The organism is Amycolatopsis orientalis DSM 43388, from assembly GCF_000411975.1.
GTDB lineage: Bacteria > Actinomycetota > Actinomycetes > Mycobacteriales > Pseudonocardiaceae > Amycolatopsis > Amycolatopsis orientalis_D.
On sequence record NZ_ASXG01000158.1, the window covers coordinates 57,672 to 115,176 of the forward strand.

The 57,505-nt window shown below is 70.0% G+C and carries 48 protein-coding genes (2 of these 48 only partly in view); 25 read left to right on the plus strand and 23 right to left on the minus strand.

Annotated elements, in window-relative coordinates; all coding sequences use genetic code 11:
* Both L942_RS32840 and L942_RS32845 read right to left on the minus strand, forming a co-directional pair.
* A protein-coding gene (locus tag L942_RS32840) for a BTAD domain-containing putative transcriptional regulator (RefSeq protein ID WP_037367779.1) crosses the window boundary here: on the minus strand, window positions 1–84 show its 5' portion. 3,537 nt of this gene lie to the left of the window's left edge; 84 of the gene's 3,621 nt are visible here — the first part of the coding sequence; the start codon lies at window positions 82–84; its stop codon lies beyond the left edge, outside the window.
* Between the two features lie 63 nt (window positions 85–147).
* On the minus strand, window positions 148–3,387 hold the full coding sequence (locus tag L942_RS32845; protein ID WP_037367781.1) for a BTAD domain-containing putative transcriptional regulator: 3,240 nt from the start codon (window positions 3,385–3,387) through the stop codon (window positions 148–150).
* Window positions 3,388–3,706: 319 nt separating this feature from the next.
* Here L942_RS32845 and L942_RS32850 point away from each other — a divergent pair, with 319 nt between their 5' ends.
* From L942_RS32850 to L942_RS32865, 4 genes are all read left to right on the plus strand, one after another.
* On the plus strand, window positions 3,707–3,970 hold the full coding sequence (locus tag L942_RS32850) for a WXG100 family type VII secretion target (RefSeq protein WP_037367783.1): 264 nt from the start codon (window positions 3,707–3,709) through the stop codon (window positions 3,968–3,970).
* Window positions 3,967–4,230 carry a WXG100 family type VII secretion target gene (locus L942_RS32855; RefSeq protein WP_037367784.1) on the plus strand — a complete coding sequence of 88 codons (264 nt, stop codon included), beginning with the start codon at window positions 3,967–3,969 and terminating at the stop codon, window positions 4,228–4,230. The genes L942_RS32850 and L942_RS32855 overlap by 4 nt, the downstream gene beginning before the upstream one ends.
* Before the next feature lie 104 nt (window positions 4,231–4,334).
* Window positions 4,335–4,970 carry a response regulator transcription factor gene (locus L942_RS32860; protein WP_037367785.1) on the plus strand — a complete coding sequence of 212 codons (636 nt, stop codon included), beginning with the start codon at window positions 4,335–4,337 and terminating at the stop codon, window positions 4,968–4,970.
* A gap of 10 nt (window positions 4,971–4,980) precedes the next feature.
* On the plus strand, window positions 4,981–6,303 hold the full coding sequence (locus L942_RS32865; RefSeq protein ID WP_037367876.1) for an amidase family protein: 1,323 nt from the start codon (window positions 4,981–4,983) through the stop codon (window positions 6,301–6,303).
* Between the two features lie 1,144 nt (window positions 6,304–7,447).
* On the opposite strand, the gene L942_RS32870 is transcribed toward L942_RS32865, so the two are convergent.
* The 4 genes from L942_RS32870 to L942_RS32885 all read right to left on the minus strand — a co-directional run bounded on the left by L942_RS32870 (window position 7,448) and on the right by L942_RS32885 (window position 13,157).
* Window positions 7,448–8,611, minus strand: coding sequence for a cell division protein DivIVA (locus L942_RS32870; RefSeq protein WP_037367786.1), 1,164 nt, complete (start codon window positions 8,609–8,611; stop codon window positions 7,448–7,450).
* A gap of 119 nt (window positions 8,612–8,730) precedes the next feature.
* Window positions 8,731–10,722: an SDR family oxidoreductase gene (locus L942_RS32875; RefSeq protein ID WP_037367877.1), complete on the minus strand. Its 1,992-nt coding sequence runs from the start codon at window positions 10,720–10,722 to the stop codon at window positions 8,731–8,733.
* 217 nt (window positions 10,723–10,939) lie between these two features.
* A complete protein-coding gene (locus tag L942_RS32880) occupies window positions 10,940–11,650 on the minus strand; it encodes a class F sortase (RefSeq protein WP_037367787.1) in 711 nt (236 codons plus the stop codon).
* Between the two features lie 19 nt (window positions 11,651–11,669).
* On the minus strand, window positions 11,670–13,157 hold the full coding sequence (locus tag L942_RS32885; protein WP_037367789.1) for an MSCRAMM family protein: 1,488 nt from the start codon (window positions 13,155–13,157) through the stop codon (window positions 11,670–11,672).
* Window positions 13,158–13,476: 319 nt separating this feature from the next.
* Between L942_RS32885 and L942_RS32890 the strand changes: the two genes are divergently transcribed.
* The 4 genes from L942_RS32890 (at window position 13,477) to L942_RS32905 (ending at window position 18,248) form a co-directional block, all read left to right on the plus strand.
* Window positions 13,477–14,337, plus strand: coding sequence for a Bax inhibitor-1/YccA family protein (locus L942_RS32890; protein WP_037367790.1), 861 nt, complete (start codon window positions 13,477–13,479; stop codon window positions 14,335–14,337).
* A 147-nt stretch (window positions 14,338–14,484) separates the two neighbouring features.
* Window positions 14,485–15,102, plus strand: a complete 618-nt coding sequence (locus tag L942_RS32895) for an LppU/SCO3897 family protein (RefSeq protein WP_200863005.1) — start codon at window positions 14,485–14,487, stop codon at window positions 15,100–15,102.
* Window positions 15,103–15,254: 152 nt separating this feature from the next.
* A complete protein-coding gene (locus tag L942_RS32900) occupies window positions 15,255–16,532 on the plus strand; it encodes a YeeE/YedE family protein (RefSeq protein WP_440201351.1) in 1,278 nt (425 codons plus the stop codon).
* A gap of 183 nt (window positions 16,533–16,715) precedes the next feature.
* Window positions 16,716–18,248, plus strand: a complete 1,533-nt coding sequence (locus tag L942_RS32905) for a DHA2 family efflux MFS transporter permease subunit (RefSeq protein ID WP_037367794.1) — start codon at window positions 16,716–16,718, stop codon at window positions 18,246–18,248.
* 45 nt (window positions 18,249–18,293) lie between these two features.
* On the opposite strand, the gene L942_RS32910 is transcribed toward L942_RS32905, so the two are convergent.
* Window positions 18,294–19,643, minus strand: coding sequence for an MFS transporter (locus L942_RS32910; protein WP_037367795.1), 1,350 nt, complete (start codon window positions 19,641–19,643; stop codon window positions 18,294–18,296).
* A gap of 51 nt (window positions 19,644–19,694) precedes the next feature.
* Between L942_RS32910 and L942_RS32915 the strand changes: the two genes are divergently transcribed.
* A complete protein-coding gene (locus tag L942_RS32915) occupies window positions 19,695–20,174 on the plus strand; it encodes a MarR family winged helix-turn-helix transcriptional regulator (RefSeq protein ID WP_051166412.1) in 480 nt (159 codons plus the stop codon).
* Window positions 20,175–20,222: 48 nt separating this feature from the next.
* On the opposite strand, the gene L942_RS32920 is transcribed toward L942_RS32915, so the two are convergent.
* Window positions 20,223–21,443, minus strand: coding sequence for an acetyl-CoA C-acetyltransferase (locus L942_RS32920; RefSeq protein ID WP_037367797.1), 1,221 nt, complete (start codon window positions 21,441–21,443; stop codon window positions 20,223–20,225).
* A gap of 120 nt (window positions 21,444–21,563) precedes the next feature.
* Between L942_RS32920 and L942_RS32925 the strand changes: the two genes are divergently transcribed.
* From L942_RS32925 to L942_RS32955, 6 genes are all read left to right on the plus strand, one after another.
* Window positions 21,564–22,478 carry a pentapeptide repeat-containing protein gene (locus L942_RS32925; RefSeq protein WP_106965120.1) on the plus strand — a complete coding sequence of 305 codons (915 nt, stop codon included), beginning with the start codon at window positions 21,564–21,566 and terminating at the stop codon, window positions 22,476–22,478.
* A 314-nt stretch (window positions 22,479–22,792) separates the two neighbouring features.
* Window positions 22,793–24,163 carry a cystathionine beta-synthase gene (locus L942_RS32930; protein WP_037367798.1) on the plus strand — a complete coding sequence of 457 codons (1,371 nt, stop codon included), beginning with the start codon at window positions 22,793–22,795 and terminating at the stop codon, window positions 24,161–24,163.
* A gap of 115 nt (window positions 24,164–24,278) precedes the next feature.
* Window positions 24,279–25,748 carry a hypothetical protein gene (locus L942_RS32935; protein ID WP_106965121.1) on the plus strand — a complete coding sequence of 490 codons (1,470 nt, stop codon included), beginning with the start codon at window positions 24,279–24,281 and terminating at the stop codon, window positions 25,746–25,748.
* Window positions 25,749–25,975: 227 nt separating this feature from the next.
* A complete protein-coding gene (locus L942_RS32940; protein WP_106965122.1) occupies window positions 25,976–26,521 on the plus strand; it encodes a hypothetical protein in 546 nt (181 codons plus the stop codon).
* 86 nt (window positions 26,522–26,607) lie between these two features.
* On the plus strand, window positions 26,608–27,255 hold the full coding sequence (locus L942_RS32950) for a hypothetical protein (protein ID WP_081655329.1): 648 nt from the start codon (window positions 26,608–26,610) through the stop codon (window positions 27,253–27,255).
* A 102-nt stretch (window positions 27,256–27,357) separates the two neighbouring features.
* Window positions 27,358–28,515 carry a cystathionine gamma-synthase gene (locus L942_RS32955; protein WP_037367802.1) on the plus strand — a complete coding sequence of 386 codons (1,158 nt, stop codon included), beginning with the start codon at window positions 27,358–27,360 and terminating at the stop codon, window positions 28,513–28,515.
* 990 nt (window positions 28,516–29,505) lie between these two features.
* Here L942_RS32955 and L942_RS32960 read toward each other — a convergent pair.
* Window positions 29,506–29,769: a hypothetical protein gene (locus L942_RS32960; RefSeq protein ID WP_037367803.1), complete on the minus strand. Its 264-nt coding sequence runs from the start codon at window positions 29,767–29,769 to the stop codon at window positions 29,506–29,508.
* 95 nt (window positions 29,770–29,864) lie between these two features.
* Here L942_RS32960 and ilvA point away from each other — a divergent pair, with 95 nt between their 5' ends.
* Complete coding sequence (ilvA, locus tag L942_RS32965) at window positions 29,865–31,070, plus strand: threonine ammonia-lyase (RefSeq protein WP_037367805.1); 1,206 nt, start codon at window positions 29,865–29,867, stop codon at window positions 31,068–31,070.
* 4 nt (window positions 31,071–31,074) lie between these two features.
* On the opposite strand, the gene L942_RS46060 is transcribed toward ilvA, so the two are convergent.
* The 7 genes from L942_RS46060 to hppD form a co-directional block, all read right to left on the minus strand.
* A complete protein-coding gene (locus L942_RS46060) occupies window positions 31,075–33,399 on the minus strand; it encodes a hypothetical protein (RefSeq protein WP_158684571.1) in 2,325 nt (774 codons plus the stop codon).
* A 36-nt stretch (window positions 33,400–33,435) separates the two neighbouring features.
* The gene (locus tag L942_RS32975) at window positions 33,436–34,344 is read right to left on the minus strand and encodes an immunity 49 family protein (protein WP_051166414.1); all 909 of its coding nucleotides are present in this window, start codon (window positions 34,342–34,344) and stop codon (window positions 33,436–33,438) included.
* Window positions 34,341–34,898 (minus strand): hypothetical protein, encoded by a 558-nt coding sequence (locus L942_RS32980; RefSeq protein ID WP_037367806.1) that lies wholly within the window; start codon window positions 34,896–34,898, stop codon window positions 34,341–34,343. The genes L942_RS32975 and L942_RS32980 overlap by 4 nt, the downstream gene beginning before the upstream one ends.
* On the minus strand, window positions 34,898–38,797 hold the full coding sequence (locus tag L942_RS32985; protein ID WP_037367807.1) for a hypothetical protein: 3,900 nt from the start codon (window positions 38,795–38,797) through the stop codon (window positions 34,898–34,900). Before L942_RS32985 ends, L942_RS32980 begins: the two co-directional genes overlap by 1 nt.
* The gene (locus tag L942_RS32990) at window positions 38,797–39,102 is read right to left on the minus strand and encodes a type VII secretion target (protein WP_037367808.1); all 306 of its coding nucleotides are present in this window, start codon (window positions 39,100–39,102) and stop codon (window positions 38,797–38,799) included. The genes L942_RS32985 and L942_RS32990 overlap by 1 nt, the downstream gene beginning before the upstream one ends.
* Window positions 39,103–39,131: 29 nt before the next feature.
* Window positions 39,132–39,683, minus strand: a complete 552-nt coding sequence (locus L942_RS32995; protein ID WP_037367809.1) for a YbaB/EbfC family nucleoid-associated protein — start codon at window positions 39,681–39,683, stop codon at window positions 39,132–39,134.
* Window positions 39,684–39,879: 196 nt separating this feature from the next.
* Window positions 39,880–41,079 carry a 4-hydroxyphenylpyruvate dioxygenase gene (gene hppD, locus L942_RS33000; RefSeq protein ID WP_037367810.1) on the minus strand — a complete coding sequence of 400 codons (1,200 nt, stop codon included), beginning with the start codon at window positions 41,077–41,079 and terminating at the stop codon, window positions 39,880–39,882.
* Between the two features lie 120 nt (window positions 41,080–41,199).
* Between hppD and L942_RS33005 the strand changes: the two genes are divergently transcribed.
* Entirely contained in the window at window positions 41,200–41,670 is a 471-nt protein-coding gene (locus tag L942_RS33005; RefSeq protein ID WP_009083170.1) for an Lrp/AsnC family transcriptional regulator, read from the plus strand.
* On the opposite strand, the gene L942_RS33010 is transcribed toward L942_RS33005, so the two are convergent.
* From L942_RS33010 to L942_RS33020, 3 genes are all read right to left on the minus strand, one after another.
* Window positions 41,654–42,457 carry an MBL fold metallo-hydrolase gene (locus tag L942_RS33010; RefSeq protein ID WP_037367812.1) on the minus strand — a complete coding sequence of 268 codons (804 nt, stop codon included), beginning with the start codon at window positions 42,455–42,457 and terminating at the stop codon, window positions 41,654–41,656. The two genes, L942_RS33005 and L942_RS33010, sit on opposite strands and share 17 nt — an antisense overlap.
* A gap of 98 nt (window positions 42,458–42,555) precedes the next feature.
* Window positions 42,556–43,056, minus strand: a complete 501-nt coding sequence (gene greA / locus L942_RS33015; protein WP_037367813.1) for a transcription elongation factor GreA — start codon at window positions 43,054–43,056, stop codon at window positions 42,556–42,558.
* 187 nt (window positions 43,057–43,243) lie between these two features.
* Window positions 43,244–43,684 carry a DUF4307 domain-containing protein gene (locus tag L942_RS33020; protein ID WP_037367890.1) on the minus strand — a complete coding sequence of 147 codons (441 nt, stop codon included), beginning with the start codon at window positions 43,682–43,684 and terminating at the stop codon, window positions 43,244–43,246.
* A gap of 195 nt (window positions 43,685–43,879) precedes the next feature.
* Between L942_RS33020 and mca the strand changes: the two genes are divergently transcribed.
* Window positions 43,880–44,794: a mycothiol conjugate amidase Mca gene (mca, locus tag L942_RS33025; protein ID WP_037367814.1), complete on the plus strand. Its 915-nt coding sequence runs from the start codon at window positions 43,880–43,882 to the stop codon at window positions 44,792–44,794.
* Window positions 44,791–45,144, plus strand: coding sequence for a hypothetical protein (locus L942_RS33030; RefSeq protein ID WP_037367815.1), 354 nt, complete (start codon window positions 44,791–44,793; stop codon window positions 45,142–45,144). The genes mca and L942_RS33030 overlap by 4 nt, the downstream gene beginning before the upstream one ends.
* Window positions 45,145–45,307: 163 nt before the next feature.
* Here L942_RS33030 and L942_RS33035 read toward each other — a convergent pair whose 3' ends face one another.
* Window positions 45,308–46,786 carry a glycoside hydrolase family 55 protein gene (locus L942_RS33035; protein WP_235079548.1) on the minus strand — a complete coding sequence of 493 codons (1,479 nt, stop codon included), beginning with the start codon at window positions 46,784–46,786 and terminating at the stop codon, window positions 45,308–45,310.
* Between the two features lie 247 nt (window positions 46,787–47,033).
* Here L942_RS33035 and L942_RS33040 point away from each other — a divergent pair, with 247 nt between their 5' ends.
* The 3 genes from L942_RS33040 to L942_RS33050 all read left to right on the plus strand — a co-directional run bounded on the left by L942_RS33040 (window position 47,034) and on the right by L942_RS33050 (window position 51,628).
* Window positions 47,034–49,025, plus strand: a complete 1,992-nt coding sequence (locus L942_RS33040) for a thioredoxin domain-containing protein (protein WP_037367818.1) — start codon at window positions 47,034–47,036, stop codon at window positions 49,023–49,025.
* A gap of 94 nt (window positions 49,026–49,119) precedes the next feature.
* Window positions 49,120–49,674, plus strand: a complete 555-nt coding sequence (locus L942_RS33045; protein WP_037367819.1) for a hypothetical protein — start codon at window positions 49,120–49,122, stop codon at window positions 49,672–49,674.
* 58 nt (window positions 49,675–49,732) lie between these two features.
* Entirely contained in the window at window positions 49,733–51,628 is a 1,896-nt protein-coding gene (locus tag L942_RS33050; RefSeq protein WP_037367820.1) for an acyl-CoA dehydrogenase family protein, read from the plus strand.
* A 91-nt stretch (window positions 51,629–51,719) separates the two neighbouring features.
* Here L942_RS33050 and trhA read toward each other — a convergent pair whose 3' ends face one another.
* On the minus strand, window positions 51,720–52,394 hold the full coding sequence (gene trhA, locus L942_RS33055) for a PAQR family membrane homeostasis protein TrhA (RefSeq protein WP_440201352.1): 675 nt from the start codon (window positions 52,392–52,394) through the stop codon (window positions 51,720–51,722).
* Window positions 52,395–52,499: 105 nt separating this feature from the next.
* Between trhA and L942_RS33060 the strand changes: the two genes are divergently transcribed.
* Window positions 52,500–53,258, plus strand: a complete 759-nt coding sequence (locus L942_RS33060; protein WP_037367822.1) for an isoprenyl transferase — start codon at window positions 52,500–52,502, stop codon at window positions 53,256–53,258.
* A 92-nt stretch (window positions 53,259–53,350) separates the two neighbouring features.
* On the opposite strand, the gene L942_RS33065 is transcribed toward L942_RS33060, so the two are convergent.
* On the minus strand, window positions 53,351–53,599 hold the full coding sequence (locus tag L942_RS33065) for a hypothetical protein (protein WP_037367894.1): 249 nt from the start codon (window positions 53,597–53,599) through the stop codon (window positions 53,351–53,353).
* 735 nt (window positions 53,600–54,334) lie between these two features.
* Here L942_RS33065 and L942_RS33070 point away from each other — a divergent pair.
* On the plus strand, window positions 54,335–55,621 hold the full coding sequence (locus L942_RS33070; protein WP_106965123.1) for a PhoH family protein: 1,287 nt from the start codon (window positions 54,335–54,337) through the stop codon (window positions 55,619–55,621).
* Window positions 55,622–55,673: 52 nt separating this feature from the next.
* Here L942_RS33070 and L942_RS33075 read toward each other — a convergent pair whose 3' ends face one another.
* The gene (locus L942_RS33075; RefSeq protein WP_037367825.1) at window positions 55,674–57,113 is read right to left on the minus strand and encodes a GuaB1 family IMP dehydrogenase-related protein; all 1,440 of its coding nucleotides are present in this window, start codon (window positions 57,111–57,113) and stop codon (window positions 55,674–55,676) included.
* Between the two features lie 67 nt (window positions 57,114–57,180).
* Between L942_RS33075 and L942_RS33080 the strand changes: the two genes are divergently transcribed.
* Window positions 57,181–57,505: the 5' portion of a DUF309 domain-containing protein gene (locus tag L942_RS33080; protein WP_037367827.1), read on the plus strand. Its footprint extends 140 nt past the window's final position; only the first 325 of its 465 coding nucleotides appear in the window; it begins with the start codon at window positions 57,181–57,183; its stop codon lies beyond the right edge, outside the window.

The window sequence follows — 57,505 nt, forward strand, 5'->3', positions numbered from 1 at the left end:
CCGCGCGGGTCCGAGCGAGATTTCGGTTGTCCCGCGCCAGGCGCGCAGCGGGCCGAGCGCTGTCACCCGCAAATCCCCTGGCATGCCGTTCCATTCGCCGTGTTGACCGAGTTTACCGATCGATCATGGACGCGAGTCCACCCCGGTTCACTCTCCTGCCGCACGCGCGCGGACCGGGCTGGCCCGCCGGATGCCGTACGGCTGCATCCGCGTCTCGGCGCGCCGCACATCCCAGGCCGCGCCGACCGAGGTGTAGCTGGTGAGTGCGGTGAGGAAGGCCGTGCGCGCCTCGTCGAGACGGCGGTACTCGGCGAGCAGGATCGCGGCGTCCTCACTGGCCCGCGCGTGCTTGAGCATCCGTCCGGCGGACTCGTAATGCGTGGCGGCGCCGAGGATCGCGTCCGGATCGGCGGTGACCAGGCCCCGGCAATGCGCGGTCGCCGCGGTGTGCGACGGCGGGGTGTCGTATCCGCTGGTTTCCCCCATGAGGCGCAGCGCCCGGAACGCGTGCGGCTGGTCGCCGAGCTGCATGGCGAGCCGAGCGAGGTCGGGCAGCCACTGCTGGCGCGCCGCGGGCGGGTAGTTCTGCTCCAGCAACGGGAGAAGCGCGGCGAGAGCGGCGTCCGGATCGCCCTCCAGCTCGGCGAGCTGAGCGCGCGCGGCGAGGAGGTAGTCGCCGCCGTTCGGTTCGAGACCGTGCGGGAACTGGTGCCGGGCCGCCGCGTCGAGATGCGCGCGAGCTTCCTCCGGTTCGTCCCGATGACTCGCGATCAACGCGCCGACGCCGTGCACCAGCAAAGCCGATCCCGGGCTGCGCAACACATAAGACGCGGTTTCCGCCCCGCCCCGGATCACGGTGTCCAGTTCGGACAGTGCCTCGCCCCAGCGGCCGCGCCAGTAGTAGTGCACCGCGCCGGCCAGGTGCATTTCGCCGGGCACCGCCCGGGTCGCGGCCAGCTGGCGGGCGGTGCTCAGGTCGGCGTCGTTGTCGAGCCCGTCCAGCACGCCCAGCTCGGACAGATCCGGGACGGCTGCTTGGTGGTCGACGGCGAACCGTTCGATGGTCACCCGCAGGGTTTCGTGCCGTCCGCGCCACATCTCCGGCACCTTCGGATCGGCCAGCGTGCGGCGTACTTCCGCGGCGGCCTCGGCGAATTCGCCGCGGCGGTAATAGATGTAGGCGAGGATCCAGCGCATTTCCGCGGCCTGCCTGCTGTCCTTGGTGCGCGCGACGACCGAACGCGCTTCCGCCTCCGGTTCCCGGCCGAGCCAGAACAGCAACCGGGCGAGCGTGGCGGTCAGCGGTTCGCGCGCCTCGGCGGGCAGCACCGCCTGCTTGACCACTTGCTTAAGCAGGTCCACCGCGGTGCGCGGCGATTGCGCGGCGACCGTGCCGATGTGCTCGACCAGCCAATTCGCCACCCAGGGGTCCGCCTGCGCGGGCGCGGCGGCCAGCTGCTCGGCGACGCGTTCCGCGCCCGCCCCCGCTTTGTCCAGCGCCTCGGCCAGCTGCCGATGCAGTGCGACGCGCATCGCGGCCGGGGTCTTTTCGTACAACACGCGACGCAGCAACGGATGCCGGAACGCGAGCAGATCGCCGGACTCGGCCAGCACTCCCGCGGTGAGCGCCTCCTCGACCGCGGCGACCAGAGCGGTCGGCGCGCGTTCGGTGGCGATCGCGATGTCGCCGAGGGAGAATTCCTTGCCCAGCAAGGCTGCCCAGCGCAACAGGTCGCGCGCGGAGCTGGACAGGAAGATCAGGTAAAGCGTGATCCGCGAGCCGAGCGGCGACGGGATCGAGCGGCACGAGGTACCGTCGACGATCGCGTGCGCGCCGTCGAGCAGGATCATCGAATTGGTCAGCAGGGTTTCGACGATTTCCGTGGCGTAGCGCGGATTTCCCGCGGCGTGGCCGAGCAGCACCGAGAACATCCGGTTCGGTGGTGCCCCGGTGAGGTCGGCGGCGATCTTCCGGATGTCGGGTTCTGGCAACGGTTCCAGCCGCAGCAGGGTGGTCGCCCCGGACGACAGGTCCGCGGCCAGCGCTTCGAGCGCGGCCGAGCGGGGGAGCGGACGGCTCGCTCCGACGAGCAGCAGCGGCAGCCGCCGGGTCTCGCGCGCGAGGTGCTGCCACACCTGGAGCGTCGTTTCGTCGGCCCACTGCAGATCGTCGACCACGAGTGCCAGCGGCGCGTCCGCGCACAGCTGCCGGACCAGTCCGAGAATGCCCTGGACCGGGTCCAGCTCCGGGTTCTCGGCGAGCGCTACCGCCAGCTCCGCACGGCGCAGATCCGACGCGCGCGGGTGCACCCCGAGCGCGTCCAGCAACGGCCGCAACGCAAAGCCCTGGTCGAGAGAATCGGCGGCGGCGAACAGGGCGGGATAGCCGGTTTCGTGTGCCAGCGCGACGGTTTCGGCCAGCAACGCGGTCCGGCCGATCCCCGGTTCGCCCTTGACCCACACCGAACGGCCGAGGCCGCCGCCGAGACCGGCGATGGCTTCGCTGAGCACCCGCAGTTCGTCCTCGCGGCCGACGAACGTCGCCGGCCGCGGCGGCAGCACCGGCAACGGGAAGCGCGGGACTTTCGCGGCCGGCGCGGGCGTGGCCGGTTGATCGGCGGCCAGCAGCTTCTCGTAAAGCTCCCGCAGCGCGGGCCCCGGCTCGGTCCCGGAGGCTTCGACCAGCCGCTCGCGCAGTTCGGTGTAGACGGTGAGAGCCTCGTGCGGCCGGCCCGCCTGGTCGAGTGCTCGCATGAGCAGACCGTGCAGCGGTTCGCGGAACGGGTGTTCCGCGGCGAGTTCGCTGAGCTGCGTGACGAGCCCGGCGGACTCGCCCGAGTCCATCGCCAGCTCGGCGCGGCGTTCGACGGTGGCCAGCCGGAGTTCCTCCAGCCGCACGCGCTGCGCGGTGGCGTAAGGTCCGGACAAGCATTGCAGCGGCGTGCCGTCCCACTCCGCGAGAGCCTCGTCGAGCACGCTTCGCGCTTCGGCCCGGCGTCCTTCGGCGAGCAGCCGGTTGCCGAGGTCGCGCAGCGCGCTGAAGCGGTGGACGTCGATCTGCTCCGGCTCGACGCAGAGCGAATAACCGGACCCGGTCGACGCGATCAGCCGCGATTCGGCGCCTTTGCGGCGGCCCGGTTCGAGAACGCGGCGCAGCCCGGAAATGTAGGTGTAGATGCTTCCTTGCGCGCTGGCCGGAGGCGAGTCGCCCCAGATTGCGTCGATGAGCGCTTCGCGGGAAACCGTGCGATTGGCGGAGAAGGCGAGCACCGCGAAGACCGTGCGCCGATGAGCGGAACCGAGGTCGAGCTGCCGGTCGCCGAGCCAGGCTCGCACCGGTCCGAGCAGCTGGATTTCCGGCGCCGGGACGCCGCCGGATGCCGACATCGGTCTCCCTTCACGCGCTGACGGATCGTCACACGCCGGATGCCACTGGTGAGCTTACGCCGAAAAGGTGACGTGGCGGGACCGCCCCGGGTTGCTTTCGCCGGTCTTGTCCAGCGAATTGTCCACCGGACAGCGGCGCGGGGGAGGACTGCCGGTGAACGCCGGGCAAACCGGCTGTGCGGTCCGGCAGGCACACCTGCCGTGACAAAGGGGCATCGGCCTCGCGCTCTGGTTTCCGGACGGGAATCCCTGCGGCAGCCTCGAGGCGGAACCCGCGCGCTCGATCGCGGCTTCCGCGTGCGGACGGTGAGGAGGAGGCGTGGACCCGGAGGCGAGGTTCGCGGCGGCGATCGACGCGGCGAACGCCTGTTTCGGCACGGTGAACAGCGAAATGGCGGCGCTGCAAGCGTCGTGGCGCGGCGAGGCGGCGGTGCGGTTCGGCCAGGCGATGAACGATTGGGAGCAGCAGTTCGATCGCATTCTGGCAAGTCTGACAGATCTCGTGGACGTCGCGCGCGAGACGGCCGCGTCCACCACGGTTAAACGCTCAAATGAGCGCGTGCGGTGCGCTGATCGCCGATGAGCGGCGATCCCGGTTTCGCACAGGCCGCCGAGGTGCTGTCCCGGATCCGCCGCACAACCGGTGACCTCGGCGCGATGCTCGCCGAACTGGAGACCGCGGTGGAACCCGAGGTGGCCGGCTGGCCCGCCGGCGCGCGAGCCCGCTACCAGGAGGCCAGACGGGAGTGGGCCACCGCGCTCGACCGGATGCCCGAATGCCTCGACCGGGCGGCGCGAGCCTTTCGCGAGATCACCGTCGAGGACCCGAAAAGAGGTTCCTGAGCAGCGGAAACTCCGGTTTTCTTCACCGGCCTTCACGAGCGCGCCAGAAAACGTGAAGTCTCGCTCGGCACACTGCGTTCCAGGCAAGGTGAAAGGGGTAACTCGTGAAGCTCGTCAAGGTCGCGGTGCTCGCCTCGGACCCGATCACCCGGGCCGGAGCCGCGAGCTTGCTCGGTTCGCGCCCGGAGCTGGTTCTGCTCGGCCAGGAGGCGGCGAGCCAGGCGGACGTGGTCCTCGTGATGGAGGAGCACGTGACCGACCGGGTGCTGTCGCAGGTGCGGGAGCTCGGCAGGCAGTCCGAGCAGCCGGCCGGGCCGCACCTGGTGATCGTGGTCGACCATTTCCGCGAGAGCGACCTGATGACGGCCGTCGAATGCGGCGTCGTCGCGATCCTGCCGCGCCGCGAAACCGGTGGCAGCGAGCTGGTTTCGGCAGTGCTGGCCGCCGGGGACGGCACGGCCTCGCTCCCGCCGCGGCTGCAGGGCGCGCTGCTCGCGCAGGTGCAACGGATGCGCCGCGACGTGCTGGAGCCGAACGGCCTCACGCTGTCCGGTCTGGCGTCGCGCGAATGCGACGTGCTCCGGCTGGTCGCCGAGGGCTACGGCACCGAGGAGATCGCGTCGAAGCTCTGCTATTCGGAGCGGACGGTCAAGAACGTGCTGTATGGCTTGATGACCCGCTGCGGTCTGAACAACCGCGCGCACGCCGTGGCCTATGCCCTGCGCGCGGGCGCGATCTAATGTGCTGCGCATGGTGCAGACGGCGGTAGAGATCGCTCGCGGAGTGCGGGCCGGAGAGCTGGACCCGGTCCAGGTGACCGAAGAAGCACTAGCCCGGATCGCCGCGGCGGACGGCGTCGTCGGCGCGTTCCGCCGCGTGCGCTTCGCCGAGGCACGAGCCGAAGCCGCCGAAGTCGCGGCACGCCCCGATCTGGCTTCGCTGCCGCTGGCCGGCGTCCCGGTCGCGGTCAAAGACGTCACCGACGTCGCAGGCGAATACCAAGGCTGGGGCTCGGAAGCCGGACCCCGCGCGCTGGCCGATTCCGACGGCGTGATCGCCTCCCGGTTGCGCGCGGCCGGCGCGGTGATCGTCGGCCTGACCCGCGTGCCGGAGCTGTGCATCTTACCGACCAGCGACGACCCGAGCGGCATCGCCCGGAACCCGCGCAACCCGTCCTTCACCGCAGGCGGTTCCTCAGGCGGCAGCGCCGCCGCGGTAGCCGCGGGCCTGGTCCCGATCGCCCACGGCACGGACGGCCTGGGTTCGATCCGCCTGCCCGCCGGAATGTGCGGAATCGTCGGCCTGAAACCCGGCCGGGACGTGGTCCGCGAAGACGCCCCCGGCTGGTTCGGCCTCTCCACCCACGGCCCGCTGACCACCACGGTCGCCGACGCCGCCCTCCTGATGTCCGTCCTGGCAGAGCGTCCGGAATGGGCCACCCCGGCGACTCCGGACCCCCTGCGCGTCGCGACCTCCACCCAGGTCCCGTTCACCCGCGCCCCACTGCCGCGCCCGCTTCGCGCCGCCGTCGACCAGGCTGGGAACTTTCTCCGCTCAGCAGGCCACTCCGTCACCTCCGCGACGCCCGCCTACCCGCTCCGCGCCCTGGGCGGCCTGCTCGCCCGCTGGTTCGCCGGTCCGTTCGACCAGGCCGCAGGCACCTTCGACCTGTCCCGCCTGCAACCCCGCACGCGCACCCACGTCCGCATCGGCCGCCTGACGTCGCGCCTGGTCACCGACCGAGCCCGCGACGAATGGGAAGACATAGCGGAGCAGTTCTTCGAATCGCACGACGTGCTGGTGACTCCGACGTTGGCCACGCTGCCCTTGAAAGCCCGCCGCTGGCACCGGGAATCCTGGCTGGCCAACGCGATCCCGTCGATGCGGGTGGCCGGATTCACCGGCCCGTGGAACCTGGCCGGATACCCGGCGTTGTCCGTTCCGGTGGCCCGCCATCCCGTCCACGACCTGGCAATGTGCGTGCAGTTGGTGGCCCGCCCGGGTGGGGAACCGGTGCTGCTGGGACTGGCAGCGGAGCTGGAATCGGCGAACCCCTGGCCGCGGACGGTCTGAGGCTCGCCTGCAGTCCCTGCCGGGCAAGCAGAGTCTCCGAGGGTGGCCCAGACTTGGCAACCGGTCCTGTGTCGGCGGGCCCTCCGCGAGTCGGGTTAGCTGCCGGGATCGCCCGCGGAGGTGTCTTTTCGCGCCGTTCCCTCGTGGCACCGTTGCGGGCAAGCTCTCCACAGCATCGAGCGAGACCGCCGAACGGGCCAGATCGGCAGCTCACTGCGAGCCGCGCGGCTTGCCCGCAGCTCCGACCTCGCGCCGTCGCCCGTCGAGCCGGTCGCCTGCTTCGCGCCGTTCCCGGCCGAGCTTTTCGCGGGTCGAGCCCGCCGAACCAGGCCCGGCCCGGTTGGTTGCTGGTCTCGCGTGCGGCGGTGTCTTCGCGCCGTTGGCCGTCGAGCCGGGTTCCGTTTCTGGTGCCGGTTCAGGCCGCAGATCTGATTGAGCCCGCCGAATCGGCCCAGGTCCGCGCCGCTGCGAGGCCCAGGTGCTGGTCTCGTTGCGGCGGTACCTTTGCGCCGTTGGCCGTCGCGTCGTTTCCGTCTCGGCCGGTGCGGGCCGCAGAATCGGTTGAGGCCGCCGAGCCGCGTCTGGGTCGGCTGGCTCGCTGCGAGGCGGGTTGGTTGCTGGTCTCACGTGCGGGGGTGTCTATGCGCGGTTCGCCGTGGCGCCTTTCCGTTCTCAGCGCTGGTGCTGGCGGCGGAACTGAGCGAGTCCGCCGAACCGAGTCCGGCCCGGTGGACTCGCCGTGAAGGGGGTTAATTGCTGGGCTCGCGTGCGGCAGAGTCTTCGGGCCGTCGGCCGTCGAGCTGGTCGCATTCCCCGCGCCGTTCCCGGCCGAGCTTTTCGCAGATCCGGTCGAGCCCGCCGAAACCACGCCCGGCCCGGTTGGTTGCTGGGCTCGCGTGCGGCGGTGTTTTCGCGCCGTTGGCCGTCGAACCGGGTTCCGTTTCTGGTGCCGGTTCAGGCCGCAGATCTGATTGAGCCCGCCCAACCGGCCCAGGTCCGCGCCGCTGCGAGTCGGCTTAGTTGCTGAGCTTGTCTGCGGCTGCGACTTCGCCCGAACTGAAGCGCCGTTCTCTGCCGAGTTGGCCGCAGGACTGAGCGAGCCCGCCGAACCGGGTCCGGGTCAGCGGGCTCGCTGCGAGCCAGGTCAGTTGCTGGGCTTGCCCGCCGCCTGGGGCTGGGACTTCGTCCCATTGGCCGTCGAGCCGTTCCCGTTCTTCGCGCCGTTCCCCGTCGAGGCTTCCGACCCGCCGTTCGTCGACAAGCCGTTCCCGGTCGGGGCCTTGGCCGTCGAACCGTTCCCGCCCTTCGGCTTGGGCGACGGCGACGGCGACGGTGAAGGCGCGGCCTTAGTCTCGACCGGCCCCGGCGATGGGTCCGGCTTGGCTGGGTCGTCTCCGCCGACCAGCTTCGAGGCGGCGGGCAGCACCGACTCCGACGGCAGCGCCGTCAGCAGGCTTTCGCTTCGGCCGAGCACCTCGTCCGCCAGTGCCAGGTTCTTGCGGGCCTGCTCGCGGATCTCGGCGAGCCGCTCGACCTTGCGCGTCGCCGCGGTGGTGCGCTGGGCCGCCTGCGTGGTCGCCTCGTCCAGACGGCGCTTGGCCTCCGCCGTCGCCTCCTCGACGCGGCGCGTCGCCTCCGCGGTGGCTTCCGCGATACGGCGTTCGGCCTGGTTTTTGCTGGCCGTGCGCTGGTCGGCGATCATCTTTTCGTGCGCGGTGCGCTCGGCGGTGATCTTCGCGTCGAAGTCGCGTTCGATCTTGCGGCGCTTGCGCTCGGCTTCGTTGTCGAGGAGTTCCCGGCGCTGCGCCGCCTCGACCGTCAGCCGCTGCACTTCGGCGCGGGTTTCCTTCAGCGCGGCCTCGTGCTCCGAGTGCAGCGCTTCGGCCTGCTTGTCCAGTTCCTCGACCAAGCGGCGGTACCGTTCGCGCAGCTTCGTGGACGCCTCGGTGGACGACGCCCAGTGCTTCTCGGCAGCCACTTCCGCGCGCTTGACGATCTCGTCGGCTCGCGCCTGCGCGAGCGTGACGGTGCGCTGCATCCGCTCGTCCAGGTCCTCGATCCGCTCCGGCGGCTTCATCAGTTCCTCGACCCGGGCCTGCAGCTTCGACACTTCGCCGCGCGCCGCCTCGAGTTCGCGCGACAGCGTGGCGACCTGGGCGGCCGCCGTGTCGCGGTCGGTGATCAGCCGGTGCAGCTGACCCTCGAGGTGGTCGAGGTACTGCCGCACCTCGGTGCGGTCGAAGCCGCGCCAGGCTTCGGTGTACTCGCGTCGCAGCGGGAGGAGGCCGTTGTCTCGCTCGGGAACCATGCCCACGACCGTACCCGCGCACCTGGCGTGCGTGCCGCCAGGAGTGGCGAATCACCGCCCCGGGTCGATTCTCCGAGTCGATCTCCCCTGAACGGCCTCACCCGCCGGCGAAGCCGTCACTACCAGTGGAACCCGCGCGACAGCCGGGCCAGCGCCATCGCCGCGCGCGACAGGTGTTTCTCGCCCCGCCCGATCTTCAGTTTCCCGCTGCCGCCCGCCGCCGCGGAATCCGGGAAAATCCGGAAACCCTGGTAGGCGATCGCGTCGGTGAGCCCCGGCGCGAGCGTGTACGTCAGGCCGATCGCCTGGCCCGCCGGGGTGCCGATGTGCTTCGGCCGCCGGATCAGCGCTTTCATCACCATGTCCGCCGCCTGCTCCGGCGATTTCGTCGGGAACGCGTCGTAGATCTTCGTCGGCCGGATCATCGGCGTGCGCACGAGCGGCATGTGGATGGTGGTGAAGGTGATCCCGTCGCCGTGCGTTTCGGTCGCCGCGATCCGGGAGAAGTAGTCCAGCGCGGCCTTCGACGCGGCGTAGGCGGAAAACCGCGGCGCGATTCCCTGCACGCCGATCGAGGAAACGTTCACGATGTGCCCGAATTTCCGCTCCGACATGTGCGGCAGGACCGCCAGGATCAGCCGCACCGCGCCGAAGTAGTTGATCGCCATCGCGCGCTCGTAGTCGTGCATCCGGTCGTACGACAGCTTGATCGAGCGCCGGATCGAGCGGCCGGCGTTGTTCACGAGCATGTCGATCCGGCCGTGTTCGGCGAGCATCGCGTCCACGGCCTTGTGCACCGAATCCTCGTCGGTGAGGTCCGCCGGGTACACCGACGCGGTGCCGCCCGCCGCGATGATCTCGTCGCGCACTTCCTCCAGTTCGTGCTGCCGGCGCGCGACCAGCAGCGGAACGCCGCCCGCCGCGGCGACCTTCAGCGCGGTGGCCCGCCCGATGCCCGACGACGCGCCGGTGATGATCACCCGCCGGCCGTCCAGTTCGCCGCGCGGACCGTGCTTGCGCGCGCGGAATGGGTCGAGGTGTTCGCGCCAGTAGCGCCACAGCGTCGGCGCGTACTCCTCGAGCTGCGGCACCTCGACGCCGCTTCCGGCCAGCGCCTTCCGCGTTTCCGCGGACGCGAACACCGACGGGAAAGCCATCGTCTCCAGCAGCACCGGCGGAATGCCGAGCCGCTCCAGCACCGCGTCGCGGGCGATGGTGAACCCGGGAATGTGCTCGCTGAGCTTGACCAGCCCGACGATGCCCTTCGACACTTTGTCGCCGAGCTGCACGGTGATCGTCGGCGCCCCGGCGGCGCGGGCGAACGCGTTGTAGACCGACACCACCGGCTGCGGCTCGGGGTTGACGAGGTGGAACGCGCGGCCATCGAGACCCGGCGTGGTGACCAGTTCCAGCAGGGCCTTCGCGACGTAGTCGACCGGAACCACGTTGGTGTCGCCCAGATCCGGGCCCGCGGACGGGAGGTCGGGCAGCCCGGCGAGCCTGCTGATCGCGGGGAACAGGTAGTACGGGCCGTCGATCTTGTCCATCTCGCCGGTCTGCGAATCGCCGACCACCACCGCGGGCCGGTACACCCGCCACGGCACCTCGTGCTGGTCGCGGACGAGCTTCTCCGCCTCGAACTTGGTGCGGTGATACGGGGTGATCAGCCGCTGGCCCACGTCGAACATGTCCTCGGTGAACAGCCCTTCGTGGTCGCCCGCGACGGCGACCGACGAGACATGGTGCAGGCAGCCGGCGTTCAGGTCCGCGGCGAGGTCGACGACGTTGCGCGTACCGTCCACATTGGCCCGGATGCTGGTTTCGTCGTCGGCGGTGAGGTCGTAGAGCGCGGCGAGGTGGATGACGTGGTCGACGCCGCGCAGCGCCTCCCGGTCCGCTTCGGACACTCCCATCAGCGGTTCGCCGAGATCGCCGGTCACCAGCGTCACGCGGTCCGGATGCGGCCATCCGTCGACGAGCGCGGCCAGCTTCTCCCGCGACGACGCGCGCACCACGAGCGCGACCCGCTCCACGTCCGGCCGGGTGAGCAGCTGCCGGGTGACCTGACGCCCGATCAACCCGGTCGCGCCCGTCACCAAAAACGTCGCCATCTCCATCACCCTCCGCCGTGCCGCCGCCTGAACCCATGGGCATTCTGCTGCATGGACGCCGCGCGGGCCACAACGCGGCAGGGTGATGTTACTCGCAAGTAACTTAGCAACGGCAAGCAGTTCCGCAGGTGGCGGCGGATTTCCGCGGCGCCCGGGGGCCGCGGAAACCGCGCGAATGGACCCTTCGCGCGGTATCAGCGGCGAGTGAGGGGACCCCTCACGCCGGATCCGCGATCACCACGCGGTTCTCCTCGTACCCGTCGCTCCCGCCGATCCACCGTCCGCCGCAGGTCACCAGCACTACCCGATGCGGCCCGGCTTGCCCGAAGAGGTCGTCCGCGCGGCTCGGCAGATCGTCCTTGTGCACGGTGACCAGCTGCGAAATCCGGTACCGGCTCGTCTTGCCCGCGCGGTCCACGATCGTCACCACGCCGCCGATCCGTTCGTTCCACAGTTCCGAGAACGGCCCGGTCGCGCCCCGCCAGTTCACGTGGCCGGCGAACACGCTCGCGCCGCTGACCGCGTCCAGTTCCGCGCCCCACCACGCCGCCTGGCCGATGTCCGAGGGCACCGGAAGCGTGTTGCCCGGGCCGAGGTCCTGGCGCACCATCGCCGCGGTCCCGCCGCCGGGCAGCCGGATCGTGCCCGGTGCCTGCGGTCCTGGTTCCGGAGCCTGCCGATGCTCCGCGGGCGCGGCCGGCGGGGCGGCGGCGGAACTGTTGGGCGCCGGCGCCGAACTGCTCGACGGCGGCGGCGCAGGCGCCAGCTGCTGCGGGGACGCGGCCGGAGCGGCGGCGGTGGCCGGGGACGCGCTCCCGGCCACCACCGTCGTCGGCGGCGAACTGATCACGACCGTCGCGAGTTCCACTGCCAGCACGCTTGCCGCGCCCAGCACGAACCCGCCGACCAGCCGTCCTTTTCCGGTCATCGCCCTTTGCTGCTTTCGCTTACCGCCGGGCCGACCGCCGAGCGGCGAACCCGACCAGCGCCGAACCGACGAGCACCAGCGCCGCGAGGCCCGCGATGCCGGCCGTGGAGAAGCTCGTTTCGACAGTGCCCTTCGCCATCGTCACCGGCAGGTCGCCGGCCGGGATCGCGTGCGGCACTTCGTTCGGTGTATTGGCCACAGTCAGCGCGAGTGTGCCGCCCGGCGTCAGCGATCCGCACGCGGCGGGCGGGTTGTTCGGGTCGAACGCGTTGGTGTAGCCCGGCGGCGCGTTCACCTCGACCACGCAGACCTCCTGCGGGGCCAGCAGATTCTCGACGGTCGCGGTGCCGTTGTCCCCGCTGGTGGTGACCACGGCGGGCTGCCCGTCGGGCCCGGTGAGCGGCTTGCCGTCCTGGCTGGTGGCCGCGGTCTTGCGGTCCTTGCCGGTGACCCGCAGCGTCGCGCCGCCGATGCCCTTGCCTGTCTTCGCGTCGGTCTTGGTGACCTGCACCTTGCCCGGCTTCGCGACGGCGACGACCCCCTGCGCGGTCAGCTGCTTTTCCCCGCCGGTGCCGACGACGCTCTGGATCCCGTCCTTGGTGTTGACCGGGTTCTGCACGGTCGGCTTGTCCGCGGGCGCGGACAACGAGGCGACGAGCTTCGGCTGGTCGCCGGCGGGCGTGACCTTCACCGTGACCGTGCCGTTCGCATCGGTCTTGATCGTCGTGTCCTTCTGCGCGGCCTGCGGCGCGGAGTTGCCGGACGAGGAATCGGACGCCTTCTCCGCGTCTGCCTGCTTGTCCGCCTGGCCGATGGTCCCGTCGGTGGCGGTCAGCTTCACCGGAACGTCCGGGATGCCTTTGCCTTTGGAGTTCTTCACCGTGACTGTCCAGGTCGCGGGCTGGCCGAGGTGCTGGTCGCCCTTCGGCGCGGTGACCGACGCGGTCCACGGGCCGCGGTTCGCCTCGGCCTCGGTCTTCATCTTGGCCACGTCGTTCTTGGCGTCCGCGGGCAGAGCGTCGAAGTACTTCTGCTCGGGATAGGCGGCCTTGTCCGGGGGCGTGCCGAAGTCCGTGTCGCCGGGCGTTCGCGATTTGGCGGTCCACGAGTGCAACAGGTGAGCCAGCGCGGCGGCCTCGTCGTTGTCGGAGGTGTTGCCGTAACGCAGCAACAGATACGAGATGTTGCCCGCGACGTCGGGCTGCAGCTTCTCGCCCCACTTCGTCAGCAGTTCATCGCCCGGCTGGTACGCCTCGTCGCTGCCCGGCGCCTTCAAGTGGAACCGAACGCAGAACACGTTCTTGCCGCCCACTTTGTACGAGCCGAGCCAATCCTCGTAATTGGTGCCGCCCTCGTTGTGGACGATGGGCAGGCCAGGGCCCTTCACCGGGTCTGGCGCAGCCGAGGCGATCCCCGGCGCGGTTGCGGAGAGTGCGCCGAGCAGTGCGGTCGCGACCAGCCCAGTGGCCGCGCGCCAGCGAGCGCGCGGGCGTGAGATCCACCCCATGGTGTGTTGGCTCCTTCGACGTGCCTGCCGACGCCTCAGCGGCGTCTTCGCAGTTCACCTGATCGAACAACTCCCCGACACGCGTTCGGTCACTTCCCGGACACGCGATGTGAAGGTTCGCGGGTCACCATGGTGGTTGTCTAGAGACCATCGGGTGACCTGCGGTGAACGGTCGTGACCTTCATCGCCTACGGTGGCCGTAACGCCGGTCGCCCACCCGCACGGGTGATGAGTAAAATCGGCTTTACTCGAACGGGAACCAGCGGGCCGCCGCGGTCGTTGAACCCGATGCAAGGTGCCAGAAAGTCCAGGAGGACAGGTGCGTTCCAGCAGCAACCCGGCGTTCCGCAATCTCCCGCGCGGCGCGGCCGCGACCGGGCAGTACGGGCCGAACGTCGGCTTCGACCAGCCCTACGGCCAGCCGCAGGGCCAGGGCGGCGTCCCGGGTTACGGCCCCGGCCAGATGGGCGCCGCGTCCGCCGACCGTCCGATGACGGTCGACGACGTCGTCATCAAGACCGGGATGTCGCTCGGCGTCGCGCTCGTCGTCGGCGTGCTCACCGCGATCTGGGCGCAGTCCCAGCTCGTGCGCGATTCGCTCGGCAGGCTCGCGCCGACCGGTCCGCTCCTCGGCGCGCTGATCGGCGGGCTCGTGGTGGGCCTCGTCGTGTCGCTCGTGATCATCTTCAAGCAGAAGCCGAGCGGTCCGCTCACCCTCGTCTACTCGGGTGCCGAGGGCCTGTTCCTCGGTGCGCTCAGCGGGCTGTTCGAGGTGTTCCTGCCGGGCATCGCCCTGCAGGCGCTCATCGGCACCGCCGGCGTGTTCGTCGCGATGCTGGTCGTCTACAAGACCGGCGCGGTGAAGGTCACGCCGAAGCTCACCAAGTGGATCGTCGGCGCGGTCGCCGGCGCGGCGATCCTGATGCTGGTCAACCTGATCACCGCGATCTTCTTCGGCTTCAACCCGCTGCGCGACGGCGGACCGATCGCCATCGTCTTCAGCCTGGTGGTCATCGGCATCGCCGCGTTCAGCTTCCTGCTCGACTTCGACCAGGCGGACAAGATGATCCGCGCCGGCATGCCGTCGAAGTGGGCCTGGTACGCCGCCTTCGGCCTGATGACCACGCTGGTGTGGCTGTACCTGGAGATCCTGCGCCTGCTGTCTTACCTGCGCGACTAGCCGTCGCGCAGGTTTCCCGGGAAGGGGCGCTCCGCCTTGCGCGGAGCGCCTTTTCTGTTTTTCTGCCCGGAACCTCTGCGCGCCCCCTCGACCGTCGTGTTGGATGTGCCCGGTCGGAATCTTTCTTTCGGGTTTGCGAGGTACCACGTGAGCGTCCCCCCGCACGGGCACGGACCGCAGCCGGGCTACGGCCAGAACGGCCCGTCGCCGTTCCAGCAGCACTACGGCCCGGGCGGGATGCCGCCCCAGCCGAGTCCCAAGCGCGCGTTCCCGACCCGGATGGTGGTGCTGATCGCCGTCGCGGTGGTGGTCGTGGTCGCGGGGGTCGCGATCGGCTTCTTCACGTTCGGCAACTCGACCAGCAACACCCACGCGAGCGACTGCATGCACATCGAGAAGTCCGGCTCGACCACCACGACGAAAACCGTCGACTGCGCGGACCCCGGCGCGAACGTCAAGGTCGCGGTCACCCGCGCCAGCCGGAGCGGAAGCTGCCCGCGGGGCGACTATTACCGCTACACCACCGGCGGAAAGAACCGCCGCGTGCTGTGCTTGATTCCCAACGTCCAGCAGGGGGATTGCCTCGCCGGACTCCAGACGGCCACCACGACCTACCATAAGGTCGCCTGCACGGACCCGCAGAAGAACGCGGAAATCGTCAAGGTGGTGCCCGGCGCGAAGGACCGTTCGGCGTGCGAGGGCAGCGGTTCGACTGCGGCCCGCTGGTACTCCGACCCGGAGGAAGCCATCTGCATCAAGAGCTGACCGGGGCGGTACAAAGGGGCCGTCCGGACGTCCGGTTTCGGCCGTTCGTCGCACTCCGTGAGACAGGCTGCGTCGGGGCCGCACCGGGACCTAACGTGGATCGCCGCCCGCCGCCGGGCGGGCCCCGTTCATCCCCGACACCCCCAGGAGACGTGGTGGCGACCACCGATTCCCCTGTCGAAGAGCGAAAACTCCTCGATTTCCCAACCTCCTGCGCGGCTCCGGCACCTCAACCGGAAGAGCCGGTCAAGGTCGTCCCGCTGGCCGTCGCCGCGGTGCTCGCGGTCGGGCTGACCGCCTACGTCTGGGCCGTGCACGGCGCGAAGTTCGGGGTCCTGCTCGTGCTGGGGCTGCTGCTCGGCCTCGCGCTTTTCCACTCCCGCTTCGGGTTCACGTCCGCGTGGCGGCAATTCATCGCGGTCGGCAACGGCCAGGGCCTTCGCGCGCACACCCTCCTGCTCGGCACGGCCGCGACGCTCATCGCCCTCATCTGCGGCACCGGTGCGGGCCTCTTCGGCAGCAAACCGCTGCCGGTGTCGAACGTCGGGCCGATCGGGCTCGCGTTGTTCGTCGGGGCCACGCTGTTCGCGATCGGCATGCAACTCGGCGGCGCGTGCGCGTCCGGGACGCTGTTCGCGGTCGGCGCCGGACAGTCGACGATCGTGCTGACCCTCGGCGGATTCATCACCGGCTCGGTCCTCTACACCTGGGGCTACCCGCTTTTCACCGGCTGGCCGCAGGTCTCCGGATTCCTGCTGTCCGACCACGTCGGCTGGTTCGGCTCATGGGCGATCACCGTCGCGGCGCTGGTCGCGATCGTCCTCGTGACCCGGGTCGTGCAGAAGCGCCGCGTGCCGCCGCCGGTCGACACCGTGCCGACCGCGCGCGGGTTCGCCCGGATCTTCCGCGGCTCCTGGCCGATCCTCGTCGGCGCGGTGGTGCTCGGCGTGCTGGCCGGCGCGGTGTACCTGGTTTCCGGCGGCATCTGGGGCGTCACGAGCGCGTTCAGCTTGTGGGGCGCGAAAATTCTCCAGGTGTTCGGACTGCATCCGGAGCACTGGGAGTTCTGGCGGCTGAAGGCGAACGCGGCGTCGCTGTCCAAACCGATCTGCCAGGACAAGACGAGCCTCACCGACATCGGCATCATGATCGGCGCGTTCGTCGCCGCGGCGGCCGCGGGCGCGTGGAAGATCCACAGCTCCATTCCGTGGCGCACCGCCGTGGCCGCGGTTCTCGGCGGAATCCTGATGGGCATCGGCGCGCGGCTGGCGAACGGCTGCAACATCGGCGCGTACCTCGGCGGCATTTCCGTCGGCAGCCTGCACGGCTGGCTGTGGGGCGCGTTCGCGCTTTTCGGCACCTGGATCGGGCTGAAACTGCGGCCGTTGTTCGGTTTGGGCAACCCTTCGCGCACGGACAGTATCTGCTGATTCGCGTGGGGGCTTTTCGCAGGTCACCGACGGCGCGAAAAGTCCCAACGCAATTCGTCCGGAAGCGAAAATGACTGCGTCCCCGTTTGCCGCTCGGCTAGTCTGGAGCGCGCGCAAGGGGGAACCGCGGTCGTATCGTCGCGTCGCGGGCTTGCGCTTCACCACTCACAGATGGGGTTCCGCATGTCCGCACCCGCGACTCCGGCCGCGCCGGATGCCGGTGACAAACTCGACCGGGGAGTGCTGAAGGTCGCTTCCGTGGTGGTGCTCGGCGCCATCATGGCGATCCTCGACACCACCGTGGTCAACGTCGCGCTCCAGAAGCTCACCATCCAGTTCAGCACGTCCTTCGACACGATCCAGTGGGTCGCGACCGGCTACATGCTGGCGCTGGCGACGGTCATCCCGGTCACCGGATGGGCGTCCGACCGGTTCGGCACGAAACGGCTGTACCTGCTCGCGATCGGCACCTTCCTGGTCGGCTCGATGCTGGCCGGGCTCGCCTGGAACGTCGAATCGCTGATCGCGTTCCGCGTCGTGCAGGGCCTCGGCGGCGGCATGCTGATGCCGGCCGGGATGACGATCCTGACCCGCGCGGCCGGTCCGCAGCGGATCGGCCGGGTGATGGCCGTGCTGGGCGTGCCGATGCTGCTCGGCCCGATCTGCGGCCCGATCCTCGGCGGCTGGCTGGTCGACTCGGTGAGCTGGCGCTGGATCTTCTACATCAACGTCCCGATCGGCGTGATCGCCTTCCTGCTCGCGCTGCGGCTGCTGCCGAAGGACAACCCGGAGCCCGCCAACCGGTTCGACTTCCTCGGCATGCTGATGGTCTCGCCGGGGCTGGCCGCGCTGATCTTCGGCGTCTCGCGGATCCCGTCGACCGGCACTGTCGCCGACCTCGAGGTCTGGCTGCCCGCGCTGGCCGGGATCGTGCTGCTGGTCGCTTTCGTGCTGCGGGCGCGGACCATGGAGAACCCGCTGATCGACCTGAAGCTGTTCGGCAACCGGTCGTTCTCGGTCGCGATGATCACGATGGCGGTGTTCTGCGTCGGGTTCTTCGGCGCGATGCTGTTGCTGCCCACGTATTTCGTGCTGGTGCGCGGCGAAACCGCGCTGAACGCCGGTCTGCTGCTGGCCCCGCAGGGCCTCGGCGCGATGCTGGCGATGCCGATCACCGGGCGGCTGGCGGACAAGATCGCGCCGCGCCGGATCGTGGTGCCCGGCCTGGTCCTGATCGCGCTGGGCATGGTGGTGTTCACGCAGGTCAGCGCGACCACGCCGTACTGGCAGCTGTTGTCCGCGCTGTTCGTGATGGGCATCGGCATGGGCTGCACGATGATGCCGATCACCTCGGCCGCGCTGCAGACGTTGCAGCCCAAGGACATGGCGAAGGCGTCGACCGCGACGAACATCCTGCAGCAGACCGCGGGCGCGATCGGGTCCGCGGTGATGTCGATCATCCTGGCCGCGCTGCTCGCCGGGAAGTTCGGCGTGCCGACGAGCCAGGGCCAGCTGGTCGCCACCGCGGCGACGATGAACCCGGCTACGCACGACGCCGCGGCCGGACTCGCCGGCGAGTCGTTCGCGACGACGTTCCTGTGGGGAACGATCCTGCTGGCGGTGTGTCTGGTGCCGGCGTTCTTCCTGCCGAAGAAGCGCGTGGTGCCCACGGCGACGGAATCCGACGAGGCCGCTCCGCCGGTGCTGATGCACTGACGCACTCGAGAAAGGGCCGCCCGCGTTTTCGCGGGCGGCCCTTTCCTATGCGGACACCGGCTCGTGCGCGGCCCGCGGCGCGAGGATCACCCCGGCCAGCAAGACAACGGCGGCGAGCAGGAACACGATCGGCAGCGCCGCGCCGCTGTCGGCTGCCAGGGTGATCCATCCGAACACCGCGATGCCCAGCGATCCGCCGATCTGGCGGGCGAAAGTCAGAGTCGCCAGGCCAGCGCCGAGAACGTCCTTCGGCACCATCGACTGGGCGAGCAGCGTGTACGCCTGCATGGACAGGCCCAGCGCGGCACCGCTGCACGCCAAACCGACCACTATGGCCAGCGTGCGTAACCCGCCTGGTGCCAGCGGAATCGAGGCTGTGCAAAGCATCCCCACGACGCCGAGCACCAAGCCGAGCCGTCCCCAAGCGGTGACGCGAGGCCAGCGTCGGGCGAGAAGCGCGAACCCGCTGGTGACCACCACCTGCCCGACGCTCATTGGCAGCAGCAGAAGTCCGGTCGCCGCCGGGTTCTCGCTGATCACCAATGGCACGTAAGTGAAGCTGCCGAACAACGCCACGCCACTCAGCAAGGTGACTGCGACAGCCCGGGCCACCCCCGGCTCGGCGAACAACCGGGGCGGAATGAGCGGAGCGGCAGCACGCCGTTCGACGCGGACGAACGCCACGGTCCCGGCGAGCGCGACGGCGGCGAGCACCGGCGCGGCGACCGGATCACGGGCGAGCGCGTCGCTGCTGCCCAGCGCGACGATGCTGCCGCCGACCAGCGCGACCAGCACCGCACCGGCCACGTCGAACCCGCGTCGAGCAGCCTGCTCCCGCTTGCCGGGCACCGACCGGATTCCCAGCACCAGAGCCAGAACGCTGACCGGAAGGTTGACCAGGAAGATCGACGGCCACCCCGCGCTGCTGGCCGCCAGCAGCCCGCCCAGTGGAGCCCCGCCGATCGAGGACACCGCGAACACCGCGGTCAGCCAGCCCTGCCTGCGCACCATTTCCGCCCGGTCGAACAGTTCGGCCATCGCGGCCACCGCGGCCACGATCAACCCGCTGCCGCCAAGGCCCTGCACCGCGCGCAAGCCGATCAGCGCGGTCAGATCGGGCACCAGCGCGCAGCCGAGCGACGCGAGCGCGAAGACCGTTACCGAGCCGACGAACATCCGCCGCCGGCCCCAGCGGTCGCCGAGGCTTCCATGCACCGGCGTGGCAACTGCGACCGCCAGCAGATACGCCGCGGTCACCCCGCCCACCGCGCCTGGATTCCCCAGGTCGGCCCCGATCGAGGGCAACGCCGCGACGACCACGTTGGTGTCCAGGGCTGCCATCAGCATGCCCAGGAGGAGCGCGGCGAACGCGGCGGCGCGCGAGGATATATGCATATCGCACACGTTATGCGTGCGTATCGCATGCAGTCAAGGTAGGCTGGCGCGGTGGCCGCATCGAACGACAAGACCGTTTCGGACAATGCATCGCTCGCCGAGGCGGGTCCCGCCCTGTTCCGGTTGGTCCGCTACTGGTCGCGGCGCTGGATTCTGCGCACCTCCGCCGAGCTCACCGGCGAAATGCGGCACGTGCAGCACATCCTCGCCGTCGAGGCGGTCGACACCGCCGGCGCGCGCACGGACGAGGTCACCGTCGCGACGGTCGCGGACCACCTCGGCCTCGATCACTCCGGAGCCAGCCGCATGGTCCGCGACGCCACCTCGGCCGGCTACCTCGTTCGCTCCACGTCTGGTCAGGACCGCCGCCGCGCTTCGCTCCAGCTCACCGACACCGGTCGCGAACTGCTCGCCGGATCGCACCAATGGCAGCGGCACACGTTCGACGAACTCACCGCGGGCTGGTCGCCCGCCGACCGGCAGCGCTTCGCCGGCTATCTGCTCCGCCTCGAAAACCAGCTCGAACGCTGAAAAGGGCCGCCCGCGAAACCTCGCGGGCGGCCCTTTTCGTTGCCGGAACTAGGAAAGCCGCTCCAGCACCATCGCCATGCCCTGTCCGCCGCCGACGCACATCGTCTCCAGGCCGAACTGCTTGTCGTGGTGCTGCAGGGAGTTGATCAGCGTCGAGGTGATCCGCGCGCCGGTCATGCCGAACGGGTGGCCGACCGCGATCGCGCCGCCGTTGACGTTCAGCCGGTCCAGGTCGATGCCCAGGTCGCGGTAGGACGGGATGACCTGCGCGGCGAACGCCTCGTTGATCTCCACCAGGTCGATGTCCGAAATGGACAGTCCGGCGCGGGCCAGCGCCTGCTTCGACGCCTCGACCGGGCCGTAGCCCATGATCTCCGGCGACAGGCCGGTGACGCCGGTCGACACGACGCGCGCCAGCGGCGTCAGGCCCAGTTCGCGGGCCTTCGTGTCGGACATGATCACGACGGCCGCCGCGCCGTCGTTGAGCGGGCAGCAGTTGCCCGCGGTGATCCGGCCGTCCGGGCGGAAGACCGGCTTCAGCCCGGACACGCCCTCGAGCGTGACGCCCGCGCGCGGCCCGTCGTCCTTCGACACGACCGTGCCGTCCGGCAGCGTGACCGGCGTGATGTCCTTGGCCCAGAAGCCGTCCGCGATGGCCTTCTCGGCGAGGTTCTGCGACCGCACGCCGAACTCGTCCATCTCCTCGCGGGTGATGCCCTTGAGCCGCGCGAGGTTCTCCGCGGTCTGGCCCATCGCGATGTAGACGTCCGGGAGCTGCCCGTTCTCGCGCGGGTCCTGCCAGCTGTCCGCGCCGGACTCGGCGGTGGCCTGCGTGCGGGCCTCGGCCTCGGCGAACAGCGGGTTGTGCGTGTCCGGCCAGGAGTCGGAGCTGCCCTTGGCGAACCGCGACACGGTCTCGACGCCCGCCGAGACGAAGACGTCGCCCTCGCCGGCCTTGATCGCGTGCAGCGCCATCCGGGTGGTCTGCAAGCTGGAGGAGCAGTACCGGGTGATCGTGCAGCCGGGCAGGTGGTCGTAGCCGAGTTCGACGGCCACCGCGCGGCCCATGTTGAAGCCGGACTCGCCGCCGGGCAGGCCGCAGCCGAGCATCAGGTCGTCGATGTCGGCCGGGTCGAGCTGGGGCACCTTGTCCAGCGCCGCGCGCACCATCTGCACGGCCAGGTCGTCGGGGCGCATCCCGACCAGCGAGCCCTTCCCGGCGCGGCCGATCGGGGAGCGGGCGGTGGAGACGATGACAGCTTCGGGCATGACAGACACATCCTCGGGTCGGCGGCACTAAGCGGTTGCTCACCATCTTGCCGTCTCCGGCGTCGGTTCGAAAGCCGAAGGCGACATGCACCACCATGCGCCCGTGGGAGGATTTCCGGCGTGACCGAGCGCAACCGGGTGTTGTCCACGCGCACGATCGCCTGGTGGGGGACCGGCATCGTGCTGCTCGCGGCCGTCGCGGCGGCGCTGCTGCTGTGGCTGCTCGGCGGCGGCACCCCGGCGGATTCGGCTCGGCTCGACGCGTTGCGCACGGCCTCGAGCATCGTCGTCGGGACCGGCGGCGCGGCCGCGCTCCTGCTCGCCGCGCGCCGGCAGCGGTCCGCGGAGCTGGATCTGGAACAGAAGGACCACGACGCGACCGAGCGCCGGATCACCGACATGTACGGCAAGGCCGCCGACCAGCTCGGCAGCGACAAGGCCCCGGTCCGGCTGGCCGGTCTGTACGCGCTCGAACGGCTCGCGCAGAGCCACGCGGACCAGCGGCAGACCATCGTCAACGTGCTCTGCGCGTACCTGCGGATGCCGCTCGACGGCACCGCCGAAGAAGTCCAGGTGCGCAAGGCCGCGCAGCGGATCCTGATGCTGCACCTGCGCCCGGGGAACGGAGCGGAGCCGACCGGGGCGTACTGGCCGGACATCGACCTCGACTTCTCCGGAGCGACACTCATCGCGCTGTCCCTCACCCACTGCCGAATCCGTTCCATCGTCTGCTACCAGACCGAATTCCAGGAAATCGCGACGTTCCGCGGCGCCGAATTCCGCACCAAAGCGGATTTCCACGAAGCCACCTTTCACCAACGCGCGGACTTCCGCGGCACGGTCTTCCCCGGCGAGCGCGACGTCTTCCGCGGCACGAAGTTCGAGCAGCACGCGGAGTTCGGGGTCAATTCGGAAGCCCGGCTGGCCGGTGCGCTCGCGAAACCCGGATACAAACGCACCTGGCCGCCCGGCTGGACCGAAGAACCCGGCGACGACGGCTGGCTCCGGCTGGTTCCTTCGGGTGTTCCGGAATAACGGCGGAACCACTAAGATCCGTGAAGAGTCAACAAGAAGAAGATCCCCACAGGAGGTGAACCGGCAATGGGCGCCAGCAAGCGTTGGTGTGCGGCACTGCGGGCCGGGACGGATCTCCGGGACGGGATCACGGATCGGCGTGCGGCGGCCCTCGGGCCGAACCCGGTGTCGACGCGCGGCTTGGTGGCTGCCTGAGGTCCGCGCCGGGGAGGCCTGACCTCGCCGGGCGCGGCCCGTGCCCCCGACGCGCACCCGGAGACCGCCCGCCGGTCCCGCTCTGGCCCGTCCGGGCCCCGGCTGTTTAGGCTGGTCGCGTGGAGTACGCAGAACACATCGTGGACCTCGTGGGCAACACCCCGCTGGTCAAGCTGAATTCGCTGACGCGGGGGCTCAAGCCGCTCGTGCTCGCCAAGGTCGAGTACGTCAACCCGGGCGGCAGCGTGAAGGACCGGATCGCGCTGCGGATGATCGAGGCCGCCGAGGCCTCGGGCGAACTGCGCCCGGGCGGCACGATCGTGGAGCCCACCTCCGGCAACACCGGGGTCGGGCTCGCCATGGTCGCCCAGCGCAAGGGCTACCGGTGCGTGTTCGTCTGCCCGGACAAGGTGAGCGAGGACAAGCGCAACGTGCTGCGCGCGTACGGCGCGCGCGTCGTCGTGTGCCCCACCGCGGTCGCCCCCGAGCACCCCGACTCGTACTACAACGTGTCCGACCGGCTCGTGCGCGAGATCGAGGGCGCCTGGAAGCCCAACCAGTACGCCAACCCGGAGAACCCGGCCAGCCACTACCACTCCACCGGCCCGGAGCTCTGGCGGCAGACGGACGGCAAGATCACCCACTTCGTCGCGGGCGTCGGCACCGGCGGCACGATCTCCGGCACCGGCAAGTACCTGAAGGAGGTCAGCGACGGCCGCGTCCAGGTCGTCGGGGCCGATCCCGAGGGCTCGGTGTACTCCGGCGGCACCGGACGGCCGTACCTGGTCGAGGGCGTCGGCGAGGACTTCTGGCCGGAGACCTACGACCGGAACATCGCGGACCAGATCATCCCGATCAGCGACGCGCACTCCTTCGAGATCACCCGCCGGCTCGCGACCGAGGAGGGCCTGCTGGTCGGCGGGTCGTGCGGGATGGCCGTGGCCGCCGCGCTGAAGCTGGCCGAGGGGCTGACCGAGGACGACGTCGTGGTCGTGCTGCTGCCCGACGGCGGCCGCGGCTATCTCACCAAGGTGTTCAACGACGGCTGGATGTCGTCCTACGGCTTCCTCCCGCCGGACTCCTCCGGCGCGACCGTCGGCGACGTGCTGACCCGCAAGTCCGGCGCGCTGCCCAGCCTCGTGCACTCGCATCCGAATGAGACGGTGGCCGAGGCGGTGGCCATCCTGTCGGAATTCGGCGTGAGCCAGATGCCCGTGGTCAGCGCCGAACCGCCGGTGATGGCCGCCGAGGTGGTCGGCGCGGTCAACGAGCGCGACCTGCTCGACGCGCTGTTCACCGGCAAGGCCCAGCTGGCCGACCGGCTGGAGACGCACATGTCGCCGCCGCTGCCCACGATCGGAGCCGGCGAGCAGGTGAGCGCCGCGATGAAGGCGCTCGAGGGGGCCGACGGCGCGCTGGTGCTCATCGACGGCAAGCCGGCGGGCGTCGTCACCAGGCACGATCTGCTCGCGTTCCTCGCGGGCCGCTAGGCGCAAGCTCACGGCGACCGGCCGGGGCGTCTGCGCGCGTCCCGGCCGGGCATCCGATAGCGTTACGGCCGAATAGAACTTTTTCGCGTCCTCGTCAAGGGGGTTCAAGACCCACATGAGTGCTCCGCAGCCACCGAACCAGCCCTGGGACGGCGGCCAGCAGCCGCCGCAGGGCCCGTCGAGTGGTCCTACACCGCAGCAGGACAGTCCCTTCGGCGCGTCGGAGCCGACCCAGGTGGTCCAGCCGGGCCAGCCGCAGCAGCCCGCGCAGGGCGGCGGCGCCTTCGGCGACACCCCGGAACCGACGCAGGTCGTGCAGCCGGGACAGCCGGCTGACTCGAACGCCACGCAGGTGGTCAACCCGGTGAACGCCGAGGGCAACGCCGAATCGACGCAGCTGGTCCCGCCGAGCCAGCAGCCGCAGAACATTCCGTACGCCCCGCCGCCGAGCGCCGCGGACAACCCGGCCGCGGTCGCCGGGTTCGGCGCCCCGCAGGGCTTCGGCCAGCCGGGTCCGGGCCAGCCCGGGCAGCCGGGCCAGCCGGGACAGCAGCCGCAGGGCTTCGGCCAGCCGGGCGGGTTCGACCAGGGCGGCTTCGGCGCCCCGCCGCAGGGCGCGTTCGGACAGCCCGGGCAGCCGCAGGGCTTCGGCCAGCCCGCTCCGTTCGGCGCGTCCGCCGCGCCGTCGGGCGGCGGCGGGAACGCGCTGTACGGCTACATCGCCGGCGGTGTCACCGCGGTGCTCGGCCTGATCGCGCTCATCGTCTCGTTCAGCTACCTGAGCGACACCAGCGACTACTCGAAGCTGTACGACAGCTCGCCGCGGTACCAGAAGCTGTTCGACGAGGCCGGTCTCGCCTCGCCGGGCACGCTGAAGTTCTACGTGATCATGATCCTCGTCGGCGCGGTGATCGCGCTGGCGGGCGGCGTCGCGCTGGCCCTCGCCTCGCGCGCGGCCGTGCTGCGCAAGCTCGCCCCGATCGGCGTGCTCGTCGGCGGCGTGCTGTTGCTGCTGTTCTCGATCCTGGCGAAGGCCGGGACCTCGGTCAGCAGCTCCTTCGTCGACAAGTACGGCGGCTCCAGCTCCAGCGCGACGAACGGCGGCGGCACCCTCACGCTCATCCTCGGCATCATCGTGCTGATCGTCGGCGTGGTCGCGATCATCCCGGCCACCTCGCAGTACGTCGGCCTCGGTTCGTCCTCGGGCGGCACCGGCGGGCCGGGCGGCCCGCAGCAGCCGGGCGGTTTCGGCGGCGGCCAGCCGGGCTTCGGCCAGCCGCAGTCCGGCGGTTTCCCGCCTCCCGGCGGCCCGAACCCGAGCAGCGGGGGCTTCCCGCAGCCGGGCGGTCCGAACCCGGGCAGCGGCGCGAACCCGCAGCCGGGCTTCGGGCAGCAGCCGCCTCCGGGTTACGGCCAGCCGGGTCAGCAGCCGGGCTACGGCCAGCCTGGCCAGCAGCCGGGTTACGGCCAGCCGCCGCAGCAGCCGGGCGGTTTCGGCCAGCCGGGCCAGTACCCGCCGCCGGGCGGGCAGCAGCCCCCTCCGGGCTACGGCCAGCCGGGCCAGCAGCCGCCGCAGCAGTGGTGACTCGCTGAATCTCCGCGAAGGGCGCCTCCGTCTCGCGACGGCGGCGCCCTTCGTCGTTTCCAGTCCGTTTCTCGCCGGGTCGAAGCAAATCTCGTGGCCTTTTCCCGGCCGTTCCGGCAGCCGGGGGAATTGCGGCGCACATGCGCTCGCGCCGGTCCCCAACGGCGCGTTTCCGGGCTAGGGTGGGCGCCGTCCGAATCGCCTTCCCAGCCCGAGGGGGACCTGCCGTGAGCGGCCTGCACGGACTTCCGGCACGGCAGCGGGAACGGGAACCCTCCCTGGCGGAACCGGCTCCGTACCGGCCGAACGGGGGCACCGCGATCGCGGCCGGACTGTTCGGGCTCGTCGCCGCCGCGACGTCCGGCTACCTTCCGGCCAGGCTGTTCCTCGACATTCCGTCCGGATTCAGCCTCGGCGATCTCCCGCCGCTGACGCTCGCCGATCTCGCCGCGTATCTGGCCGCTTCGCTGGTTTTGCTGGTCGGCGCGATCGCGACCTTTTTCCGCGCGACTGCCGGCGCGGTGCTGCTCATCGCGGGCGCGTTGCTCGCCCTCGGCGCGCTTGTGCTGGAGCCCGCGGCGGGCGCTTCCCCGGCGTACGTCGAATACTTCCGGACGCTGCTGCGGTTCGAGAATTTCGCCGCGCTCGACCGCGTCGCGCTGGCCGGCGCGGTGCTGCTGGTGCTCGTGCTCGCCGTCCTGCCGCGAACCTTCGGCTACCTGCGCCATCCCGCACCCGCGGCGCCGGTTTCGTCACCCTCGCGACAGTGGTGAAACCGCCCCCGAAAGCGGGGCAGACCTGGCACGATACAGGCACTCCGCCCGCCACCCGGCGGGACCAGAGACACCGAGGACTCCCCGTGACCTACCCCCAGAACCCGCAGGGCCAGCCACAGCAGCCGCAGAGCGGCCCGTTCCCCGGGCAGCCGTATCCGGCGAGCCAGCCGACGCCGGCCCAGCCGTACCCGGGCGCTCCGCAGCAGCCGTTCGCCCCGCCCGCCGCCGGCCAGCCGTATCCGGCGTACCCCGGCGGGCCGGGCGTGTACCAGCAGAAGCCGAACGGCGCGACCGCCATCATCGCCGGGATCCTCGCGATCATCGGCGGCATTTTCGCGATCATCTCGATCATTCTCGCGGTGGTGGCGCTGTCGGCCATCCACATCACGCTGTGGCAGCTGTACGCGTCGATCGTGGTCAACGCGGTGCTGGTCGGCCTGCTGTTCTTCGGCGGCATCGGCCTGTTCCTGCACAAGCCGGCTGCCCGGCTGTGCACGATCATCGGCTGTGGGCTGGTGATCGCGTACACGATCCTGAGCGTCGCGCTCGCCGGCGTCGCGACCGCCGGGTACAAGGGCAGCGCCCAGGTGCTGGGCGCGGGTATCGGCGGTGCCCTGATCGGGCTGATCCCGCCGGTCGCGACCCTGGTGTTGGCGATCGTGAAGCCGACCGCGGAGTGGGTCAACTACCGTCCGGGCGCGGCTGGCCAGCCGGTGCCGCAGGGCTGGTGACCGCCGGGCTGCCGGTGCGTGCTTTGTACCGGCAGCCCTCCCGCATGGTGAGTTGCCTCCCAGCTGATGGGATTGTCGGAGGTGCCCCGTACCCTGGGATGCATGGCCGACGACTACTCCGTCCTGGGTTTTGAAACACGCGCGATCCACGCCGGGCAGCAGCCCGATCCCCGCACGGGTGCCGTCATCGTGCCGATTTACCAAACGTCCACGTACGCGCAGGACGGCGTAGGCGGCACCCGCGAGGGCGGCTACGAGTACTCGCGCACCGCGAACCCCACGCGCACCGCGCTGGAGGAAGCCCTCGCCTCGCTCGAGGGCGCCCGGCACGCGCTGGCGTTCGCGTCCGGCATGGCCGCGTCCGACGCGGTGCTGCGCACAGTCTTGCGTCCCGGCGACCACCTGGTGCTGGGCAACGACGCGTACGGCGGCACGTTCCGCTTGATCGACAAGGTGCTCAGCCTGTGGGGCGTCGAGCACACGGTCGCGGACCTGAGCCGCATCGACGACGTCCGGGCCGCGATGCGCCCGGAAACCAAGCTGATCTGGTGCGAGTCGCCCACCAACCCGCTGCTGGGCATCGCCGACATCGCCGCGCTGGCCGGCGCCGCTCATGACGCGGGCGCCCGGCTAGTCGTGGACAACACCTTCGCCACGCCGTACCTGCAGACTCCGCTGGCCCTCGGCGCGGACATCGTGGTGCACTCGACCACCAAGTACCTGGGCGGCCACTCCGACGTCGTCGGCGGCGCGGTCGTCACCGACGAGGACGAACTGCGCGAGCAGCTCTTCTACCTGCGCAACGCCGCCGGCGCCGTCCCCGGCCCGTTCGACGCGTGGCTGACCCTGCGCGGGCTCAAGACGCTGGCCCTGCGGATGGACCGGCACAGCGACAACGCGGACCTGGTCGCCCGCACGCTGGCGAAGCACCCGAAGGTCACCCAGGTCTACTACCCTGGCCTGCCGGAACACCCCGGCCACGAGGTCGCGGCGAAGCAGATGCGCCGTTTCGGAGGAATGGTGTCGTTCCGCGTAGCGGGCGGCGAGGCGGCGGCGCTGGAGGTCGCGTCCCGCACGAAGCTGTTTGTGCTGGCGGAGTCGCTGGGCGGCATCGAGAGCCTGATCGAGCACCCGGGCAAAATGACGCACGCCTCGACGGCAGGCTCGACCCTGGAAGTCCCGGAAGACCTGATCCGGCTGTCGGTCGGCATCGAGGACGGCCGCGACCTGGTGGCGGACCTCACCCAGGCACTGGGCTGATCCACTCTCGTCGACGGGGTGCCGGGCTGGTTCCCGGTGCCCCGTTTTCGTCCCCGGAGTTGTCGCGCTGAGCTTGCCTGGGTGGGTGCTCCGGTTTCGGGTGTGTGGTCTCCTGCGCGAAGCTCGCCGAGACTGCTCGTGCGGAGGGGCTGCTCTAGTCGGGCCCGTCGCTTCTTCGGCAGCTCTCGCTGAGTTTGCCTGGGCGTTGGGTTGACCTGGTTTCGGGCGGGTGCGTGGGCTTGTCCGCACAGGCTTCGTTGAGCTTGCCTGGGTGGCGGGCTGATCCGCTCGGTCCTGGGTGGACCTGCGGATTTCTGGGCAATTCTCGCTCCGTTTGCGTGGGGTGAGCGTGCTCGGGTGGTGCTGGCCTGGTCGGTTTCGGGTGGCCTGCGGTTCCCGGGGCATCTTTCGTTGCGGTTGCTTGAAGTGTGGCCGGGTGGTGCTGGCCTCGTCGGTTTCGGGTGGCCTGCGGGTTCCGGCGCAGCTCTCGCTGAGTTTGCGTGGGGGGTGAGCGTGCTCGGGTGGTGCTGGCTTCGTCGGTTCCGGGTGGCTGGTGGGGTGCTTGGGCAACTCTCACGGCGGTTGCCTGGTCGGTGCTGATCCGCTGTGGGTGTGCGGGCTCTTCCGCGCAGCTCTCGCTGAGAACTGCCTGGCCGATGGGGCTGGACCTCGTCGGTCTCGGCTGTGCCCGCGGGTTCCCGGACAGGTCTCGCTGAATTCGCCTGGGTCCTGATCCGGTCTCGGGCGAGCGCGCTCCCGCGCAACTCCCGCTGAGCCTGCCCAGGGACGCCAGGCCATCGCGGGTTTTCGGCGGTTGCGCAGCCAGATTCAGCGGGAGTCCTCCGGCCGAGCCCTCGTGTGCTCAGCAGTCACACCGCCGAAGCCACCGCAACGAAGCGCTTCCCCGTCTCGCCCAACGGATCCGGCGAAATCCCTTGCCCCCAAAGCCCAAGCCAACCCGCCCAGCTCCGCCGGGGCCGCGGCCATCGGTCAGGGCTTGCTGTTCTCCGGAAGCGCGTTGGCCTGCCGGGTCCCGGTCGTCGTCGGGAGTTCGGAGCCGCTCACGCAGCCGCCGACCAGTTCGATGTGGTTGTCGTGCCGGATGTACTGGGCGGGGCCGGTGCAGGCGGCCGCCTCGACCGTCGCGAAGGCGGCTCCGGTGAGGGCCACCGCGGACAGGATGCCCGCGGCGAGCGGCAGCAGACCGGTGCGGGACTGGGCCCGAGAGGTGGTCCCGTGCTGCGCGCGTGCCATGGTCGCACTCCCTGATCATGTGTGGCTGCCGTTATCAGGGTACCGGTCCGGCAGGCGGCGCACCCCGGCCGTCCGTCGGTGGCATCATCGGCGCCATGGAACTGGTCAGCGTCGAGCGCATCCAGGAAGCTCGGAAGCTTCTCGAGGGCATCACCCGCGTCACGCCGATGGAGCACGCCCGCGACCTGCGCCGGCTGCACGGCGGTCCGGTGTATTTGAAGTGCGAGAACCTCCAGCGCACCGGTTCCTTCAAGATCCGCGGCGCCTACACCCGCATCCACGGCCTGACCGCCGAGGAACGCGCGCGAGGCGTCGTCGCGGCCAGTGCCGGCAACCATGCACAGGGGGTCGCGCTGGCCTCGTCACTGCTCGGCATTTCCTCGACCGTCTTCATGCCGTCGCGCGCTCCGCTGCCGAAACTCGCCGCGACTCGCGGCTACGGTGCGGAAGTCCACCTCCACGGTGCCGTCGTCGACGAAACCCTCGCCGAGGCCATCGCGTTCTCGGAACGCACCGGCGCGGTCTTCATCCACCCGTTCGACCACGCCGACATCATCGCCGGCCAGGGCACTGTCGGGCTGGAAATTCTCGAGCAGGTGCCGGGAGCGAAGACGATCCTCGTCCCGACCGGCGGCGGCGGGCTGGTCGGCGGGGTCGCGGCGGCGGTGAAGGCGCTGCACCCGGAGATCCGGGTGGTCGGCGTCCAGGCCGAGGACGCCGCCGCCTATCCGTCTTCGCTGGCGGCCGGCGGACCGGTCCGGCTGCGCGACGTGCACACGATGGCGGACGGGATCGCGGTCGGCGAGCCGGGCAAGGTCAGCTACGCCCACGTCCAGTCCCTGGTCGACGACGTCGTGACGGTCACCGAGGAATCCTTGTCCCGCGCGGTATTGCTGTGTCTGGAGCGGCGAAAGCTGGTCGTGGAACCGGCCGGTGCCGCGTCCGTGGCCGCGCTTCTGCAGCACCCGGGCGCTTTCGAGGCGCCAGTGGTGGCGATCCTGTCCGGCGGCAACGTGGATCCGGTGCTGCTGCAGCAGATCATCCAGCACGGCATGACCGCGGGCGGCCGCTACTTGAAGCTGCACCTGCGCGTGCCGGACCGTCCGGGCTCGCTCGTTTCGGTGCTGTCGTGCGTGAAGGACCTGGGCGCGAACGTCCTCGACGTCGAGCACTCCCGCATTTCCGGCAGCCTGGCCCTCGGCGAGGTCGACGTCGCCCTCGCCCTGGAAACCCGCGGCCCGGAACACTGCAAGGACGTCGAGGCCGCGCTCGCCGACGCCGGGTTCACCATCGTCAGCTGAGTGTCTACTGTGGACTCTGCGGCAGCCGGGCGCTGAACCACAGCGGGAGGTAATCCTCGTCGCGGGGGTAAAGCTCCTGGTCCAGCGCGTAATCCTCGGGACGGGGCGGCGTGTGGAACGCCGGTTCGTCGTCCTCGTTGAAGCTGGCCTGGTAGTTCGACGACGGGTCGATGACCAGCGAGAGCGTGTACCAGGTGCCGCGGCCTGGAACGTACTTGCCGCGCCGCAACTCAGCCAACGGCCTCGACAATTCCCGCGCGACGGGCACCTGCTGCGTGCTCCCGTCGGCCATCCGCGCGCCGCACGCGAGGTTCGCGTGCCTGCCCAGCGTCATGAAGTCGAAGACGATCTGCTGCCACCCCTGCGGAGCCGCCGCGACGAGCGCCGCCGAGATCTCGCCCAGCAGCTGTTCCGGATCCCTCGGTGCCGCTTCACTGGGACGGCTTTCCTCTGCGGGCGGGCTGGTCATCGCCGCCAGCATCCGCTCCTGCGTCGCCTCGTCCACCTGAGGCACGGTGTACCCGGCGGCCCGGATGTGCTCGACCAGCTCCGGGTCCGGAGAAATCCCGTGCTCACGCAGGTAATACGCGACCGCGCCGGGCCACACCCAGCTGCCGTCGGTCCGGAAGTTCAGCGGGACCGCGTCCGTGCGGGACGCATCGAAGGCGTCGACGTCCCTGCTCCGGGACGCCAAGATGACCGGTGCGCCGTCGAGATAAGCGAGCACGCGCTCACCTTCCTCCGGCGACAACGCTTCCCGCTCGACGACCGGATTCCCCGCCTCGTCGAACCCGTCGTAGATCCGCGGAGTACGCAGTTCAACGGCCGGGCTCGCGGATTCCCCTTCGGCGGCAACGGCTTTCGCTTGTGCTTCCGCGGGAACGTTTGCTGGCTCGGCGGATGCTCCACCTTGCGACGCTGGGATCTCGGCCGCTGCGACCTCGCTCGGCTCGGATTGCGCCTCATCACCATCCGACGCCGAGGCGGCCTGCGCGATGTCCGGCAGCGGAGGAACCGATGGCTCTGCATTCGCGGCCGGTTCCGCCCCGGGCGGTGGTGCGGTGGGTTGGTCGACGGGGAGCGCCGGGGCGGAGGGTCCGGTGCCGGTGCCGAGTTCCGCATCAGGCAGCGGCGGAGGCGAGCTGGGCTCGTCCACGGGAAGTGCTGGAGCGGGAGACTCGGTGCTCGCGGCCTGTTCCGCGCCGGGCAGTGGTGGAGGAGGGCTGGGCTGGTCGACAGGGAGTGCCGCGGCAGGCGGCTCGGTGTCCGCGACCCTTTCCGCCCCGGGCGGCGGTGGCTTGCTTGGCTCGTCCACGGGGAGGGTCGGGGCGGGGGACTGGGTGCTTGCGGCCTGTTTCGCGCCGGGCAGTGGTGGAGGAGAGCTGGGCTCGTCCACGGGCAGTGCCGCGGCAGGCGGCTCGGTGCCCGTGACCTGTTCCGTGCCGGGCAGCGGCGGTGGTGTCGTGGGCTGGTCGACGGGGAGTGCCGGGGCGGAGGGTCCGGTGTCGGCGACCCTTTCCGCGTCGGGCAGCGGTGGTGGCGTGCTTGGCTCGTCCACGGGGTGTGCCGCGGCCGGGGGCTCGGTGCCCGCAACCCTTTCCGCGCCGGGCAGTGGTGGAGGAGAGCCAGGTTCGTCCGCCGTGCGCGGACGAACTGGGTTCCCAGCGTCGGCGGGTTCGTCCGCGCTGGGCGTCGGGGAAGCCGTCTTTGGCTGTTCCGCGGGCTGCGCGGGGCCGGGATGTCCAGCGCCAGCAGCCTGTTCCGCACCCGGCAACGGCGGCGGCACCGCAGGACTCGCGCCAGGCGGCGGAACCGGCTGCCCAGGAACCGCGCCAGGCGGCGGCGGAACCGGCTGCCCAGGAACCGCACCAGGAACCGCACCAGGAGGCGTCGCCGCACCGGCTCGCTGGCGTAGCCACGGCGGCACGAATCGGTCCTCGCGCGGGAAGAACCGCAGTTCGTCCTGGAAACCGATCGGCGGCGGCATCTGCCGCCACCGCGGCTCGACGTCTGGCTGGTAGTCCGTGAACGGCGGTCGCTGCGGCGAGAACACCAGCGTCGCGGTGAGCCAGGTGCCGCGGCCCGGCTGGTACATCCCCGTGCGCAGCACGTCGAACAGCCGCGGCAGCTCCGGATGCGGCTGGACCGGGTAGGTGCGGTTGTCCGGGGCGAGCACGGCGACGTCGACTTCCACGTGCCGTCCCGCCGCGCGGCAGACGACCTGCAGCTGCTGCCAACCAGCAGGCAGCGCGGCAGCGGCCGCCTGGCCGATCTGCTGGACGAGCTCCTGCTGCTGCGCGGCCGTGAGCGGCGCCGGTGGCCGGGTCATGGGTTCAGCGGCTCCTCACCGGGCGAAGGCTTCATTTCACATCAAACCGTTCCGTGGCGGGCGAGCGCCCGCGAGCAGGTTGGCCGGCGTGTAGCCGGACTGCACGTCGAACGTCATCCCGACCGAGCGGGCGAGCACCGCCACCGCCAGCGGGGCCAGCGCGAGAAACCCCGCCGGATCGGTGGCGCGGTCTTCGGCGGTCCAGTACTCGCGGTGCCGCTCCAGCGCGGAGACGAACGCCTCGGCGAACTTCTCCGAGTCCCGGCGCAGCACGTAGTAGAACATCCGGATCGGCGGGTACACCAGCTGCAGCATCGCCGCGCGTGGGGTGAACTGTGCGGTGTCCGGGTCGGTGCCGTCCATCGCGGGCAGGAACATCTCCGGCGTGACCTCGCGGTGCGCGAGGAACGTCTGCAGGGTCTCGACCCACGGGTACATATAGGCGTCGTGCTCGATGCCCGACGCGCGCAGCACGTCGAGCGGCACCGCGGCCAGTTGCTGGATCAGCACGTCGTCCCGCTGGATCACGCCAAGCCAGGCCGCAGTGAGCCAGGCGGCCGCATCGGTGCGCGGCGTGGGGCCGGTCGCCGCGAAACGCCGCGGGCGGCCGATCACCGCGTCGACCTCCTGGCCCTCTGGTGCGCACGCCGCGGTGAAAGCGGCGGCTGCGGCCTGCGCGGCGAGGCCGAGATCGCGCCAGGTGTCCGGCTCCTCGGCGTCCGGGTCGACGACGCTGCGGTATTGCGCGAGCATCAGCTCCCGGCGCAGGACGTTCGCCAGCGCGCTGGTGTCCTGCGTGAGGTAGTCGAAATAGAAGGCCACCTGCGGCGACAACTTCTCGATCTGCCTTGCCGCGACGTCGCCGTCGACCGGATGCCGGTCCACGACGGTCCTCGCCGGACCGCTGCCGTCCGGCACCGCCTGGCCTGCCAAGGGCACGGTCATCCGCCGACGGTGATGTCCTGCGCCCACGGCGGCAGAAAATCGGAGCCGGTCTCGCGCATGATCTCCAGCCGCTCCCGGTAACGCTCGACGTCCGGCGTGATCGCCTTGAACCACGCGCTGACCGAAGGCCAGGCGACGCGCGCGGGTTCGTCCTCGGTGAGCAGCCAGACCTGCGGGTCGTCCTGCTCGGCGTCGGCCCCGTCGACCACGTGGTAGGTGTACCCGCCGTGTGCGGCCAGCACCAACGCTCCGTCCACATCGGACAATTCAGCGTTCTGCGCGTTCGCAGTGGCGACCGCGTGGTTCTTGGCCTCGCCGCGCACCGCCGCCACGCCCAGGGAACTGCCGGGCAGCCACAGGCCGTGTGTCGTGCCGATGAGGCGCAGCACTTCCCGCGCGGCGGCGGGCACGGCCCGGGCGCGCTGGTCCTCCGCCATCGCGTCGATCTCGGCATCGGACGCTCCGCGCACCGATTCCGCGCGCAAACCGGCTTCGACCGCACTGGCGAAGGTCGCGCGAACTTGTTCCGCGCCGCCGCCCGGAGACGCCGTCATCACATCAACCTTTCACCGGCGAGGTTGACGACCTCGACCCGGACATTCGGGAAAAGCTGCTTGTACTGCAGGATAACATCGGTGCAGGAGTCGCAGATCTGGTACTCGTTCGGAATCATGTCCCGCTTCGTCGACGGCAGGTCCACGACCATCCGCAGGTCGCCGCTGATGTCTTCGCGGGTGACCGGCGTGTAGGTCTGCCCGTTCTGCTGCGCGCGTTCCGCGCCGCGCCGGTTGATTTCCTCGAGTGCGCCGTCCATTCGATCGCGGGCCCGCGCCGTGTCGCCGCGAAGTCCTTCGCGGTACATGTTTTCGTGGTTGTTCTTGAGGTACGCCGCTTCCTCGCGCCGGGATTTCTCGATTTCCTTCTTGACGATGTCGTCGATTTCGGCGCGGTCGAGACCGGAACGGGCAGCGAAATTGTGCCGAACCATTTCTTCGAGCAGTTTCGGTTCCGAGTCGTGGGTGCGGCCGAACTTGCCGTCCGGGTCGGGCATGCCGAGTTCGGGGCGGTACGGACCGGCGTCCTTGGTGCCGAACAGCCGCTCGGACTTGGGCCACTCCGGCCCGTCCTTCGCCGGTGTCCAGTCATGGCTCTTCCCGCTGAAACTGTAGAGATCGACAGTTTCTCCGTTCGCGTCGCGGAACCTCGCCGTGGTGAGGGCCCGTTCGTGCGGACGGCGCACGTCGTCGGTGAGCGGGTTGCGGTTGCCATTCAGCTCTCGCACGCCGTCGAGACCCTCGGCGCGGCGGTCGCGGTTCTCCTGCCGGAGATCGCGCATGTCTTGGTCCCGCTGTTCCTGATTGAACGGCGGCTGCCCGCGGTCGACGGCGCTGTCGGCGTCGATGTCGTGCGGGTCGTGGTGCTTGCCGTCTGGGGCGAAACCGTCGTCGCCGACGTGGTGGGCGCTGCCGTCCGGGCGGTGCACCGACCATTCGCCGTCCGGCGGGATCCGCGGGCGCATCCGTCCGTCCGGGCCGATTTCGTAGTTGGAGGAGAAGACCCGGCCGTTCGCATCCGTCCACGCCGGCTTGCTCGGGGCCAGCACCTCGGTGTCGAGGTCGCGCGACAGGCGGTGCGCGAAATCGTTCGATCCCGCGTCGCAGCCGATCAGCCGGATCGGCCTGCCGTCGTAGTTTCCGTTGTGCCGCAGGATGTCCGCGAACTCCTCCGGCGTGTACAGCCGGTCGCCGATGCGGGCGTGGCCGTCCGCGGTGACGTGCACGTCCACCGTGTAGCGCCCGTCCGGGTCCGGCTGGACGCGGTGCGGCAGGTCGCCGAGTTCCGGGTCGTCGCGGTGGTACGAGCTGCCTGCCGGGGTGTCCTCGGCGTGCCGGTGGTTGACCTCGTCCGGCGACAGCGGCTCGTCGTGGTGCGGCGGAGTGCCGTCGTGGCCAGGCTCGTCGTGGTGGTTCGACCCGTCCGGATCGTGGTGCTTCGGGTCCTGGTGCTCCGGATCGGCGTGGTCCGGCTTGCGCTCGGGCGCGTCGTGCTCCGGCTTGTGGTCGGCCTTCCCGCCCGGCTTGCCTTCCCCCTCGTTGTGCCGCGCTGGCTTCTTGTCCGGCGCGGTGCCCTCCGGCTTGTCGCCGTTCTTCGGTTTGCCGTACTGCGCCGGGGTTTCCTTCCCCGTCCGTGGTGAACCGTTGGTCTCGCCGGGCTTGGCGGGCGCGTCGGTACGGGCGCCACCGCGTGCGACGGGCTCCGGCGAGCCGTCGGGACGCCGTGCGCCTCCTTCGGAGCCGCGTTGTCCTCCGCCCGGACCGGTCGCGACGGCCGCGGCCGGGGGCGCGGAGCCGTCACCCGACCCGCGGTTCCCCGACGCGGGCGAGCCGCCGGACGCTGGTGCTGGCTCCGAACGGCCGAGACCGGGTTCAGCTCCCGGCCGTTTGGGCGGTCCGGTCTCGCCGCCGTCACCGGGACGCTGCGGACCGCTGTTCGAGGAATCCGCTGGACGCTGCGGCGAAGAACCGCCACCTCCGTCGGGGCGTGGCGAAGTGGCGTCGCCAGTGCGCGGTGAAGCCGAGCCGCCGTCACCGGTCCGCTGCGGAGCGGAAGATCCGCCCTCACCAGTGCGCTGCGGCGGAGTCGCCGAACTGCCGTCGCCAGACCGCTGCGGACCAGGCCCGGAACGATCCGGCGTGCGGCTCGGCCCGCCGCCGTCCGCCGGACTCGGCCGCCGGCTCGACGGACCGCTGTCCGGAGCCCGGTTCGGCGGTGCCTCGGGAGCCCGCGACCCCGGCGTCCCCGTCCAGCCGCTGCCGCTGGGCCGAGGCGACGGACTGCCGCCGCCAGCCGGAGCATTGGTCGGACCGCCGCCACCCTGCTGCGGAATCCCGCCGCCCGCCGGAGCCTGGTTCGGCGCCGAACCGCCCCCGTCGTTCGAGCGCAGGTGCGGCGGGGGAGCGGATTCCGGAGCGGGTGCGTCCGGGCGCGGCGGGGCATAGCCGCTCGCCGACGTCGAATCGTTGCTGCTCGAATGATGCGGACTCGGCTCGTCGCCGCCCGAATGCGTGCCACCGCCCGAAGGCGAGCGCGGTGCATCGTTGGAGTGCGGCGCGCTGACCGGCGACGGGCCATCGCTGTGCACCGGACTTTGCGGCGAGTAGGAGCTTTCCGACGGGCTGCCTCCGCCATGGGACGTCGGGCTCGCGTCATCGGCGAGCGCCGACGGGCCGGAGTCGGGATGAATGCCGCCGGGGCTGTCGGAACTCCGCCGGGACGACGACGTCAGAGTGTCGATTGTGGACGGCCCGGTGCCGTCCGGCGACGAGGGGTGCAAGCCGTCCGGCGACAACGGGCTGTCGCTGCTCGGACTGTCGGATCCGTTGTGGCCGCCGGAATCGCCCGTGGGGTCGCCGGGCGTGTCGGAACCGTCCGAACCGTCAGGGCTGCCGTTAAGCCCGTCGCCGTCGTCCGCGTTGTCCGACCCGTTGGAGCGGCGCGAACCTGACGGCGAGCCAGGATCCGCGTCGCCTTCGCCGCCGGACCCGCTGTGGTGCCCGCCGCCGGAACCGCCCGCGCCGCCGCCGGAACCGCCGCGGTGGAAGAACCCGCCCGCCTTGATGTTCTTCGTGCTGATCACGTCGAGGCCGGTGACCTTGCCGGCCAGCTTGCCCAGCACCTTGATGATCTTCGTGAACACCTCGGCGAGCTTGCCGAGCAGCGGCGAGACCCGGCGCATCGTCTCGCACAGCTTCGTCAGCAGTTCGCTGATCTTCTCGCCCCACTTGGAAATCGCCGTTACGGCCTGCGCGACCACCAGCGGCGTCCCGAATCCGAGCGAGAACACCTCCTCCATCACCCAGGAGATCAGCTTGCCCACCAGGTCCGCGATGAGCTGGCGCACCAGGCCGCGCACGAAGGCGACGACCTGGCCCATGACCATCGTGACGGTGCCGATCGCGCTCGCGACCGTCGCCGCGCCGCCGATCGCCTCGGCCGCCTCCGCCGCGGACTTCCGGTAGGCGTCCGCGCCGTCGCCCTTCCACTCCGCGGTTCCGGTCTTGACCGCGTTCTCCAGGTCTTTCTGCCGTTCCTGCAACGATTTCGCGACGTTGCCCCAGGTGTCGGCATAGGACTGGATCACCGGCGGGTTGCCCGCGACCGAGTCCAGCATGTCCTTCAGCGGCTGCACGTGCTCCATCAGGAACGACGCCACCGACGACATCAGGTAGCCGAACGGGTCGATCGCCGCGCCCGCGATCTCGCCGGCGAGGCTCGCGACGCCGAGACCGCCGGAAACCCAGTCGCCGTCCGCGATTCCCTTCCACGCGTCGGTGGCCGATTCGGCGATGTTGATGCCGGTGGCGTAGCCGTAGTCGCCATTGCCCTCGGTGAACGGGCCTGGGCCATCGCCGTCCTTTTTGGACTCAGCGACCAGCGGATTGGCGTCGGGCATCAGTCGCTCGCCTTCATCGAACCGGCGGCTTCGCCTTCGTAGTCGTCATACGCCTTGGCCGCGTCGCGCACCTTCTGCGCCTGCGCGTCCATCGCCGTGACGGTGTTCTGCAGCGCCTCGATCCCGTAGTTCTCCACCGGGTCCAGCATCATCCGGAACGGCTGGCAGAGAATGCCGTACGCGTCGGTGGGCATGCTGACCTGGTTCGCGGCGTCGACCGCCTGCTTCAGGCCGTCGGCGAGCGCGTCGAGCTGCCGGGCGTGCGCCTCGAGATCGCCGCCGATCTCATAACCCCTGGGTGGCATGGTTTTTCTTCCCCTGGAACGGCTTGCGGTCAGGACAGGATCGATCCGCCGAAGTCGTCGTCCTCGTCCGACGAACTCCGGCGGCGGCGTTGCTGCTGAGGCGGTGGCGGAGACGCCGGACGCGCCGGCGGCGGCGCGGGGGCACCGGTTTCCTCGGCGTCCTCCGGCAGGAACCGCCGCACCCGGTCGGACGCGGACTCGGCCGGTTCCTCGGCGGGCGGCGCGGGAAACGTCCGCTGCGCGTCGGCCACCAGCGTTTCCGTGGTCTCGTCGCCGCCGACCGTCTCGGCCGCGGCCTGCTGCAACAGTTCGGGGATCCGGGCCTGCGCGCGCTGCACGAGCCGCATCACCTCGGCGGAGACCTCGGCCATCTTCTTGCCTGCCGCGGAATCCGCGAGCACCAGGTTCTTGAGCAGCCCCTTGGCGTCCACGGTGACCTCGACCGAACCGTCCTTCGACCGCTCGGTGACGGTTTGACCCTGCATGCGCTCGGCCATCGCCTGGTAGCGGGCAGCGGTTTGCTGGAGCTGCTTGGTCCAGCCCTCGATCATCTGCTCGCTGGCGTCGACGCTGTCCGGCATCGGGCCCCTTTCTCCGCGGTGACTTCTCCAGAATGACGGACGCGCACCCCCGTCGGTTCCGCGCGGTTCCGAATTGTCCGCGCGGCGCGGTTCCTCCCGTGTGTCGACTACTGTACGCGAACTTCTGGTTGCTTGCCGTAACAAAACGGCCCGCCCGCGAGGTTCGCGGACGGGCCGGGGGGAAGCAGTGAGCGGATCAGAGGTTGCCGCGGCGCTCCTGCTCGCGCTCGATGGCCTCGAACAGGGCCTTGAAGTTGCCCTTGCCGAAGCCGAGCGAACCGTGCCGTTCGATGAGTTCGTAGAACACGGTGGGCCGGTCGCCGATCGGCTTGGTGAAGATCTGCAGCAGGTAGCCGTCCTCGTCGCGGTCGACCAGGATCCGGTGCTCCTTCAGCGTTTCGATCGGCACGCGTACCTCGCCGATCCGGGCGCGCAGTTCGGGGTCGTCGTAGTACGAGTCCGGAGTGTCGAGGAACTCGACGCCCGCGGCGCGCATCGCGGTGATGGTGGCGATGATGTCGTTGGTGGCCAACGCGATGTGCTGGCAGCCGGCGCCCTCGTAGAACTCGAGGTACTCGTCGATCTGCGACTTCTTCTTCGCGATCGCCGGTTCGTTGAGCGGGAACTTGACCCGGTGGTTGCCGTTCGACACCACTTTGCTCATCAGCGCCGAGTACTCGGTGGCGATGTCGTCGCCGACGAACTCCGCCATGTTCACGAAGCCCATCACGCGGTGGTACCAGTCGACCCAGTAGTCCATCTTGCCGAGTTCGACGTTGCCGACGCAGTGGTCGACCGCCTGGAACAGCCGCTTGGGCGCGCCCTCGGGCCGCTTGGCCGTGCCCTCGCGCGGCTCGTAGCCGGGAAGGTAGATGCCGTTGTAGCGGGACCGGTCGATGAGCGTGTGCCGGGTCTCGCCGTAGGTCGCGATGGCCGCGCGGCGGATCGTGCCGTGCTCGTCGGAGACGTCGTGCGGCTCCTCGAGGATCGTCGCGCCCTCCTTGCGGGCGTGCTCGACGCACTTGTCGACGTCGGTGGTCTCCAAGGCGAGGTCGATCACGCCGTCGCCGTGGCGGCGGTGGTGGTCGAGCAGCGGGGAGTCGGGCTTCACGCCGCCGGTGATCACGAAGCGCGCGGAACCGGACTTGAGCACGAAGGCCTTGTGGTCGAGCTGTCCCGTTTCGGGACCGGAGTACGCGACCAGCTGCATGCCGAACGCGACCTGGTAGAACCACGCGGTCTGGGTGGCGTTGCCCGCGATGAACACCACCGCGTCCAGTGCCTTGACCGGGAACGGGTCGGTCGAGGCGTCGTGGTCCACCAGTCCGACGAGCTGGCGGAGCTGGTCATAGCTGACGTCGTCGAGTGCGCCGTGCGGATCCATCGTGGAGGTCATGCGTTGAGCATGAGTCGAGCCTGGCAAGCTGTGCAACGGTTTCCGTTTCGACTGGGCAATATGTTCAGCTTACCCTGGATATGCTCGGTCAACTTGGACAACCTGCGCAGGGAGAAACCGGTGCTTGACTCGCTCGACGCGCGGCTGCTGCTGTTGCTCACCGACTCGCCCCGCCTCGGCGTGCTCGAATGCGCGCGCCGGCTCGGCGTCGCACGCGGCACGGTGCAGGCGCGGCTGGACCGGCTGACCGAACGCGGCATCCTCGGCGGCTTCCCGCCGGAACTCGATCTGGCCGCGATGGGCTACAGCCTCACCGCGTTCGCCGTGCTGGAAATCGCGCAGGGCAAACGCGCCGGGGTCGCGGAGGCACTGGCTGCGATCGACGAAGTCTGCGAAGTGCACGCCACCACCGGACAAGGCGACCTCTTCGTGCGACTCGTCGCGCGGGACAACGACGATCTGCAGCGCGTCATCGACGAAGTGGTTGGCGTGCCGGATGTTTTGCGTACGTCGACCTCAATCGCGTTGTCTACACCAGTGCCACCGCGAGTACGTCCGTTGCTCGAACGGACGGCTAGGACACGTACGTGAGGTAGCGCTTCGCGGAGCGCTGTACGACGTTATGGCCGTCTGTACGCACGATGGCGTCCCACCACGCGCCGTAAATGGCTTCGAAGGCGTACGGCTCCAACAGTTCCGCGGCGTGCCGTACGACGCTCGGCCGCTCCGGGATGAGGTTCGGGTAGCTGTACATGAAACCGACGTGCGTACGGTCCGGGACCACCTGCACGATGTCGCCGGACAGCAGCGCGCCGCGGCCTTCTTCGCCGTCCGGCCAGTGCATTACGGTGCCGCCGGCGAAGTGCACGCCGAGGTTGATCAGCTGAAGATCGGGCGAGACGTCGAGCGTCGTGCCGGTCCACAACTGGATCGACGGGTCCGGCCTGCCGATCCACTGCTGGTCGTTCTCGTGCAGGTAGACCGGGACGTCGAAGGCGCGCGCCCACTCGACCATCGTCGTGTAGTAGTGCGGGTGGCTGATCGCGATGCCGGTGAGGCCGCCGAGTTCGGTGATCTTGCCGATCAGCTCGTCGTCGAGGTAGGCGGCGCAATCCCAGAGGAAGTTGCCGCTCGCCGCGCGGACCAGCAGCGCGCGCTGGCCGATCGCGAATTTCGGGTCCGAGCCGACGCCGATGATGCCCGGCCCCTGCTCCTCGACCCGCGGCTTGAGTTCGCCGTTGGCCCGGAGCGTGGCCAGGTCGGTCCACTGCTGCCCGCCCGGCGGCACGTATTGCCGCTCGTCCTCGCAGATCGGGCAGTCCTCCCGCGGGGCGGCGTACTGCATCCCGCAGGTCAGGCAGAGCGGTTCGGTGCTCATCGGCGTCCTCCCAGTGGTTTCGCTGGAAGACACGCTAGACCGCCGAACGCGCGCCGGGCCACGGGAAAACGGGCGGGCGCGCGTTCGGCGGAAACGGGTCAGGCCTCGGTGTAGGGCACCGCCTTGATCAGGGTGACCTTCATGGTCTTGCCGTTCGGCAGCTCGTACTCGCGGGACTCGCCCTCCTTGGCGCCGAGCAGCGCCTTGCCGAGCGGCGACTCGGGGGAGTACACGTCGAGCGCGCCCTCGGCGCCCTCTTCGCGGGTGGCGAGCAGGAACTTCTCCTCCTCGTCGTCCCCGTCGTACTTGACGGTGAGCACCTTGCCGGGGCCCGCGGTGCCGTCGTCCTCCGGCGCCTCGCCGACCTTCGCGTTGCGCAGCAGCTCCTGCAGGTGCCGGATGCGGGCCTCGGCCTGGCCCTGCTCCTCGCGGGCTGCGTGGTAGCCGCCGTTCTCCTTGAGGTCGCCCTCTTCGCGGCTGTCGTTGATGCGGGCGGCGATGACCGGACGATTCTCGATCATTTCGTCGAGCTCGTGCTTGAGCCTGTCGTAGGCATCCTGGGTCAGCCAGGTCACCTTGGTGTCGCTCACGGTCACCATCTCCTCGTAGGGCCTGCCAGGCTTGGGTGTACAAGCCGGCCACCGCGTACGCACGCGGCTGAGATAAAGGAAAAACACGGCCCGTCGGGGGCCGTGCTGGTATACGAGCGTATCACGGCAGGACAGGTCGACGCCGGTCCATTTCCCGCCGCGCGGACGCTCGCCGCGCATTTCACTCCGTTGGCCGCTACGGGGTTGACAGATAGCGTGGTATGGAATACGAGCAGCCGAACACGTCGGCGGTCACCGGGGTCCCGATGCTCTTCACCACGGTGTTCACCCTGCTGTGGCTGGCCCCGGCGGGAACCAGCACCTCCCGGCGGCCGCTTTCCGCGCCGGACTTGTCGCGCACCCGGACGACGCACACGCCGGGCTTGCTGTCGTCGTCCCGGGTGACGTTGAGCGTGACCTGCATCGCGTCGTTCGGCAGCTCCTGGAAGCCGATGCGCTCCGCGTCGATCGGGGTCGTGCCGAGGTTGAGGTAGTAGACGAAGCCGACCGCGCCGCTCACGACCAGCGCGACGGCCACGAAAAGCCACCTCCGCCAGCGTTTCGACGGCTTGCCCTTGCCCGCGGCGCCGTACCGGTCCGCGGGCCGCGCCGGAACGGCGCCGCCCTCGGCGGTCACGGTCTCCCCGCTCTGCAAATCCGGGCCTCCGGTCAAACTTGTCGTACCCCTGGGGACAATAGGCGGTGCGGCCGGTCCGGGGCACCACCCTGGTCGAGTATCCGCGACCCGTTCCGGCGGCGCGGAGCCGGGGCGGTTTACCGCGGCGCAACCGGGTGTCACGGAATAACAGGACAGGAAAGGGCCGTTCGGACCATGGTGGGAGCCGACGAGCTGACAACAGAAGACCGCAAGCAGCGACTGCGCCTGATGGCGGTGCACGCCCATCCCGACGACGAGTCGAGCAAGGGCGCCGCCACGATGGCCAAATACGTCGCCGAGGGGCACGAGGTCATGGTCGTGACCTGCACCGGAGGCGAGGCCGGCAGCATTCTCAACCCGGCCATGGACCGGCCGGACGTGCTCGCGAACATGGCCGAGATCCGCCGCGAAGAGATGGCGCGCGCGGCGAAGATCCTCGGCGTGAGCCACCGCTGGCTGGGCTTCATCGACTCCGGGCTGCCCGAGGGCGACCCGCTTCCGCCGGTGCCGGAGGGCTCGTTCGCGGTGATCCCGCTCGAGGAGGCCACCGAGGCGCTGGTGCGCGTGATCCGCGAGTTCCGCCCGCACGTCATCACCACCTACGACGAGAACGGCGGGTACCCGCACCCGGACCACATCCGCACGCACGAGGTGTCGATGGCGGCCTTCGACGCGGCGGGCGACCCGGACCGGTTCCCGGAGGCGGGCGAGCCGTGGCAGCCGCTCAAGCTGTACTACATGCACGGCTTCTCCAAGGCCCGGATGGTGGCGTTCGACACCGCGCTCAAGGAGGCCGGGCTGGAGTCGCCGTACGAGGAGTGGCTCAAGTCCTGGGACCCGGACCGCGCCGACATCATGGAGCGGGTGACGACCCGGATCGAGTGCGGGGAATACTTCGAGGTGCGCGACGAGGCGCTGAAGGCGCACGCCACGCAGATCGATCCGACGAGCCGCTGGTTCGCCGTTCCGCTGGAGATCCAGCGCGAGGTGTGGCCCACTGAGGAGTACGAGCTGAACCGCTCCCTGGTGGACAGCACGCTGCCGGAGGACGATCTGTTCGCAGGCATCAAGGAGAAGGTGAGCCCATGAGTTTCGGTGTGCCGGCCGTCGAGGTCGTCCCGCTCACCGCGTCGGCGCTGGTCCTGGCCCAGCAGCCGGACAGCGGAGACAACGGCGGCCAGGGCGAGGACTTCGGCAAGTCCTCGCCGGTCGGCCTGTTGGTGCTGATCCTGTTCCTGATCGCGGTCGTCTTCCTGGTCCGTTCGATGAGCAAGCACTTGAAGAAGGTGCCGCGGACGTTCGACGGGGAAGAGGCCGGTTCGGAGTCCGGTAGCGAGGCTGCTCCGGCCGAGGGCGAGCCCGCCGCCGAGGCAGGGCCGGAGGAAGCACCGGCCGCGGAGAAGAAACCGGACACGGCGGCGGCCAAGAAGAGCGACTGAGCCCCCGCGGAGAGGCTGAACGAGCCGCCGGCGCGCGCAGCCGGGACGAGTCGGCTACAGGCCGTGCTCGGGCGACCCGGCTGCGTACTTGGCGACCGTCGACCACCAGCTGCACTCGAACGTTTCGATCCGGAGACAGCGGCGAAGGTGCGCGGCGAGTTCGTCAGTGCCGTTCGGCCAGCTGCTCGTCGTAAAGGCTTTCCGGCGCCAGATGCTTGCCGGGGGACTCGATCTCGCCGTTTCGATGGCCCGCTGGCGGCTTGTTTTGTGTTCCGGTGCACCCCAGGGCCCAGTTGTGCGCGGTAGGCGGATTTTCCACGAGATACGAGCCGACGCCGCAGTTCCAGAGCACCGAATTCGCCCCCGCCCAGCCTTGGCCGCTGCCCATCCACTGCCGGTCGGACAGCTGGAGATGCCCTGACGGCGGGCTCATCGTCAGGTCGTCGTAGAGGGTGCCGCTGGCCCAGCGCTGGTGCGGACCGGCGTCGAGGATCCGGGAACCGGTGTTGGTCGCGGTGCAGCGGCTGATCACGTTGGGGCCGGGCACCCTCGCCTGCGTGATCCACGCGTGCACGTTGCTGCCGGTGACCACGCATTGCCGCACCAGGGTTTCCTGGCCGCTGATGGTGTAGGCGGCCGGCTGGTCGTGGATGTCCTGAGGCACGGATTCGTCGAGGGACGAGGTGTTCAGCAGGCTGATCCGGAGCGCGTTTTCTCCGGTCCCGAAAGCGGCTCCGAAATGATCCGCGACCACGTCGGCCACCCAGCTGTCCTCGGCGGCGTCCACGGTGACCAGCTGGGATTTGAAGAAACCGTCGTTGTGCCAGGCCGGATCCTGTTCGAACTCGGCGCCGTCCGCGGACAGGTGCGCGAGGCCGGAACCGCTGATGCGGCCGGGATACGAGTAGCGGGTGACGGTGGCGTGGGTGTACTGGCTTTCCAGTGCGTTCGTCAGCGGCACGTCGAAGCGGACCGTTTTGCCGTTCACGGCGGTGATCGTCCGGTCGAACTGCAGGCCGGCGTTCGGCGTCCACTGCTTGCTCGGCGTGCCGTCCGGCCGCAGCGGGATCTGGTCCATGCCGATCGCGTGAATCCACGCTTGCTCCTGCGGACGCTGCACGATGACGTGGTCGCCGACGTGGAAGGACGAAGCATCGCTCACATCGAGCTGGTCGGCGCCGACCGGGACGTAGCCGCTGGTGACCGGGACCGCCGAACCGGACGGGGTGCGCGAGCCGCTGCCGGCGATCGTGACCAGCGTGTGCAGCTTTCCGGTCGCGACCAGTCTGGTCCCGTGCGCCGCGCTGCCCGCGCCGCGCAGTTCGACGTTGCTGGCGCTGATCCGCAGCGTGCCTTCGAGCCGGTAGTCGCCGGCCGCCAGTTGCACCGCACCGGGTTTGCCGCTGTGCGCGACCTGGTCGATGGCCTGCTGGATGCGCGCGGTGTCGTCGCCGGACGGCTGCGGCGTGACGGTCGCCGCGACTGGCAGTTCAGGCGGCGGAGCATCGCCGTTGCGGTAGCCGACGCGGGAGAAATCGGGGACCCGGTTGCCCTGTGCGTCGGTGCCGTAGGAGAGGCGGCCGTTGGCGAAGGTGATCCAGTTCGGTCCCGCGGACGCCGCATGGACACTGCAACCGGACAAACCCAGACATCCGATGAATGCGAACGCGAGAATAGATTTCCGAGAACGCGGACCGACAGATCGCCTCATGGAGGCGGACTTTAGCGATCTTCTCACCGCGCAGCCAAGGTCAATGGTCGGATTTCTCAGTGTTCCCTCAGCGGATCGGCACGAGCCTGTTCCGGGCAAGGCTGCTCGTGGTCTGCCGTTGCGTCGCTTCCCCGGCCGTCTTCGGTGCCTGCTGCCGGAATGAGGCACACTCGGCACCATGTCGAACCGCCTCGCCGAAGCGACTTCCCCATACCTCCTGCAGCACGCCGGCAACCCGGTCGATTGGTGGGAGTGGGGTCCGGAAGCGCTGGCTGAGGCGCGCCGGCGCGGGGTGCCGATTCTGTTGTCCGTCGGGTACGCCGCCTGCCACTGGTGTCACGTCATGGCGCACGAGTCCTTCGAGCACGAAGGCACCGCGGCCCTGATGAACGCGCATTTCGTCAACATCAAGGTCGACCGCGAGGAGCGGCCGGACATCGACGCCGTCTACATGGCCGCCACGCAGGCGATGACCGGTCAGGGCGGCTGGCCGATGACCTGCTTCCTCACGCCCGAGGGCGAGCCATTCCATTGCGGCACTTACTATCCGCCCGCGCCGCGTCCGGGGATTCCGTCGTTCACGCAACTGCTGGTGGCGGTGGCGGAGGCGTGGGAGGAGCGGCCGGACGATCTGCGCGAGGGCGCGAAACAGATCGTCGGGCATCTCGCCGAGCAGAGCGGTCCGCTGAAGGAAGCGGCCGTGGACGCCGACGCTTTGGCGGAAGCGGTGACGAAACTCGCGCACGAAGCGGACCCGGTGCACGGCGGTTTCGGTGGTGCGCCGAAGTTTCCGCCCTCCATGGTGCTGGAATTCCTGATGCGCCACCACGAGCGCACGGGTTCGGCGCGGGCGCGCGATCTCGCCGAGTCCGCGGCGGACGCGATGGCTCGCGGCGGCATTCACGACCAGCTGGGCGGCGGGTTCGCGCGCTACTCCGTGGACGCGGAGTGGATCGTTCCCCACTTCGAGAAAATGTTGTATGACAACGCGTTGCTGCTTCGAGTGTACGCGCATCTCGCCCGTCGCGGCTCGGCCTCGGCGCGCCGGGTAGCGGAAGGGGTTGTCCGGTTCCTCGAGCGTGATCTGCTTACGCCGCAAGGAGGTTTCGCGGCGTCGCTCGACGCGGACACCGAAGGCGTCGAGGGATTGACGTACGTGTGGACTCCCGCGCAGCTCAACGAGGTGCTCGGCGAGGATGGTCCGTGGGCGGCAGAGCTGTTCAGCGTCACCGAAGAGGGCACATTCGAAGAAGGCGCATCTACCCTTCAGCTGCGGTCGGACCCCGACGACTTCGACCGGTTCGAGCGGGTCCGGCGGACGTTGCTCGAAGCGCGGGCGGAGCGTCCGCAACCCGGGCGGGACGACAAGGTGGTCGCGGCCTGGAACGGTCTGGCGATTTCCGCGCTGGCCGAAGCGGGCGTCGCGCTGGAGCGTCCACAGTGGATCGAACTCGCGCGTGGCGCGGCGTCCCTGCTGCTGGAACTGCACATCGTGGACGGACGGCTTCGGCGCAGCTCGCGCGACGGCGCGGTCGGGGCGCCAGCCGGCGTGCTAGAGGACTACGCCTGTCTCGCTGACGGCTTGCTCGCCCTCCATCAGGCGACCGGCGAACCTCGCTGGCTCACCGAAGCGACCCGGCTGCTCGACGTCGCCCTGACGCATTTCGCGTCGGAATCCGCTCCCGGCGCGTACCACGACACCGCCGACGACGCCGAGGTGCTGGTGCAGCGCCCGTCCGATCCGACCGACAACGCGAGTCCGTCCGGTGCCTCGGCGCTGGCTGGGGCGCTGCTCACCGCGTCCGCGCTAGCCGGACCTGACCAGGCGGCGCGTTACCGCGACGCTGCTGAGCTCGCGTTGCGTCGCGTCGGCCTGCTCGCCTCGCGAGTGCCGCGGTTCGCCGGGCACTGGCTGTCGGTGGCGGAGGCGGCGCAGTCCGGGCCGGTGCAGGTCGCGGTCGTCGGCGCGGACCGAGCGGAGCTGGTCACCGCCGCCGCACAGCACATCCACGGCGGCGGCATCGTCCTCGGCGGCGAACCGGACGCGCCCGGGGTCCCGCTGCTGGCCGACCGCCCGCTGGTCGACGGCGAGGCGGCGGCGTACGTCTGTCGCGGGTACGTCTGCGAGCGTCCGGTGACCGCGGCGGACCAGCTCATCGCCCAGCTCTGACGAATTCCGCCCCTGGTGAACGCACTACCTGCTTCGATGGAATCAGCGTAGCGTCAGTAGTGACGTAATCATGTAATCAAGGATGGTGGACGTCATGGGGCGAGGCTGGAAAGGCCGGGGCTGGCAGCAGGCCGAGGCGCCGTCTGCGGACGACGCGGCGGCGTGGTTCGGCGGACGGCTCCCGGACGGCTGGTTCACCGGCGACCCGGAGATCACTGTGGACCGGGAAGAGATCCTGATCGTCGGCGAGCTTCCCGCGCTGACCGGCGAGTACGCCGACGACGCGGCCCGCGCGGCCGCGGAGGACGGGCGGATCAGCCGGTTCCGCGAGGAAACCCGCGACGAGCGGATCGAAATCGCCCGGCAGGCAGAACACCGCTACCAGCGCAAGGTGGCGTGGGGCGCGAAACTGGGCGGCACGACGGCGCACTTCACGACGCTGTCGGTGCCGGTGATGACCCGGCTGCGGCAGCCCGAACGGCTGGTCCTCGACACGCTCGTGGACGCCGGCGTCGCGCGGTCGCGGTCGGAGGCGCTGGCCTGGGCGGTGCGGCTCGTCGGCGAGCACGCGGACGCTTGGCTGACCGAACTGCGCGAGGCGATGACAAAGGTCGACGACCTGCGGTCGAAGGGGCCCGATTTGGGCTGAGCTGCGGGACTTCCTCCGCTGCGGCAGGCTGGAGGCAGCCTGCTGTATCGGAGGAACCGTGGACGTCCCTGCTGTGCCCGAAAAAGTAGACCCGGACGCGTTGACCGCAGTCCTCGACGGACGCTGGGCCGCGTTGAAGCGAGACGTGCGCGCGCAGATGAGTGCGGAGAAGTTCCGGGACACGATCGGTCTCGACGTCGAGGCGCACCGCGTCCAAGTGCTGGACCAGCTGCGGAAACTCGCCGAAACCGATCGTCCCGCGCTCGGTTTCGACGCCGCGTACGGCGGGCTGAGCGACGTCGGCGGCTCGGTGATGTCGTTCGAGATGCTCGGCTACGGCGACCTGTCGCTGATGGTCAAGGCCGGGGTCCAGTGGGGCTTGTTCGGCGGCGCGGTGCAGCTCCTCGGCACCTCGGCGCACCACGAGAAGTACTTGCGCCGCATCATGAATCTGGACCTGCTCGGCTGCTTCGCGATGACCGAGCACGGTCACGGCTCCGACGTCCAGCACCTGCGCACCACCGCGACGTACGACCCGGCCGCGCGCGAGTTCGTCGTGCACAGTCCAGATCCGAGTGCCACGAAGGAATACATCGGCAACGCCGCCCGCGACGGGCAACTCGCGGTCGTCTTCGCGCAGCTGATCACCGGCGGCGAATCCCGTGGCGTACACGCGTTCCTGGTCCCGATCCGCGACGATTCGGGCGCTCCGGCCCCCGGCGTCACCATCGCGGACTGCGGCCTCAAAGCCGGTCTGAACGGCGTCGACAACGGACGGTTGACCTTCGATCAGGTACGGGTGCCAAGGGAAGCGCTGCTGAACCGCTTCGGCGACGTAGCCGAGGACGGTACCTACTCGAGCCCGATCGGGAGCGATGGCCGCCGCTTCTTCACGATGCTGGGTACGCTCATCCGCGGCCGCGTGAGTGTCGGCGGCAGTGCCGGGTCTGCCACGCAACGAGCCCTGACGCTGGCCATCCGCTACGGCGACCAGCGGCGGCAGTTCCAACGCCCGGAAGGCGACGAGGTCGTCATTCTCGATTACCTGGGACACCAACGAAAACTGCTCCCGGCTTTGGCGAAGACCTACGCCCTGCACTTCGCGCAGGAGGAGCTGGTCGCCGCCCTGCACGATATCGCCCCCGACGCGCCGGAAGAAGAACAACGCGAACTCGAATCCCGCGCCGCCGGCCTGAAGGCCCTGAACACCTGGCACGCCACCGCCGCGATCCAGACGGCCCGCGAAGCCTGCGGCGGCAGCGGATATCTGTCGGAAAACCTGCTGGCCGGTCTGAAGGCGGACACCGACGTCTTCACCACCTTCGAGGGCGACAACACGGTGCTGTTGCAGCTAGTCGCGAAGGGCTTGCTGACGCAGTACAAGGAGCACTTCGAAGACCTGAGCCCGCTGGCGACCGCACGGTTTGTCGCCGAGCAGCTGGTGGACACCGTCATGGAACGTTCGGCCGCGCGCAAATTCCTGGAACGCCTTACCGAGTCTGACGACGCTTCGGTGCTTTTCGATCGCGAGTGGCAACAGCGTCTCTTCGAGGACCGTGAAGAGCATGTGTTGAGCGGGGTGGCCAACCGGCTCCGCGGTGCTGCTTCGGATCCCTTCGGGGTCTTCAACTCCGTACAGGACCATGTGCTGCTTGCGGGCCGCGTACACGTGGACCGTCTGATTCTCGACGCCTTCGCGCGCGCCGTCGCCAGCTGCAGCGACCCGGACGCCGCAGCGCTGCTGGACCGCGTGTGCGACCTGTACGCGCTGTCGACAATCGAAGCGGACCGCGCGTGGTTCCTTGAGCACGGCCGGATCTCAGCAAACCGCTCCAAAGCGGTGACCGCGGCGGTTAACGCACTGTGCGGGGCGTTGCGCCCACACGCGCGGACGTTGGTGGATGGGTTCGCGGTTCCGGAGCAGTTCCTGTCGGCCCCGATGCTGAACGGCTGATCTTGAAGCTGGCGAAGGATTTCGGAGACGACTCAGGCCGTCTCCAAGCAGCGTGACGGCCTGAGAAAGATCCACAAGGGTAAACCCCCAGCTAGGCGTACATCGCCAACCAGATCGCGATGTAATGCGAAACCGCCGCCAAGACCGTGCACGCGTGGAAGAACTCGTGGTACCCGAACGTCTCCGGCCAATGGTTCGGCCACTTCACCGCGTAAAAAACCGCTCCAACGGTATAAAACAGCCCGCCCACGCACAGCAGCACCAAAGCCGCTACTCCGGCATGGCTCAGCAGTTCCGGCAGAACGAACACCGCGACCCATCCGAGGGCGATGTAGATCGGCACGCCCAGCCAGCGCGGGGCATGCGGCCACAGCATCTTCATCGCCACCCCGAGGATCGCGCCGCCCCAGACGATGCCCAGGACGATGTATCCCGTTGGTTTCGACATGGCCAGCAGGGTGAACGGCGTGTAGGTGCCGGCGATGAAGAGGAAGATCATCGAGTGGTCGGCGCGCTTCATCCACTTGTACGCGCGCGGGCTCCACAGCCTGCGGTGATACAGCGCGCTCACGCCGAACACGCCCAGCACGGTGAGGCCGTACACGGACGTCGCCAGCGCGGCGACCGGGGAGACTGTCGACGCGGCGAGGCTGATCAGCGTGGCGGCCGCGGCGACCGCGCCGAAGAACGACCAGAAGTGGATGTGGCCGCGAAGCCGGGGGCGGGTGTCCTCGGGGGCGGGTGGGGGTTCGATCGTCACGCTCACCGACCCAAGGTTACGGGACCGTAGGTTTTTCGCCAGCCCCCGTGGCGCGTCACACCCTTGCACTAGGGGTGCGTACGCTCGGGCGACGTGAGCCTCCGGTCCTTCATGTCCGACGTTGTCTACAGCATCTACAGCCGCCGGCTGATCCAGCAGGCGGCTGGCCGTCATCCGCGGCACATCGCGATCATGCTCGACGGCAATCGCCGCTGGGCTCGCGAAGCCGGGTTCACCGACGTGGCCGACGGGCACCGCGCCGGGGCCAAGAAGATCGCCGACTTCCTCAGCTGGTGCCAGGAAGCCGAGGTCGAGGTCGTGACGATGTGGCTGCTCTCCACCGACAACCTCAACCGCGATCCGGACGAGCTCACGCCGCTGCTGAAAATCATCACCGACGTCACCGACGAACTCGCCGGGGCCGAGGCGCCGTGGCGGCTGCGCATCGTCGGCGCGCTCGACCTGCTGCCGCTCGAGGTGGCGCAGAAGCTCACCGCCGCCGCGGCGCGCACCGAGAACCACTCGGGCATGGAAGTGAACATCGCGGTCGGCTACGGGGGACGGCAGGAGATCGCCGACGCCGTGCGCAAACTGCTCCTGCAGCACGCCGACGAGGGCACGTCGATTCGCGAACTCGCGAAAATCCTCGATGTCGACCACATCTCGGAACATCTGTACACGTCCGGTCAACCGGATCCGGATCTGATTATCCGAACGTCCGGTGAACAGCGGCTTTCCGGATTTCTGCTCTGGCAGTCCGCGCATTCGGAATTCTGGTTCACCGAGGCTTACTGGCCGGCATTCCGGCGCGTCGACTTTCTCCGCGCGCTGCGCGACTACGCGTGGCGGCACCGCCGGTTCGGGGCCTGACGCGGCGAACCGGCCCGGCGGACCCACCCAGCCGGGCCGGAGACGCCGCGAAGGCCCCGGAGCCGGGCTCCGGGGCCTTCGCGCAAGACGGCTCAGCCGTGGTGGTGCTCCATCGAGTGGGCCACCAGCGCCGGGGTCAGCGCGATGCCGGTGTAAGCGCCGGCGACCAGCGAAGCGGCACCGTAGCCCAGCGCGCCGCCGCCCTCGATGAAGGTGGCGTAGGCGTCGCCGAACGTCGGGTCCGGAGCGCCCTGCGTCGCGGCCGGGGAGGCGAACGCCGTCCCGCCGATCATCATCAGGCCCGCGGCCGCACCGGCGACAATTCCAGCCTTCTTCAGCACTTCGCACACTCCTAGGTAGAGATACTGGGATTCGGGGCACCGGAGTGTTCCGGTGGTGTGTCCCGCAGTAAGGAAATTACCCCCGAATGGCCTCTAGCGAATGGTGCGTACGCCCATTGTGTGAGCGCCTGAAGGCCCAGTTCACTCGGTCCGGTTCAGTGTCCAGGATGCGAAATGCATTCCGGTCTGCCCCGTGGTACAAGGCCCTTTACCTGGGAATTGCCTTCAATCGGTGACAAATTTTCCAAGATCATTCGTCCGCGTGACCCCTCGATCGCCGGACCCAGTGACGCTGAGTGAGCACTGTGGACACTCTGTTGCGGGCGACCGACGGTGGGATGACGAATCGGCGAATCACCTGTGTGGCTGCCTGCACGACCGGGCCGACGTAGGTACCTTCCGGAAGAGAGAGCTCGCGTTCCGTGCGGGTTCTCGCGGGAGGCCCTGGTCGTGGCGTTGATCGAGGGGGCGGCTCAGCCGCCCACGAGATGCACGAGGGGGCCGGCACCCGGCCCTCGTGGCCGTGCCGCCTGACGCAGCCAGCGTCAGGGAGTGCGGACCCAGCCAGGGAGGTGCCCGGCCCAGCGAGTGCGGGCGTGGGGTGCACACGCCCTCGAGGGAGATGCCGTCGTGACTGCGCAGCGTTCACCCCGCAAGGCCTCAGACCGTTCTTCGACCGGCGCCTCGGCGCCGGAGAAAGCCTCGATCTCGCCCGAATCCCCACGCATCACTTATGTGCTCGACACGTCGGTGCTGCTCTCCGACCCGTGGGCGGTGACCCGGTTCGCCGAACACGCGGTGGTGCTCCCGCTGGTCGTCATCAGCGAACTGGAGGCCAAACGCCACCACCCCGAACTGGGCTGGTTCGCCCGGGAATCCCTCCGGCTGCTGGACGATCTCCGGCTCAAGCACGGCAGGCTCGACGCCCCGATCCCGATCGGCGAAGCGGGCGGCACCCTGCAGGTCGAGCTGAACCACACCGATCCGTCCGTCCTCCCGGTGGGCTTCCGCACCGACTCGAACGACCACCGCATCCTCGCGTGCGCGCTCAACCTCGCGACGGAGCGGCCGGCGGTCACGCTGGTGACGAAGGACATCCCGCTGCGGGTCAAGGCGGGCGCGGTCGGGCTCACCGCGGACGAGTACCGGGCGCAGGAGGTCACGCCGTCGGGCTGGACGGGCATGGCCGACGTGGACGCGCCGCAGGAACTGATCGACGCGCTCTTCGCGGGCGGTTCGGCGGATCCGGCCGAGTTCGGTCTCGGCGAGGTGGGCGAACTGCCGTGCCACACCGGATTGCGGCTGCTCGCGGGCAGTTCCAGCGCGCTCGGCCGGGTCACGGCGGACAAACGGGTGCGGCTGGTGCGCGGCGACCGGGAGGCGTTCGGCCTGCACGGCCGCTCGGCTGAGCAGCGCGTGGCGCTCGACCTGCTGCTGGACTCCGACGTGGGCATCGTCTCGCTCGGCGGGCGCGCGGGCACCGGCAAGTCGGCGCTGGCGCTGTGCGCGGGCCTGGAAGCGGTGATGGAACGCCGGCAGCACCGCAAGGTCGTGGTGTTCCGCCCGGTCTACGCGGTCGGCGGCCAAGACCTCGGCTATCTGCCCGGGTCCGAGAGCGAGAAAATGCAGCCCTGGGCGCAGGCGGTGTTCGACACGCTCGGCGCGCTGGTCAGCCAGGACGTGCTGGACGAGGTGTTCGACCGCGGCATGCTCGAAGTGCTGCCGCTGACGCACATCCGGGGCCGCTCGCTGCACGACACGTTCGTGATCGTCGACGAGGCGCAGTCCCTGGAGCGCAACGTCCTGCTGACCGTGCTTTCCCGGCTCGGCTCGGCGTCGCGGGTGGTGCTCACGCACGACGTGGCCCAGCGGGACAACCTCCGCGTCGGGCGGCACGACGGCGTCTCGGCGGTGATCGAGAAGCTGAAGGGGCACCCGCTGTTCGCGCACGTGACCCTGACCCGCTCGGAGCGCTCGCCGATCGCGGCGCTGGTGACCGAGATGCTGGAGGACCACGGCTGACCTGGTCGGGAGTGGCGGCGCTCGTAAGCACGGCGCCGCCACTCACGAGGTCTCACCAGCCAGAAGGAAGCGGACGTCCCTCAGCGAAGCCCGCCGCGGACTGCACGCCCAGCACCGCGCGCTCGTGGAACTCTTCGAGCGTTCGCGCGCCCGCATACGTGCAGGACGAGCGGACGCCCGAGCAGATCGAGTCGATCAGGTCCTCGACGCCCGGCCGGGCCGGGTCCAGCGCCATCCGCGACGTCGAGATGCCCTCCTCGAACAGCGCCTTGCGCGCGCGGTCGAAGACATTGTCCGTGCGCGTGCGGGCGCCGACGGCGCGCTTCGACGCCATCCCGAACGACTCCTTGTACGGCCGGCCCTGCTCGTCGTAGCGCAGGTCGCCGGGCGATTCGTGGGTGCCGGCGAACCACGAGCCGACCATCGCCGCAGACGCGCCCGCGGCCAGCGCCAGCGCGACGTCGCGCGGGTGCCGGACGCCGCCGTCCGCCCACACGTGTTTGCCCAGTTCACGGGCCGCGGCGGCGCATTCCGCGACCGCGGAGAACTGCGGGCGGCCGACGCCGGTCATCATCCGCGTGGTGCACATCGCGCCGGGCCCGACGCCGACCTTGACGACGTCCGCGCCCGCGTGGATGAGGTCGCGCGTGCCTTCGGCGGTCACGACGTTGCCCGCCACGACCGGCACCTTCGGCGACACCGAACGCACCGCCTTGAGCGCGGCGATCATCTTTTCCTGGTGCCCGTGCGCGGTGTCGACGACCAGCGTGTCGACGCCCGCGGCCAGCACGGCCTCGGCCTTCGCGGCGACATCGCCGTTCACGCCGATCGCGGCGGCGACGCGCAGCTTGCCCTCAGCGTCGGCGGCCGGGGTGTAGATCTCCGAGCGCAGCGCGCCCACCGCGGTCAGGACACCGGCGAGGCGACCGTCGGCATCGAGGCCGAGGGCGAGCCGTCCGCCGTGGCTGTGCAGGAGTTCGAAAACCTCGCGCGGCGGCGTGTCCAGCGGCACGGCGACAACGGCGGGTTCGGCGACGTCGGCCAGTCGCGCGAACCGGTCGACGCCCGCGCAGGCGGCCTCGTCCACGACACCGACCGGCTTGCCGTCACCGTCGACGATGACGACCGCGCCGTGTGCTCGTTTGTGCACGAGGTTGAGGGCGTCGGCCACCGCGTCGCCGCCGGTGAGGACCAGCGGCGTGTCCCAGACGACGTGCCGGGACTTCACCCAGGAGACGATTTCGGCCACCGCGGCGGTGTCGACGTCCTGCGGAAGCACGACAAGCCCGCCGCGGCGAGCGACGGTCTCGGCCATCCGCCGCCCGGCGACGGCCGTCATGTTGGCCACCACCAAGGGGATCGTCGCGCCAGTGCCGTCCACAGTGGACAAGTCGACGCCGAAGCGGGATTCCACGTCCGAACGGTTCGGCAGCAGGAACACGTCGTCGTATGTCAGGTCGTGAGCGGGCACGTGCCCATCCAGAAAGCGCACGAGACACCAGGCTACGTGGCTTGCGCGCGAGACGCTAACCCGGCGTGGCGCGTGGAACAATGGCCAGGTGGACAGCCGTGATCGCGACGAACAGGGGCGGGCCCGCAACGCCCGCCCGCGTGATGGTCTGGGCCGCCCGCTGCCCTATGGCGCAGACGGGGTGCCGCGCCAGCCCGAAGGCGTGCAGCGGACCCCGGCGGAGACGCTGGCGGAGGCGCAGGACCTGCTGGACGCCGGCCGTCCGTTCCACGCTCACGAGGTCTTCGAGGACGCGTGGAAGGCAACGGACGGACCGGAGCGCGAGCTGTGGCGTGGCCTGGCCCAGCTGGCGGTGGGGTTGACGCACGCGTTGCGCGGGAACGGCACCGGGGCGGTTGCGCTGCTGGAACGGG

Excerpts from the sequence above, each read along its gene's own strand:
- L942_RS33060 (WP_037367822.1), top strand. The coding sequence starts at position 52,500 with ATGTCCGACGTTGTCTACAGCATCTACAGCCGCCGGCTGATCCAGCAG.
- L942_RS32995 (WP_037367809.1), bottom strand. The coding sequence starts at position 39,683 with ATGCCGGACAGCGTCGACGCCAGCGAGCAGATGATCGAGGGCTGGACC.
- L942_RS32865 (WP_037367876.1), top strand. The coding sequence starts at position 4,981 with ATGGTGCAGACGGCGGTAGAGATCGCTCGCGGAGTGCGGGCCGGAGAG.
- L942_RS33040 (WP_037367818.1), top strand. The coding sequence starts at position 47,034 with ATGTCGAACCGCCTCGCCGAAGCGACTTCCCCATACCTCCTGCAGCAC.
- L942_RS33045 (WP_037367819.1), top strand. The coding sequence starts at position 49,120 with ATGGGGCGAGGCTGGAAAGGCCGGGGCTGGCAGCAGGCCGAGGCGCCG.
- L942_RS32935 (WP_106965121.1), top strand. The coding sequence starts at position 24,279 with ATGAGTGCTCCGCAGCCACCGAACCAGCCCTGGGACGGCGGCCAGCAG.
- L942_RS32885 (WP_037367789.1), bottom strand. The coding sequence starts at position 13,157 with ATGGGGTGGATCTCACGCCCGCGCGCTCGCTGGCGCGCGGCCACTGGG.
- L942_RS46060 (WP_158684571.1), bottom strand. The coding sequence starts at position 33,399 with ATGACCCGGCCACCGGCGCCGCTCACGGCCGCGCAGCAGCAGGAGCTC.
- L942_RS33030 (WP_037367815.1), top strand. The coding sequence starts at position 44,791 with ATGAGTTTCGGTGTGCCGGCCGTCGAGGTCGTCCCGCTCACCGCGTCG.
- ilvA (WP_037367805.1), top strand. The coding sequence starts at position 29,865 with ATGGAACTGGTCAGCGTCGAGCGCATCCAGGAAGCTCGGAAGCTTCTC.
- L942_RS32855 (WP_037367784.1), top strand. The coding sequence starts at position 3,967 with ATGAGCGGCGATCCCGGTTTCGCACAGGCCGCCGAGGTGCTGTCCCGG.
- L942_RS32955 (WP_037367802.1), top strand. The coding sequence starts at position 27,358 with ATGGCCGACGACTACTCCGTCCTGGGTTTTGAAACACGCGCGATCCAC.
- L942_RS32920 (WP_037367797.1), bottom strand. The coding sequence starts at position 21,443 with ATGCCCGAAGCTGTCATCGTCTCCACCGCCCGCTCCCCGATCGGCCGC.
- L942_RS32975 (WP_051166414.1), bottom strand. The coding sequence starts at position 34,344 with ATGACCGTGCCCTTGGCAGGCCAGGCGGTGCCGGACGGCAGCGGTCCG.
- hppD (WP_037367810.1), bottom strand. The coding sequence starts at position 41,079 with ATGACCTCCACGATGGATCCGCACGGCGCACTCGACGACGTCAGCTAT.
- L942_RS32870 (WP_037367786.1), bottom strand. The coding sequence starts at position 8,611 with ATGGTTCCCGAGCGAGACAACGGCCTCCTCCCGCTGCGACGCGAGTAC.
- L942_RS32985 (WP_037367807.1), bottom strand. The coding sequence starts at position 38,797 with ATGCCCGACGCCAATCCGCTGGTCGCTGAGTCCAAAAAGGACGGCGAT.
- L942_RS32880 (WP_037367787.1), bottom strand. The coding sequence starts at position 11,650 with ATGACCGGAAAAGGACGGCTGGTCGGCGGGTTCGTGCTGGGCGCGGCA.
- L942_RS32910 (WP_037367795.1), bottom strand. The coding sequence starts at position 19,643 with ATGCATATATCCTCGCGCGCCGCCGCGTTCGCCGCGCTCCTCCTGGGC.
- L942_RS32845 (WP_037367781.1), bottom strand. The coding sequence starts at position 3,387 with ATGTCGGCATCCGGCGGCGTCCCGGCGCCGGAAATCCAGCTGCTCGGA.
- L942_RS32980 (WP_037367806.1), bottom strand. The coding sequence starts at position 34,898 with ATGACGGCGTCTCCGGGCGGCGGCGCGGAACAAGTTCGCGCGACCTTC.
- greA (WP_037367813.1), bottom strand. The coding sequence starts at position 43,056 with ATGGTGACCGTGAGCGACACCAAGGTGACCTGGCTGACCCAGGATGCC.
- L942_RS33010 (WP_037367812.1), bottom strand. The coding sequence starts at position 42,457 with ATGAGCACCGAACCGCTCTGCCTGACCTGCGGGATGCAGTACGCCGCC.
- L942_RS32875 (WP_037367877.1), bottom strand. The coding sequence starts at position 10,722 with ATGGCGACGTTTTTGGTGACGGGCGCGACCGGGTTGATCGGGCGTCAG.
- L942_RS32960 (WP_037367803.1), bottom strand. The coding sequence starts at position 29,769 with ATGGCACGCGCGCAGCACGGGACCACCTCTCGGGCCCAGTCCCGCACC.
- L942_RS32905 (WP_037367794.1), top strand. The coding sequence starts at position 16,716 with ATGTCCGCACCCGCGACTCCGGCCGCGCCGGATGCCGGTGACAAACTC.
- L942_RS32990 (WP_037367808.1), bottom strand. The coding sequence starts at position 39,102 with ATGCCACCCAGGGGTTATGAGATCGGCGGCGATCTCGAGGCGCACGCC.
- mca (WP_037367814.1), top strand. The coding sequence starts at position 43,880 with ATGGTGGGAGCCGACGAGCTGACAACAGAAGACCGCAAGCAGCGACTG.